Origin of the sequence: Polaribacter sp. SA4-10 (genome assembly GCF_002163835.1) — a bacterium.
In the GTDB taxonomy this organism is placed as follows: domain Bacteria; phylum Bacteroidota; class Bacteroidia; order Flavobacteriales; family Flavobacteriaceae; genus Polaribacter.
The window spans coordinates 3,386,944-3,435,762 of the sequence record NZ_CP019331.1 but is presented as its reverse complement, the minus strand read 5'-3'; the positions used below and the strand labels follow the sequence as shown (position 1 = coordinate 3,435,762).

At 31.1% G+C, this 48,819-nt stretch carries 46 protein-coding genes, 2 tRNA genes and 3 rRNA genes (1 of these 51 only partly in view); 20 read left to right on the top strand and 31 right to left on the bottom strand.

Annotated features, from left to right (window positions below):
• Positions 1-66 precede the first annotated feature (66 nt).
• The 8 genes from rrf to BTO04_RS15070 all read right to left on the bottom strand — a co-directional run bounded on the left by rrf (position 67) and on the right by BTO04_RS15070 (position 9,557).
• A 5S ribosomal RNA gene (rrf, locus tag BTO04_RS15105) occupies positions 67-176 on the bottom strand.
• Positions 177-287: 111 nt separating this feature from the next.
• Positions 288-3,174, bottom strand: a 23S ribosomal RNA gene (locus BTO04_RS15100).
• A 214-nt stretch (positions 3,175-3,388) separates the two neighbouring features.
• Positions 3,389-3,462 (bottom strand) — tRNA-Ala (locus BTO04_RS15095).
• Positions 3,463-3,587: 125 nt separating this feature from the next.
• A tRNA-Ile gene (locus tag BTO04_RS15090) sits at positions 3,588-3,661 on the bottom strand.
• A gap of 78 nt (positions 3,662-3,739) precedes the next feature.
• Positions 3,740-5,257 (bottom strand): 16S ribosomal RNA (locus BTO04_RS15085).
• Together the 16S, 23S and 5S rRNA genes with 2 tRNA genes alongside form the textbook arrangement of a ribosomal RNA operon.
• Before the next feature lie 901 nt (positions 5,258-6,158).
• Entirely contained in the window at positions 6,159-6,896 is a 738-nt protein-coding gene (locus BTO04_RS15080) for a DUF4294 domain-containing protein (protein ID WP_087565278.1), read from the bottom strand.
• Positions 6,897-6,972: 76 nt separating this feature from the next.
• Positions 6,973-8,973, bottom strand: a complete 2,001-nt coding sequence (ligA, locus tag BTO04_RS15075; protein ID WP_087565277.1) for an NAD-dependent DNA ligase LigA — start codon at positions 8,971-8,973, stop codon at positions 6,973-6,975.
• Between the two features lie 23 nt (positions 8,974-8,996).
• On the bottom strand, positions 8,997-9,557 hold the full coding sequence (locus BTO04_RS15070; RefSeq protein ID WP_087565447.1) for a hypothetical protein: 561 nt from the start codon (positions 9,555-9,557) through the stop codon (positions 8,997-8,999).
• A 179-nt stretch (positions 9,558-9,736) separates the two neighbouring features.
• Between BTO04_RS15070 and BTO04_RS15065 the strand changes: the two genes are divergently transcribed.
• The 4 genes from BTO04_RS15065 to BTO04_RS15050 all read left to right on the top strand — a co-directional run bounded on the left by BTO04_RS15065 (position 9,737) and on the right by BTO04_RS15050 (position 12,559).
• The gene (locus BTO04_RS15065) at positions 9,737-10,969 is read left to right on the top strand and encodes an NAD(P)/FAD-dependent oxidoreductase (RefSeq protein WP_087565276.1); all 1,233 of its coding nucleotides are present in this window, start codon (positions 9,737-9,739) and stop codon (positions 10,967-10,969) included.
• A gap of 22 nt (positions 10,970-10,991) precedes the next feature.
• Positions 10,992-11,300 (top strand): TusE/DsrC/DsvC family sulfur relay protein, encoded by a 309-nt coding sequence (locus BTO04_RS15060; RefSeq protein ID WP_087565275.1) that lies wholly within the window; start codon positions 10,992-10,994, stop codon positions 11,298-11,300.
• Between the two features lie 17 nt (positions 11,301-11,317).
• Positions 11,318-11,794, top strand: a complete 477-nt coding sequence (locus BTO04_RS15055) for a DsrE/DsrF/DrsH-like family protein (protein WP_087565274.1) — start codon at positions 11,318-11,320, stop codon at positions 11,792-11,794.
• A 102-nt stretch (positions 11,795-11,896) separates the two neighbouring features.
• Positions 11,897-12,559, top strand: coding sequence for a hypothetical protein (locus tag BTO04_RS15050; RefSeq protein WP_087565273.1), 663 nt, complete (start codon positions 11,897-11,899; stop codon positions 12,557-12,559).
• Positions 12,560-12,773: 214 nt separating this feature from the next.
• Here the strand turns inward: BTO04_RS15050 and BTO04_RS15045 are convergent, their stop codons facing one another.
• Both BTO04_RS15045 and BTO04_RS15040 read right to left on the bottom strand, forming a co-directional pair.
• Positions 12,774-14,216 carry a glyceraldehyde-3-phosphate dehydrogenase gene (locus tag BTO04_RS15045; RefSeq protein ID WP_087565272.1) on the bottom strand — a complete coding sequence of 481 codons (1,443 nt, stop codon included), beginning with the start codon at positions 14,214-14,216 and terminating at the stop codon, positions 12,774-12,776.
• Between the two features lie 140 nt (positions 14,217-14,356).
• Positions 14,357-15,745 carry a trypsin-like peptidase domain-containing protein gene (locus BTO04_RS15040; protein ID WP_087565271.1) on the bottom strand — a complete coding sequence of 463 codons (1,389 nt, stop codon included), beginning with the start codon at positions 15,743-15,745 and terminating at the stop codon, positions 14,357-14,359.
• 134 nt (positions 15,746-15,879) lie between these two features.
• On the opposite strand from BTO04_RS15040, the gene dapF reads away from it, so the two are divergent.
• The 6 genes from dapF to BTO04_RS15580 all read left to right on the top strand — a co-directional run bounded on the left by dapF (position 15,880) and on the right by BTO04_RS15580 (position 20,269).
• Positions 15,880-16,650, top strand: a complete 771-nt coding sequence (gene dapF, locus BTO04_RS15035; RefSeq protein ID WP_087565270.1) for a diaminopimelate epimerase — start codon at positions 15,880-15,882, stop codon at positions 16,648-16,650.
• A gap of 73 nt (positions 16,651-16,723) precedes the next feature.
• The gene (locus tag BTO04_RS15030) at positions 16,724-17,137 is read left to right on the top strand and encodes a GxxExxY protein (protein ID WP_087565269.1); all 414 of its coding nucleotides are present in this window, start codon (positions 16,724-16,726) and stop codon (positions 17,135-17,137) included.
• 12 nt (positions 17,138-17,149) lie between these two features.
• Positions 17,150-17,671: a GNAT family N-acetyltransferase gene (locus BTO04_RS15025; RefSeq protein WP_087565446.1), complete on the top strand. Its 522-nt coding sequence runs from the start codon at positions 17,150-17,152 to the stop codon at positions 17,669-17,671.
• A 31-nt stretch (positions 17,672-17,702) separates the two neighbouring features.
• Entirely contained in the window at positions 17,703-18,731 is a 1,029-nt protein-coding gene (gene mltG, locus BTO04_RS15020; RefSeq protein WP_087565268.1) for an endolytic transglycosylase MltG, read from the top strand.
• Complete coding sequence (locus BTO04_RS15015) at positions 18,731-19,627, top strand: DUF2279 domain-containing protein (protein ID WP_087565267.1); 897 nt, start codon at positions 18,731-18,733, stop codon at positions 19,625-19,627. The genes mltG and BTO04_RS15015 overlap by 1 nt, the downstream gene beginning before the upstream one ends.
• Positions 19,628-19,747: 120 nt before the next feature.
• Complete coding sequence (locus BTO04_RS15580) at positions 19,748-20,269, top strand: peptidoglycan-binding protein LysM (RefSeq protein ID WP_232455989.1); 522 nt, start codon at positions 19,748-19,750, stop codon at positions 20,267-20,269.
• On the opposite strand, the gene BTO04_RS15005 is transcribed toward BTO04_RS15580, so the two are convergent.
• The 3 genes from BTO04_RS15005 to dnaA are packed head-to-tail and all read right to left on the bottom strand — an operon-like array spanning position 20,270 to position 22,866.
• Entirely contained in the window at positions 20,270-20,974 is a 705-nt protein-coding gene (locus BTO04_RS15005) for an SAM-dependent methyltransferase (protein ID WP_087565266.1), read from the bottom strand.
• Between the two features lies 1 nt (position 20,975).
• Positions 20,976-21,425 (bottom strand): low molecular weight protein-tyrosine-phosphatase, encoded by a 450-nt coding sequence (locus BTO04_RS15000; protein ID WP_087565265.1) that lies wholly within the window; start codon positions 21,423-21,425, stop codon positions 20,976-20,978.
• Between the two features lie 13 nt (positions 21,426-21,438).
• Positions 21,439-22,866 (bottom strand): chromosomal replication initiator protein DnaA, encoded by a 1,428-nt coding sequence (dnaA, locus tag BTO04_RS14995; protein ID WP_087565264.1) that lies wholly within the window; start codon positions 22,864-22,866, stop codon positions 21,439-21,441.
• 171 nt (positions 22,867-23,037) lie between these two features.
• Between dnaA and BTO04_RS14990 the strand changes: the two genes are divergently transcribed.
• A complete protein-coding gene (locus BTO04_RS14990) occupies positions 23,038-23,436 on the top strand; it encodes a thioesterase family protein (protein ID WP_087565263.1) in 399 nt (132 codons plus the stop codon).
• Here BTO04_RS14990 and BTO04_RS14985 read toward each other — a convergent pair.
• The 5 genes from BTO04_RS14985 to BTO04_RS14965 all read right to left on the bottom strand — a co-directional run bounded on the left by BTO04_RS14985 (position 23,425) and on the right by BTO04_RS14965 (position 27,191).
• On the bottom strand, positions 23,425-24,033 hold the full coding sequence (locus BTO04_RS14985; protein ID WP_087565262.1) for a YigZ family protein: 609 nt from the start codon (positions 24,031-24,033) through the stop codon (positions 23,425-23,427). The two genes, BTO04_RS14990 and BTO04_RS14985, sit on opposite strands and share 12 nt — an antisense overlap.
• A 114-nt stretch (positions 24,034-24,147) precedes the next feature.
• The gene (locus BTO04_RS14980) at positions 24,148-25,008 is read right to left on the bottom strand and encodes an EamA family transporter (RefSeq protein WP_087565444.1); all 861 of its coding nucleotides are present in this window, start codon (positions 25,006-25,008) and stop codon (positions 24,148-24,150) included.
• A 1-nt stretch (position 25,009) separates the two neighbouring features.
• Positions 25,010-25,618: an HAD-IA family hydrolase gene (locus tag BTO04_RS14975; protein ID WP_087565261.1), complete on the bottom strand. Its 609-nt coding sequence runs from the start codon at positions 25,616-25,618 to the stop codon at positions 25,010-25,012.
• Positions 25,611-26,690 carry a bifunctional diaminohydroxyphosphoribosylaminopyrimidine deaminase/5-amino-6-(5-phosphoribosylamino)uracil reductase RibD gene (gene ribD, locus BTO04_RS14970; RefSeq protein WP_087565260.1) on the bottom strand — a complete coding sequence of 360 codons (1,080 nt, stop codon included), beginning with the start codon at positions 26,688-26,690 and terminating at the stop codon, positions 25,611-25,613. Before ribD ends, BTO04_RS14975 begins: the two co-directional genes overlap by 8 nt.
• 36 nt (positions 26,691-26,726) lie before the next feature.
• The gene (locus BTO04_RS14965) at positions 26,727-27,191 is read right to left on the bottom strand and encodes an LEA type 2 family protein (protein ID WP_087565259.1); all 465 of its coding nucleotides are present in this window, start codon (positions 27,189-27,191) and stop codon (positions 26,727-26,729) included.
• 52 nt (positions 27,192-27,243) lie between these two features.
• Between BTO04_RS14965 and BTO04_RS14960 the strand changes: the two genes are divergently transcribed.
• The 5 genes from BTO04_RS14960 (at position 27,244) to BTO04_RS14945 (ending at position 30,766) form a co-directional block, all read left to right on the top strand.
• Complete coding sequence (locus tag BTO04_RS14960) at positions 27,244-27,735, top strand: GNAT family N-acetyltransferase (protein WP_087565258.1); 492 nt, start codon at positions 27,244-27,246, stop codon at positions 27,733-27,735.
• Positions 27,732-28,613, top strand: a complete 882-nt coding sequence (gene prmC, locus BTO04_RS14955) for a peptide chain release factor N(5)-glutamine methyltransferase (protein WP_087565443.1) — start codon at positions 27,732-27,734, stop codon at positions 28,611-28,613. The genes BTO04_RS14960 and prmC overlap by 4 nt, the downstream gene beginning before the upstream one ends.
• Before the next feature lie 1,127 nt (positions 28,614-29,740).
• The gene (locus tag BTO04_RS15435) at positions 29,741-29,890 is read left to right on the top strand and encodes a hypothetical protein (RefSeq protein WP_198342084.1); all 150 of its coding nucleotides are present in this window, start codon (positions 29,741-29,743) and stop codon (positions 29,888-29,890) included.
• Positions 29,891-29,957: 67 nt separating this feature from the next.
• A complete protein-coding gene (locus BTO04_RS14950; protein WP_087565257.1) occupies positions 29,958-30,425 on the top strand; it encodes a DUF962 domain-containing protein in 468 nt (155 codons plus the stop codon).
• Between the two features lie 2 nt (positions 30,426-30,427).
• Positions 30,428-30,766: a tRNA-binding protein gene (locus BTO04_RS14945; RefSeq protein ID WP_087565256.1), complete on the top strand. Its 339-nt coding sequence runs from the start codon at positions 30,428-30,430 to the stop codon at positions 30,764-30,766.
• On the opposite strand, the gene BTO04_RS14940 is transcribed toward BTO04_RS14945, so the two are convergent.
• The 3 genes from BTO04_RS14940 to BTO04_RS14930 form a co-directional block, all read right to left on the bottom strand.
• Positions 30,763-30,921: a YqaE/Pmp3 family membrane protein gene (locus tag BTO04_RS14940; RefSeq protein ID WP_076686390.1), complete on the bottom strand. Its 159-nt coding sequence runs from the start codon at positions 30,919-30,921 to the stop codon at positions 30,763-30,765. The genes BTO04_RS14945 and BTO04_RS14940 overlap by 4 nt on opposite strands.
• Before the next feature lie 136 nt (positions 30,922-31,057).
• The gene (locus tag BTO04_RS14935; protein WP_198342083.1) at positions 31,058-33,550 is read right to left on the bottom strand and encodes a M14 family metallopeptidase; all 2,493 of its coding nucleotides are present in this window, start codon (positions 33,548-33,550) and stop codon (positions 31,058-31,060) included.
• Between the two features lie 574 nt (positions 33,551-34,124).
• Positions 34,125-34,931, bottom strand: coding sequence for a DUF1338 domain-containing protein (locus tag BTO04_RS14930; RefSeq protein WP_087565255.1), 807 nt, complete (start codon positions 34,929-34,931; stop codon positions 34,125-34,127).
• 153 nt (positions 34,932-35,084) lie between these two features.
• Here BTO04_RS14930 and BTO04_RS14925 point away from each other — a divergent pair, with 153 nt between their 5' ends.
• Positions 35,085-35,543 (top strand): Lrp/AsnC family transcriptional regulator, encoded by a 459-nt coding sequence (locus BTO04_RS14925; protein ID WP_087565254.1) that lies wholly within the window; start codon positions 35,085-35,087, stop codon positions 35,541-35,543.
• Between the two features lie 324 nt (positions 35,544-35,867).
• Positions 35,868-38,765: an FAD-binding and (Fe-S)-binding domain-containing protein gene (locus BTO04_RS14920; RefSeq protein ID WP_087565253.1), complete on the top strand. Its 2,898-nt coding sequence runs from the start codon at positions 35,868-35,870 to the stop codon at positions 38,763-38,765.
• An 89-nt stretch (positions 38,766-38,854) separates the two neighbouring features.
• Here BTO04_RS14920 and BTO04_RS14915 read toward each other — a convergent pair whose 3' ends face one another.
• Positions 38,855-39,727 carry an OmpA family protein gene (locus BTO04_RS14915; protein ID WP_087565441.1) on the bottom strand — a complete coding sequence of 291 codons (873 nt, stop codon included), beginning with the start codon at positions 39,725-39,727 and terminating at the stop codon, positions 38,855-38,857.
• A 452-nt stretch (positions 39,728-40,179) separates the two neighbouring features.
• Here BTO04_RS14915 and BTO04_RS15285 point away from each other — a divergent pair, with 452 nt between their 5' ends.
• Entirely contained in the window at positions 40,180-40,353 is a 174-nt protein-coding gene (locus BTO04_RS15285; protein ID WP_157662482.1) for a hypothetical protein, read from the top strand.
• Positions 40,354-40,441: 88 nt separating this feature from the next.
• Here the strand turns inward: BTO04_RS15285 and lpxD are convergent, their stop codons facing one another.
• From lpxD to BTO04_RS14865, 9 genes are all read right to left on the bottom strand, one after another.
• Positions 40,442-41,434 carry a UDP-3-O-(3-hydroxymyristoyl)glucosamine N-acyltransferase gene (gene lpxD, locus BTO04_RS14905; protein WP_087565251.1) on the bottom strand — a complete coding sequence of 331 codons (993 nt, stop codon included), beginning with the start codon at positions 41,432-41,434 and terminating at the stop codon, positions 40,442-40,444.
• Positions 41,435-41,635: 201 nt separating this feature from the next.
• Positions 41,636-43,660 (bottom strand): NADPH-dependent 2,4-dienoyl-CoA reductase, encoded by a 2,025-nt coding sequence (locus tag BTO04_RS14900; RefSeq protein WP_087565250.1) that lies wholly within the window; start codon positions 43,658-43,660, stop codon positions 41,636-41,638.
• Positions 43,661-43,777: 117 nt separating this feature from the next.
• Positions 43,778-44,494 (bottom strand): pirin family protein, encoded by a 717-nt coding sequence (locus BTO04_RS14895; RefSeq protein WP_087565249.1) that lies wholly within the window; start codon positions 44,492-44,494, stop codon positions 43,778-43,780.
• Positions 44,495-44,497: 3 nt separating this feature from the next.
• A complete protein-coding gene (locus BTO04_RS14890) occupies positions 44,498-44,935 on the bottom strand; it encodes a MarR family winged helix-turn-helix transcriptional regulator (protein WP_087565248.1) in 438 nt (145 codons plus the stop codon).
• Positions 44,936-44,987: 52 nt separating this feature from the next.
• Positions 44,988-45,236 (bottom strand): glutaredoxin, encoded by a 249-nt coding sequence (locus tag BTO04_RS14885; protein WP_087565247.1) that lies wholly within the window; start codon positions 45,234-45,236, stop codon positions 44,988-44,990.
• A gap of 5 nt (positions 45,237-45,241) precedes the next feature.
• On the bottom strand, positions 45,242-45,772 hold the full coding sequence (locus BTO04_RS14880; RefSeq protein ID WP_087565246.1) for an NADPH-dependent FMN reductase: 531 nt from the start codon (positions 45,770-45,772) through the stop codon (positions 45,242-45,244).
• A gap of 62 nt (positions 45,773-45,834) precedes the next feature.
• The gene (locus BTO04_RS14875; protein ID WP_087565245.1) at positions 45,835-46,242 is read right to left on the bottom strand and encodes an OsmC family protein; all 408 of its coding nucleotides are present in this window, start codon (positions 46,240-46,242) and stop codon (positions 45,835-45,837) included.
• The gene (locus BTO04_RS14870; protein ID WP_087565244.1) at positions 46,235-46,594 is read right to left on the bottom strand and encodes a DoxX family protein; all 360 of its coding nucleotides are present in this window, start codon (positions 46,592-46,594) and stop codon (positions 46,235-46,237) included. Before BTO04_RS14870 ends, BTO04_RS14875 begins: the two co-directional genes overlap by 8 nt.
• 418 nt (positions 46,595-47,012) lie before the next feature.
• Positions 47,013-47,597: an NUDIX domain-containing protein gene (locus BTO04_RS14865; RefSeq protein ID WP_087565243.1), complete on the bottom strand. Its 585-nt coding sequence runs from the start codon at positions 47,595-47,597 to the stop codon at positions 47,013-47,015.
• A gap of 303 nt (positions 47,598-47,900) precedes the next feature.
• On the opposite strand from BTO04_RS14865, the gene BTO04_RS14860 reads away from it, so the two are divergent.
• Positions 47,901-48,819: the beginning of a T9SS type B sorting domain-containing protein gene (locus BTO04_RS14860; protein WP_157662481.1), read on the top strand. It continues 4,514 nt past the right edge of the window; the window shows 919 of its 5,433 coding nt (coding positions 1-919); the start codon lies at positions 47,901-47,903; its stop codon lies off the right edge, out of view.

Below are 48,819 nucleotides of genomic sequence, written 5' to 3'. Positions count from 1 at the left end.
TTTGGGCATAAAAAAACCTCAATTCATAAGAATTGAGGTTTTAAAGATTCTTCGTTAGAAGAATAAGAAAGGCGGCGACCTACTCTCCCACATAAATGCAGTACCATCGGCGCTATTGGGCTTAACTTCTCTGTTCGAGATGGGAAGAGGTGAGCCCCAATGCTATAACCACCCTAAGATTATCAGTTAAATTACTTTAACTGTATAAGTTGACATATGGTAAAATAATATTGTAAGTTTCAAACAAAAAAAAGAGTGTCTCTCACCGCCTTTCGACGGTGAGAAGCGTACATAAGTCTATGGGTTATTAGTACTACTTGGCTATGACATTACTGCCTTTACACCTATAGCCTATCAACGTGGTAATCTCCCACGACCCTTTAAAGAAATCTCATCTTGTGGTGGGTTTCGCGCTTATATGCTTTCAGCGCTTATCCCTTCCCGACGTAGCTACTCTGCCATGCCACTGGCGTGACAACAGATACACTAGAGGTCAGTCCAACTCGGTCCTCTCGTACTAGAGTCAGATCCACTCAAATTTCTAACGCCCACAGCAGATAGAGACCGAACTGTCTCACGACGTTCTGAACCCAGCTCGCGTGCCACTTTAATGGGCGAACAGCCCAACCCTTGGGACCTTCTCCAGCCCCAGGATGTGACGAGCCGACATCGAGGTGCCAAACCCCCCCGTCGATATGAGCTCTTGGGGGAGATCAGCCTGTTATCCCCGGAGTACCTTTTATCCTTTGAGCGATGGCCCTTCCATGCGGAACCACCGGATCACTATGCTCTTGTTTCCAACCTGATCGACCTGTATGTCTCTCAGTCAAGCACCCTTATGCCATTGCACTCTACGCACGGTTACCAAGCGTGCTGAGGGTACCTTTAGAAGCCTCCGTTACTCTTTTGGAGGCGACCACCCCAGTCAAACTACCCACCAAGCACTGTCCTCATCTCTGAGTTAGACTCTAGATAAGCAAAGGGTGGTATTTCAAGGGTGACTCCACAACGCCTAGCGACGCTGCTTCGATGTCTCCCACCTATCCTACACATTACTTATCCAAAGCCAATACTAAGCTATAGTAAAGGTTCACGGGGTCTTTTCGTCCCGCTGCGGGTAATCGGCATCTTCACCGATACTACAATTTCACCGAGCTCATGGCTGAGACAGTGTCCAGATCGTTGCACCATTCGTGCAGGTCGGAACTTACCCGACAAGGAATTTCGCTACCTTAGGACCGTTATAGTTACGGCCGCCGTTTACTGGGGCTTCATTTCACTGCTTCGCCGAAGCTAACAACTCCACTTAACCTTCCAGCACCGGGCAGGTGTCAGGCCTTATACATCATCTTTCAATTTAGCAAAGCCCTGTGTTTTTGATAAACAGTCGCCTGGACCTTTTCACTGCGGCCCTGCTGTAAAGCAGGGCGACCCTTCTCCCGAAGTTACGGGTCTATTTTGCCTAGTTCCTTAGCCATGAATCTCTCGAGCACCTTAGAATTCTCATCCCAACTACCTGTGTCGGTTTACGGTACGGGTTCTTATAATCTGAAGCTTAGAGGTTTTTCTTGGAAGCCCTTAGGCACACTATCCAATTATCCGAAGACTCTTGGTACTATCACACTTCAGCTAGATCTGCGGATTTACCTACAGTTCCAATACCTACATGTTTCAACGAACTATTCCGTCAGTTCGCGGTGCTTTCATTACTCCGTCACCCCATCGCAATTATAAGAAGTACAGGAATATTAACCTGTTATCCATCGACTACTCCCTTCGGATTCGCCTTAGGACCCGACTAACCCTCAGCTGATTAGCATCGCTGAGGAAACCTTAGTCTTTCGGTGTGCGGGTTTCTCGCCCGCATTATCGTTACTTATGCCTACATTTTCTTTTGTAACCACTCCAGCATGCCTTACAGCACACCTTCTACGCAGGTTACAATGCTCCCCTACCACTTACGTGTCTTTCAACGTAAATCCATAGCTTCGGTAATATGTTTATGCCCGATTATTATCCATGCAAAATCGCTCGACTAGTGAGCTGTTACGCACTCTTTAAATGAATGGCTGCTTCCAAGCCAACATCCTAGCTGTCTAAGCAATTTCACTTCGTTAGTTCAACTTAACATATATTTGGGGACCTTAGCTGATGGTCTGGGTTCTTTCCCTCTCGGACATGGACCTTAGCACCCATGCCCTCACTGCTGAGTAACATTTTATAGCATTCGGAGTTTGTCAGGAATTGGTAGGCGGTGAAGCCCCCGCATCCAATCAGTAGCTCTACCTCTATAAAACTTTCGCTCAACGCTGCACCTAAATGCATTTCGGGGAGTACGAGCTATTTCCGAGTTTGATTGGCCTTTCACCCCTACCCACAGGTCATCCAAAGACTTTTCAACGTCAACTGGTTCGGTCCTCCACTGTATGTTACTACAGCTTCAACCTGCCCATGGGTAGATCACTCGGTTTCGCGTCTACTACTACTAACTAAAGCGCCCTATTCAGACTCGCTTTCGCTACGGCTCCTTGACTTAATCAATTAACCTTGCTAGAAACAGTAACTCGTAGGCTCATTATGCAAAAGGCACGCCGTCACAACACGTAGTTGCTCCGACCGCTTGTAGGCGTACGGTTTCAGGATCTCTTTCACTCCCTTACTTAGGGTTCTTTTCACCTTTCCCTCACGGTACTAGTTCACTATCGGTCTCTCAGGAGTATTTAGCCTTACCGGATGGTCCCGGTGGATTCATACAGGATTACTCGTGTCCCGCACTACTCAGGATACCACTATCAATAACTTTGCTTACTTTTACGGGACTATCACCCTCTTTGGTCTGTCTTTCCAAACAGTTCTAATTTACGCAGCATCGAATATCGTGGTCCTACAACCCCAATATTGCCGTAACAATATTGGTTTGGGCTAATCCGCGTTCGCTCGCCACTACTAACGGAATCACTATTGTTTTCTCTTCCTCCGGTTACTTAGATGTTTCAGTTCACCGGGTTTACCCCTATTGCTAGGTGACATGTCTTCAACATGCCGGGTTGCCCCATTCGGATATCTACGGGTCAAAAGGTATGTGCCCCTCACCGTAGCTTTTCGCAGCTTATCACGTCCTTCGTCGTCTCTGAGAGCCTAGGCATCCGCCATACGCCCTTACTTAACTTATTGTACTTTTTGCTGTAGTATTTCTACTACAACGAGCTCTTTATATTTTTATATAAATTTACCTAGAATATTGCTATTCTAAATGTTCTCTATCTATTTGATTCTTACGATATCATTTTACCAATATGTCAATGAACTTTATTAATTACGAATGACTAATTATTAATTATGAATTAAATAATTCATAATTTGTAATTCTCAATTCATAATTGAATTGTGGAGAATATCGGAGTCGAACCGATGACCTCTTGCGTGCAAGGCAAGCGCTCTAGCCAACTGAGCTAATCCCCCATTTTTAGTTATGAGTGATTAGTTGTTAGTTATTAGTGGGTGTATAATTTAATTCAAAATTAAACACTAAACACTTACAACTAAATTCCTCAACTTCTAGAATTTCCTTAATATTAAGTTATTTGTAGTCCCGGGCAGACTCGAACTGCCGACCTCTACATTATCAGTGTAGCGCTCTAACCAGCTGAGCTACGAGACTATAATAGCTTAATACTTGTTTTTTAAAATTAACAGCAAAGAGTAAAACTTCCTTTTGTAACTCACCATCTTTCTCTAGAAAGGAGGTGTTCCAGCCGCACCTTCCGGTACGGCTACCTTGTTACGACTTAGCCCTAGTTACCAGTTTTACCCTAGGCGGCTCCTTGCGGTGACCGACTTCAGGCACTCCCAGCTTCCATGGCTTGACGGGCGGTGTGTACAAGGCCCGGGAACGTATTCACCGGATCATGGCTGATATCCGATTACTAGCGATTCCAGCTTCACGGAGTCGAGTTGCAGACTCCGATCCGAACTGTGATATGGTTTATAGATTTGCTCTCTGTTGCCAGATGGCTGCTCATTGTCCATACCATTGTAGCACGTGTGTGGCCCAGGACGTAAGGGCCGTGATGATTTGACGTCATCCCCACCTTCCTCTCTACTTGCGTAGGCAGTCTCGTTAGAGTCCCCATCTTTACATGCTGGCAACTAACGACAGGGGTTGCGCTCGTTATAGGACTTAACCTGACACCTCACGGCACGAGCTGACGACAACCATGCAGCACCTTGTAATCTGTCCGAAGAAAACTCTATCTCTAAAGCTGTCAGACTACATTTAAGCCCTGGTAAGGTTCCTCGCGTATCATCGAATTAAACCACATGCTCCACCGCTTGTGCGGGCCCCCGTCAATTCCTTTGAGTTTCAGTCTTGCGACCGTACTCCCCAGGTGGGATACTTATCACTTTCGCTTAGTCACTGAGCTAATGCCCAACAACTAGTATCCATCGTTTACGGCGTGGACTACCAGGGTATCTAATCCTGTTCGCTCCCCACGCTTTCGTCCATGAGCGTCAGTACATACGTAGTAGACTGCCTTCGCAATCGGTATTCTGTGTAATATCTATGCATTTCACCGCTACACTACACATTCTATCTACTTCCATATGACTCAAGTCAACCAGTATCAAAGGCAGTTCCATAGTTGAGCTATGGGATTTCACCTCTGACTTAATTGACCGCCTGCGGACCCTTTAAACCCAATGATTCCGGATAACGCTCGGACCCTCCGTATTACCGCGGCTGCTGGCACGGAGTTAGCCGGTCCTTATTCTTACAGTACCGTCAAGCTGGTATACATACCAGTGTTTCTTCCTGTATAAAAGCAGTTTACAACCCATAGGGCCGTCTTCCTGCACGCGGCATGGCTGGGTCAGAGTTGCCTCCATTGCCCAATATTCCTCACTGCTGCCTCCCGTAGGAGTCTGGTCCGTGTCTCAGTACCAGTGTGGGGGATCTCCCTCTCAGGACCCCTACCTATCGTTGCCATGGTAAGCCGTTACCTTACCATCCAGCTAATAGGACGCATAGCCATCTTTTACCGATAAATCTTTAATTAAAACTTGATGCCAAGTCTCAATACTATAAGGTATTAATCTTCATTTCTAAAGGCTATCCCTCTGTAAAAGGTAGGTTCTATACGCGTTACGCACCCGTGCGCCGGTCGTCAGCGGAGCAAGCTCCCTGTTACCCCTCGACTTGCATGTGTTAAGCCTGCCGCTAGCGTTCATCCTGAGCCAGGATCAAACTCTTCATTGTATATTTTTATAATATGAATGAATAAGTTTCAAAAGAATTTAACTTAATTAAAAGTTATGGTTATTCTACTCTTTGTTTACGCTGTCAATTTCAATATTTTCAATGAACTTTTAAGATAATAAACTAATGCTTTTAAAACAATCGTTGTAAATCTTAACTTGTAGAAATGATAGAATTGAACTATCTGACTCCTTAAAATTAAATCGCTTTAATTTGTTATGAATCATTCCAAAATCTCTCTGAACTTTTTTGCTGTATTTCTTAGCGGCTGCAAATATATAAACTATTTCTAATCTCACAATAAAAAAAGAAATTATTTTTTTTATTTATTTTAAACCTACCAAACAATGAACTTTTCTTGCCGAATTTTCGGACTGCAAAGATACCACTTGTTTAATTCATCAACCTAATAAAAATGAAGTTATTTTTGAAGAAAAATTAAATAACTTTCTCTAAATAATAAGCCTCTCTTTACGAATTGATAACACTAAAAAAACCAACACCTCAATGAACTTTACTAACTACATATCCTGTTAGCGGGTGCAAATATACTCCACCTTTTTAATCCCACAACTCTTTTCTAAACTTATTTCTGAAATACTTTTAACACCTCTTTTAACACACTCTAAATACGTCCGTTATAACTATAAATAAAAATGCCGTTTTTGTTTATAGTTTGAACATAACCCAAATAAGAGACTAATGCTCTTTAAAAGCAGCTATAGAAAATGACAAAATAGTAACTCTTCTAATATTAAAATCCGTGTTAAGGAGTGAAATTGCTCGAATAAACATTCATATTCTTTACCGGTTAGATGAAATAAACCACAAAATCAATGAAAAAAGTTGCATTTTTTTCTATCCTTATATTTATTACCTGATCAAAAGAAAAAAAAGAATACTATTGTTTCTTCTTTTTACGGGATTGCTTCTTTTTAATCTTTGCGAACATCTTCTTATACTCTTCCACATCGATATAAACGCGCTGACCTGAAATGAGCTTCTTAAAGTCTTCAGGCAACTTGGATTTCTGAAAGACCAACTTATCTAACTGAAAAGCACGTTGCAAAACATCCTCAATTAAAAAATCTTCGTTATTTGAATCCGGATGATACTCCTCCTTTAATGAAAGTTTAAAAACATTCGCAGTCGTATTGTACCAAAACGCTTTCCAGCCACTTCGTAAGCCCCGTATATTATTAAAAGCCGTTTTGCCCGTTTGACGGTGAATTAACTTAATTAAAATTCTTCCTTCTGTGTTTGTCAGCTTTTTAATTTGACCTGTAAACTCTACTTCTATATACTTCTGAATTTGACGTGTATATTTTTTTCGTTTACGTTTAGACTTTATTCTATCTAGCCTAGCATTTAAAGAATCTAATCTTTGTGATGCTAATTTTGCAAATGGATAAACCTTATATACTTTTCTACGAAACCAATAATAATAACGAATGTCTATCTGAGATTTAAATTTATGTTTTGGTAAAATAGAAAACTCATTTAATTCTACTAGTAATGTATCTCCTGGTTTAACAAAAACGTATTCTTCTATAGATTTTGGCAAAGAATCTACTTCTCTTTTTTGCGAAAAAAGAGCAAAAGAGCTTACTATTATATATATGTAAAGTAATTTTTTCAAGTTATTTAATATTTTACCACATAGAAATACAGACTACATCATTTTTTTGAGCTGCAAAAAAGAGACCAAACTTTTATTAATTTGAAATCTTATCTATAAAATCTTGCTCAGAAATAATTGAAATCCCTAAATCTTCTGCTTTTGACAACTTACTTGGTCCCATATTATCTCCTGCAACAATAAAATTTGTCTTTTTAGAAATGGATGAACTTACTTTCCCCCCATTATCTTCTATTGCTTTTTTGAGTTCATTTCTACTCATTTGATGAAAAACACCTGAAACCACAAATATTTGTCCTTCTAATTTGTTCGTTTGATTTTCTAAACTTTCTGCAGAAACTTCTAATTGAACTCCGTAAGATTTTAATCGGGTTATTAACTGTATGTTTCCTAAGTTATGTGAGAAATCAATGATACTTTGTGCTATTCTTTCTCCAATTTCATCAACATTTATTAATTCATCAAAAGTTGCAGTCATTAAACTATCTATTGATTTAAAGTGTTTTGCTAATTTTTTAGCTACAGTTTCTCCAACAAAACGAATTCCTAATGCAAATAAGACTTTTTCAAACGGAATTTCTTTTGATTTTTCAATTCCAATAATCATATTTTCTGCTGATTTTTCAGCCATTCTTTCTAACGGAATTACTTGATCAACTTTTAAATCATATAAATCTGCATAATTTTCTATTAAACCTTCTTTACGAAGTAAATCTACAGTTTCACCACCCAAACCATCAATGTCCATTGCTTTTCTACTGATGAAATGTTGAATTCTACCTGTAATTTGTGGCGCGCATCCAAACTCATTTGGACAGTAATGTTTTGCATCTCCTTCTGTTCGTATCAGTTCTGAATTACATTCTGGGCAATGCGTTGCATATTTTGTTGGTTCTGAACCTACTGGACGTTTTGTAAAATCTACTGCAATAATTTTTGGAATAATCTCTCCTCCTTTTTCAACAAAAACGGTATCTCTTACTCTAATATCTAATTTTTCTATTTGATCTGCATTATGCAAAGAAGCTCGTTTTACAATAGTTCCTGCTAATTGAACGGGTTCTAGATTTGCAACTGGAGTAATTGCGCCAGTTCTACCAACTTGATATGTAATTTCATGTAAAATTGTTGAAACTTGCTCAGCTTTAAATTTATATGCAATTGCCCAACGAGGAGATTTAGCTGTATACCCCAGCTCTTCTTGTTGTTGCAAATTATTCACTTTTACTACAACACCATCTGTTTCATAAGGTAAATGATGACGTTTTTTATCCCAAGAAGTTATAAACTCAAAAACATCATCAATTGTTTTTGTAATTTGAAGCGTTTCTGGCACTTTAAATCCAACTTTTCTAGCATTTTCTAAACTCTCAAAATGTGTTTTATATTTTCTACTATCTGTAACCAAGTGATATAATAAACAATCTAAAGGACGTTTTGCAACTTCTGAACTGTCTTGTAACTTTAAACTTCCACTGGCTGTATTTCTTGGGTTTTTATAAGGTTCTTCACCAATATCAATACGTTCTTCGTTCATTTTATTAAACCCTTCTAGAGGCAAAATAATTTCTCCACGAATTTCAAAATCGGCAATGAATTCTCCACTAAGCGTTAAAGGTATTGAACGAATTGTTTTAATGTTTGCAGTTACATCATCGCCTTGAAAACCATCTCCTCTAGTTACTGCTTTTACAAATTGATTATTTTCATACGTAAGATTTATAGAAGCTCCATCAAATTTTAGTTCGCAAGTATATGCTACATCTTCTGTTCCTAACATTTTTTGAATACGTTTTTCCCAATCTAACAAATCTTCTTTAGAATATGAATTACTTAAAGAATACATTCTATTTTTATGAGTAACCGTTTTAAAATTCTTGGTAATTTCTCCTCCTACTCTTTGAGTTGGCGAATTTGAATCGAAAAATTCAGGATTTTCTTCCTCTAATTTTTCTAATTCTTTTAGTATTATATCAAAGTCAAAATCAGAAATTGTTGCATTATCTAACACATAGTAATTATGATTATGCTGACGCAATTCTTCTCGAAGCGCTTGTATTTTTTGATGGATTGTCATTAACTCTTAAAATATATGTTTACTTATTTAGTTTTTGTACCTTTTAATACACTTACTCCTTTTGGAAATGGATTTCCAGAAGAACGTCTAAAGGAAACTACTTGACCAACATGCCAAATTGCATCTGCAATAGGACCATTTATTACATTCCAAAAAGGAAGCTCAGTATCCCCAAAAACCATTTTATACTGAGAAATATCTTTACTTTCTTTTAAAATCTTACTTGCTTGTTGTAAATTCTCTAATGTTTTTTTTCTTTTTTCTGCAAAAGTCATTTTTGGCTGTTTATCACCATTTACTTTTTTTAATGTAGCATTTAAGATTACTTGTGATAAGCCTAAAATATGATCTATAGTTTCTTCTGTAGTTCTTGCTTCATCATTTGGCTTAAAAGACAAATCTTTTTCTGTTAAACCCTCTGTTGCCCAATAATATCTGAAACCTAAACCATCTATCATTCTACTTGCTGTTGTTCCTGGTGTAAACTCTTTTGGAACTTCGGAAATTTCATAATAGGGTAAGCTTTCTTGGGATGTCATTATAGATGTAAATAAAGTAAATATAAAAACTAAACTATTTTTCATTTTGATAAAATCTGAATAAGCCCAAAAATAAAACATTAAAAACAAATATCAATATAAAATGTAGTGTATAAGATAAGCAGAAGCCTTGTGTAACATAAGTTACATATATAATTTTCATGATATTTATCATAATTAAGAATTGTATTCTAGGCTAAATTTGCATCATAAATATTATAATTATGAAAAACTTAGTCATTTTAGGAGCTGGAACAGCTGGAACAATGATGGCAAATCATTTAGTATCTAAACTTAAAAAAGATACTTGGAAGATTACTATTATTGACCAATACAAAACACATTATTATCAACCAGGTTTTTTATTTCTACCATTTGATATTTATAATGAAGAGCAAGTAAAAAAGGTTGGTAAAAAATTCATTCCTAAAGGGGTACATTATATTCAGAAAAAAATTGAACAAATTTTTCCAAATGAAAACAAAGTAGAGCTAGAAGATGAAACCTTGCAATATGATATTTTAATTGTAGCTACAGGTTGTAAAATTGCTCCTCAGGAAACGGAAGGAATGAAAGGTAAAAATTGGCATAAAAATGTATTTGATTTTTACACATATAAAGGGGCTTTGGCTTTAAGAAATAAATTAAGAGATTGGAAAGGTGGTAAAATGATTGTGCATTTTACAGAAATGCCAATTAAATGTCCCGTAGCTCCCTTAGAGTTTGTTTTTTTAGCGGATTCTTATTTTACTAAAAAAGGAATGAGAGATAAAGTTGACTTAACCTATGTTACCCCACTTGGAGGAGCATTCACAAAACCAAAAGCTACCGCTGCACTAGGTCATTTAATGAAAGAAAAAAACATTAAAGTTATCACTGATTTTAATATTGAAAAAGTTGATAATGATAAAAACCAAATTATTGATTACGGAGACAAAGCTGTTGACTTTGATTTATTAGTTACTGTACCAACAAATATGGGAGATGAAGTAATTGAACGTTCTGGTATGGGAGACGATTTAAATTTTGTACCAACACACCATAATACGCTTCAATCTTTAGAACATGAAAATGTATTTGTAATTGGTGATGCCACTAACGTACCAGCATCTAAAGCAGGTTCTGTTGCTCATTTTGCATCAGAAACTTTAACAGACAACATTTTATTATATATAGATGGTAAACCTTTAAAAGAAGAATTTGATGGTCATGCCAACTGTTTTATAGAAACTGGGAATAACAAAGCGCTTTTAATTGATTTCAATTATGAGTTCGAACCTTTAGAAGGAACATTTCCTATTGCCGGTATTGGCCCTCTAAAACTTTTAAAAGAAAGTATACTTAATCATTGGGGGAAATTAGCTTTTAGGTGGATTTATTGGAATATGCTTTTAAAAGGAATTCCAATACCACTGGTAAGTAGAAATATGAGTACAAAAGGAAAAAAGATAAATTAAACACTACTAAATTAATAATATTATGGAACAAGTATTAGCAGGAATTAAGATCATTGTATCTGATGACGGATATTTAAGTGATTTTTCACAATGGAATAAAGGAATTGGGTCAGAATTAGCTAAAAAAGAAGGTATTGAAATGACAAGCCGTCATTGGGAAGTTATTAGTTGGATTCAAGAACAAGTAAAAGCAGGAAAAGCATTATCTGTTAGAGGAATTAAAAAAAGTGGCGTACTTGATATCAAAGAGTTTTATGCTCTTTTCCCTGGAGGACCTTTAAAATTATCAACAAAAATAGCTGGTGTACCAAAACCAAAAAGCTGTATTTAATCTAAAAAAATAGTATCATGGGAAAAACAAAAGTTAGAAAAATGCTTTTCATTTTATCTAAAGCAACGATAGAAAATGTGTATGCTGCTTTTATTATGGCAAATGGAGCAAGAATGGAAGGTATTGAGTCAGAAATATTTTTTACTTTCTTTGGATTAGAAGCAATTCAGAAGAAAAAATTAGAACATTTACATGTAGCAACTGTTGGTAACCCTGCAATGCACATACCAACAATGTTAGGAGGTTTACCAGGAATGGAAGCTTTTGCTACAAAAATGATGAAAAAAGAAATGGAGAAATTAGACATGCCTCCTATTGGTGAGTTCTTAGAAATTTTATCAGATTCTGGATGTAAACTTTGGGCTTGTAAATTAGCTGTTGAAATGTTTCATTTAGAAGAAAAAGACTTGATTGATGATTTAGATGGAATTTTAACAATTGGAGATTTTTACAATAGAGCAGATGAAGATAATACTCATTTACTTTTTATCTAAAATTTAAGACGAACATCAAAATAAATAGAAAAACCGTGTATTACTTGTATTAGTTATTGTGAAAACGTATATTAATATTTCACAAAAAATCATTTTTTAAAGATGAAATACGCAATAAAAATACATAAAATTTCTACAGTTGATGAACTTTCTGACGCCTGGAATATTGAAGATTATAAAGAACTTTTAAAAAGATTTTATTTCCCGAATGATGAAAGCACAGATGGTAATGAATTACGAGAATTGTTGTTCATGGCAATTGCAGATTTTGAAACGAATGAAGCTGCAAGTATCGTTTTAGATTATAAATTATCTGAGGACTTAAATGAAGGTCAGATTGATTCTCTTTCTTATGAAATGTTGGTGGATAAGATTTCTGAAGAATATCCGGAAATTCATTTGCACAAAACGCTTTTTAATGTAAATCAGTTATTATATAAGGCATATAATGGTAAATTTCCTAATACAAAAGCCACGGTGGTAGATTTTGAAATTACGGCTTTAGGAAATGCTGATAAAAAAATTACTAAAGAAATTGCATTAAAATGTTTAACAAAAAATTTAGACAGTCATAATATTGCTATTCGTTTGTTTGGAAATCAATTAAATGCAGAAGAAGAATTTAACGAAGCAAATGACATAATTTGGGATTTACAGCAAAAAGAGGCTAATTACAGCATGATAACTTCAGAATATTGGATGAGTAAAGATGAGTTTTTATCAGATGAATTTGAAGCAGAAATAGCATTTTTTGAAGAAGAATAAGATTAAAGCTTGATGTTCTCTATAAATTGGCAAACTAGCTTAGCCCTGATTGAAGCATTTGTTTGAGCTCTTTTTGAGATGCTGAACCAAATTCAGCAGAACAAAAAAGCGAGTGCGAAAAGCAGGAAATAGCTTCAAAAATAAAACCCGAAACAAATTTGTTTCGGGTTTCTACATTCAATTTTTATTGAATGAATTTGCACTGTGGGGGACTCTAATAATATGTAAATCTTCTAACTTTTGCTATGTGTTTTGCCAAACGCATTACTTGGTGCGAATAGCCGTATTCATTATCATACCAGATATAAATCACTACTGAATCTCCATCTGTAATTGTTGCTTTACTATCAAAAATTGAAGGCGCAGTTGAGCCAATAATATCTGAAGAAACCAACTCATTATCTAAAGAATATTTAATTTGCTCTACTAAATCTCCTTCTAACGCGTATTTTTTTATAATTGCATTTACAACATCTGTAGTTACGGGTCTTCTTAATTGTAAACTTAAAATTGCTAAAGAACCATTAGGAACAGGAACTCTAATTGCATTTGAAGTTAATTTACCTTCTAATGATGGCAATGCTTTTGCAACTGCCTTTCCTGCGCCAGTTTCTGTAATTACCATATTTAAAGCTGCAGCTCTTCCTCTTCTGTATTTACTGTGCATATTGTCTACCAAATTTTGGTCATTTGTATATGCATGAATCGTTTCTAAATGTCCTTTTTTAATTCCGAAATTATCTTCTAAAACTTTTAAAATAGGTGTAATTGCATTTGTTGTACAAGAAGCTGCTGAAAAAATATCTACTTTATCTGGACTGTGTTGTATATGATTTACGCCATGAACAATATTTGGAACTCCTTTTCCTGGTGCAGTTAATAAAACTTTACTTGCGCCTTTTGCAACTAAATGTCTTTTTAAAGCAACATCATCTCTAAAAGCGCCAGTATTATCTATAATTAAAGCGTTATTTATTCCGTATTTTGTATAATCTATATCTTCTGGTTGATTAGCAGAAATCATATAAACTGTTGTTCCGTTTATAATTAAGGCATCATTTTCTGCATCTACTTGAACAGTTCCTAGAAAATCTCCATGAACAGAATCGATACTTAATAAAGAAGCTCTTTTTTCTAAAACAGTTTCATTAATTTCTCCACGAGTTACAATTGCTCTTAATCGTAATTGAGAACCTTTACCCATTTTACACATTAATTCTCTTGCTAATAAACGCCCAATTCTCCCAAAACCATATAAAACAACATCTTTTGGTTCAATATTTATAGCTTTTGTAGCGCCTTTTAACTTGTCTTTTACAAATGCAACTTTATCAACGCATTTTTTAGGGTTTAAGTGACATTCATAAGCCAACTTACCTATATCTAATTTTGATGATGGTAATTCTAATTGCTGAATTGCTTTTGCAATAGCCAAAGCATCATGAATTGAGATTGGTTTACTCACAAATTCTCTAGCGTATTCTATTAAATTTAAAACCTCACTAGCTCTTTTATCTACTAATGGATTTCTAAACAAGACAAGTTCTATGGATTTATCATACCATAAATCGTTTACAATATTGATAAACTCTACAGTAGCCCTTCTTGTATCTGTTTGTAATAAAACTTCTTTGTTATAATTTACTAATGTCTTCATAGTTGTGTTGAACTAAAAATTAATTTCGCGCAAAAGTATTTCATTTTTTCTTAATACGAAATCGATTTCGTAAAGTTTTCGTAAATAAAAAAATCCTGACTTATAAATCAGGATTTTAAATTTAAAACGAATCTGTAATTTTATCTAAAAGCATAACGCTCTCTTTCTCCTTCTAAATTAATTACCTCAATATAAACAGGGGTTCCATTTGTATTAGAAGTATCCAAAATTTTTGCGGCTTCTGAGGCATTAGAAACTACTTTTTTATTGATTTCAATAATAATATAACCTTCTTTTACACCATAATAATCTAAGCTTTTATTGGCATTTCTTACAATTTTTGCTCCTCCTTTTAAATTATAAGTATTTCGCTCTTTTTTTGTAAGGTCTTTTAAAATAATATTAAAACTTCTTGAGACAAAAGTATCTTTTTTACTTAGTTCAACTTTTTTAGTCATAAATTCTCCATCTCTTATAACCGTAATATCTACAAATTCTCCTGGTCTTTTTGCTGTTAATTGGCCTCGAAGTTCAGAAAATTTAGAGATTTTTACGTTATTCACTTTCGTTATAATATCTCCAGATTTTAATCCAGATTTTTCTGCTCCACTTCCTTCAGATAAACCCCCAATTTTAACACCTTCTATATCTGCATCAGAAGAATCAATATTAATTCCTAAAACAGCTTCTTGTACAGCTCCAAACTCTAATAAATCATCAATAACTTTTTTAGCAATGTTAGACGGAACTGCAAAAGAATACCCAATAAAGGAACCTGTTTTAGACGTAATTGCAGTATTAATTCCAACCAATTCTCCTCTTGTATTTACTAAAGCTCCACCACTATTTCCAGGATTTACAGCTGCATCTGTCTGAATAAAAGAATCAATTGCAGAATTACCTTCTAAATCTCTTCCCTTTGCACTCACAATACCAGCTGTAACGGTAGATGTTAAATTATACGGATTACCAACTGCTAACACCCATTCTCCTACTTTAATATTGTCTGAGTTTGCAAAAGGAATATAAGGTAAATCCAACTCTGCATTAATTTTTAATAATGCAATGTCATTCTCTTTATCGGTACCAATTAATTCAGCCTTGTATTTTTTCTTATTATTTAAAGTAATTTCAATGTCACTTGCACTATCAATAACATGGTTATTTGTAACAATATATCCATCAGAAGAAATAATTACACCACTACCTGTGCCAATTTGCTTGTATTCTCTACCATTATTATTATTTCCAAAGAACAGATCTAACGGATTTACTTGTGTTTTAATTGCTGTATTTTTAACGTGAACAACAGCATGAACAGATTTTTCTGCAGCTACAGTAAAATCTGTAGAAATAGCATTTGTAACAGCTGTATTTAAAGTAGACTTATAATTTGCTTGAACAGTTTGCATCGGCTGCTCAATAGTTCTTTCTATAATTACTTGCTCATTAAATAACATTTTATAACCACCTAAAGTTAGTGCTCCTCCTAGAATTGCGATTCCCAAAAAACTAAAAAATTTCTTCATATTGTTATCTTTTTTTGTATTAATCAAATATACAATTTTAACAATTTCAAGAAATCTGTTTAACTTGTTTTTAACGCTTTTTAACCGTGTTTTAACATCCTATTTTTAGTGCCTAAATGATTATATTTGTGCCAATGAATATAGAATTTTACAAATATCAAGGAACAGGAAATGATTTTGTTATGATAGATAACAGAGCAAAAAAATTTCCAAAGGAGAACATTAATGTTATTTCACATGTATGTAACAGACATTTTGGAATTGGCGCAGATGGCATTATTTTAATTGAAAATGATGATAATTTCGATTTTAAAATGATTTACTTTAATGCTGATGGGACTCAGACTTTTTGTGGCAACGGAGGAAGATGTGCAGTGGCTTTTGCAAAACATTTAGAAATTATTAATTCTGAAACAAAGTTTATTGCTGTTGATGGAGCACATTTGGCTGAAATTGAAAATGGAATTGTTTCTTTAAAAATGATAGATGTTGATAAAGTAGAAGTTTATGAAAACCATGTTTTTGCATATACAGGAACACAACATCATGTTGAACTGGTTGCTAATTTAGATAATTTCCCTGTTTTTGAAAAAGGAAAGGAAATTAGATCTTCTTACAAAAACCCTGGCAGTAATGTAAATTTTGTTGAACAAAAAGATGCGACTACTTTTAGAGTTAGAACTTATGAAAAAGGTGTTGAAGATGAGACTTTAGCTTGTGGAACAGGAGCAACAGCAGTTGCCATTGCAATGCATAAAACAGGAAAAACAAAAAACAATATCATACAATTACCTGTTGAAGGTGGAAATTTAGAGGTTTCATTCACTGAAGAAAATGGAGTTTATACAAATGTATTTTTAAAAGGACCCGCAGCATTTGTTTTTAAAGGAAATATTACTGTGTAAATAGTATTGACCAAATAGAATCACCGTTTACCTAGAAAAAAATCTTTTTTTCATTATATTGGATGAAAAAAGTATGGCAATAACGAAACAATATTTAAATGAAATTACTTATTCTTTTTTAGGGTGCTGTATAAATGTTTATAAAGAATTGGGAACTAGTTTATTAGAAAATGTTTATCATCAATGTTTAATTGAAGAATTAAAATATGAAGGTATAACTTATTTATCAAAATTAGAGATTCCTAAAAAATATAGAGGAAAAGTAATAGAAGCAAAATTAAGAGCTGATTTACTAATTGAAGATTGTTTAGTTGTAGAATTAAAATCAGTAAGAGAAATTCAACCTATATTTGAGGCACAATTGATAACTTATATGCATTTATTGAAAGCACCAAAAGGAATTTTAGTAAACTTTAATTGCCTGAATATTTTTAAAGATGGACAGAAGACTTTTATAAATGATATTTTTAGAGAATTACCAAAATAAACTATGATTTCTATGAGCCTCTGTGGTGAAAAAATAAACTTACGCGCTTTAGAACCCGAAGATTTAGACTTTCTATATCAAATAGAAAACAATGAATCTTTTTGGGAAATAAGTCATACTAAAACTCCTTTTTCTAAATATATTTTGAAACAATATATAGAAAATGCACATTTAGATATTTTTGAAGCAAAGCAACTGCGCTTAATTATTGAAGTAAAATCAACAAAAAAACAAATAGGAATGATTGATTTGTTCGATTTTAATCCTATGCATAAAAGAGCAGGAATTGGCATTCTAATACATCCAGACTTTCAACAAAACGGTTTTGCTTCTGAATCATTATCACTTTTGATTAATTATTCGTTTTCTCATTTAAATTTGCATCAATTATTTGCAAATATTACTTTAGACAATATTAAAAGCGTGTCACTTTTCAACAAACACAACTTCAAAGAAGTAGGCATTAAAAAGGATTGGATTTTATCCGAAGGAAAATTTATTCATGAAGTTTTGTTTCAATTGATAAAAGACTAATTTTGCAATTCTTAAAAAAAATAAAAATACATTGAGTAAAAAATTTATATACACAGTTATCGCTACCATTGTTTTAATTGGTGGAATTATAACATACAACTACTATCAAAAAGTATTTGGTACAACAATTACAAAAGACGCGGTACTTTATGTAAAATCTACAGATAGTTTATTAGATATTAAAAATAATATTACAGATTACTCTAAACACCTTAATACTTTTCTTTTAGTTGCTGCCAAGAAAAATTTTTCGAACCCAAAAGCTGGTCGATACATCTTAAAAGAAGGAATGTCTAATAATGATCTTGTAAACCTTTTAAGAAGTGGTAATCAAACTCCTGTAAAATTATCTTTTAACAATCAAGATACTTTAGAAAAATTAGCGGGTAGAATTGCGGCACAATTAGAAACTGATTCTATTTCTCTTCTAAATACCTTTAAAGATAAAGCCTTTTTATCAAAAAATAACCTGACAGAAAAATCAGTATTACAAATCTTTATTCCTAATAGTTATGAGTTTTATTGGACTACTTCTCCAGAAAAATTTAGAAATAAAATTTTAAGAGAATACAATCGTTTTTGGAATGAAAGTAGATTACAGAAAGCAAAAGATTTAAACTTATCTAAAGATGAAGTAATTACGTTGGCTTCTATTGTTCAGAAAGAAACTGCACAAAAATCTGAAAGACCAATTGTTGCAGGTTTGTATTTAAATAGATTAAAAAATGGTTGGCCATTGCAAGCAGACCCAACAATTATATATTGTATTAAAGAAAAGAAAGGACAAGGTTACGCGGTAAAAAGAGTGTTAACTGCAGATTTAGAAATTAAATCGCCTTACAATACGTATAAAAATAAAGGCTTACCTCCTACTTTAATAGCAATGCCAGATATTTCTGCTATAGATGGTGTATTAAACGCACAGCAACATAACTATTATTATATGTGTGCAAATGTAGAAAAATTAGGCTATCACGCTTTTGCTAGTTCGCTTTCTCAGCACAATAGAAATGCAGCAAAATATCATAATTGGTTAAATAAACAAGGTGTAAATAGGTAATGAAAAAATTGTTTTTCTACTTCCTGTTCATCTTCTTTTCTTTATCAAACCTTGCGCAAACTTCAACATTTTATAAAAAATCTGATACTTTAAATGTTCATAGAAGAAATGCTATCATACTTTCTGAAAGTATTTTTGCTGTAGGAACAGTACTCGCAATAAATCAACTTTGGTATAAAAATTATCCTCGTTCTGGTTTTCATTTTACAAATGATAATAACCAATGGAAACAAATGGATAAAGTTGGTCATTTTATGACTTCTTACTATGTTGGTAAAGTAGGAATGGAATTGTTAAATTGGGCCGGAGTTTCTAAAAAGAACCAACTAATTTACGGGGCAACTTTTGGTTTTGCTGGTTTAACAATTATGGAAATTTTAGATGGTTTTTCTGAAGAATGGGGAGCTTCTTCTGGTGACATTTTAGCAAATGCTGCAGGAACAGGTTTACTAATTGGTCAAGAATTGCTTTGGGATGAACAAAGAATTGCTGTAAAATACTCTTTTCATCAAACTGGTTTTGCAAAACAAAGACCTACTACTTTTGGAGAAAACTTTTTACAACAAGCTATAAAAGATTATAATGGACAAACTTATTGGCTTTCTGCTAATATTTGGTCTTTTAACAAGGAAAGTACCTTTCCAAAATGGCTGAATTTAGCAATTGGTTATGGAGCAGAAGGAATGTTATATGGAGAAAACTCACCATCAAACCTAGCACCACAAGCTCCTTACAGACAATTTTATTTGAGTTTAGATCTAGATTTGACAAAAGTAAAGACAAATTCGGAATTCTTAAAATATATCTTTTCTGCTGTTAATTTCATAAAAATACCAGCTCCAACATTTGAGATTAACACAAAAGGACGAATTAAATTCCATTATTTATATTTTTAGAAAACTTTAACATATTGAAAATAGGTATATTTAAAACAAGTAGTAAATTTGCACCGCAAAACATAAATATTATATCTTATCAAAAAGTTTTTATTTTTATTTGGCTCCTTTTTACTTTTTATCAACGCAACTTCTGTTGATGTAAAAACCGTTTCATTTCCAAAATACATTAATTATAACATTCCTTATTTACAAAAAAACTTTGTAGGTTTTAAAGAAGCTGTTGCTTTTAAAGAATCTCAAGGAAAGTATACTGTTGTAAATACTTTAGGATATTTAGGTAAATATCAATTTGGAAGAACAACCTTAGAGAGGTTTAAAATTTACAATACACAAGAATTTTTAAGAAATCCAGAATTACAAGAAAAAGCATTTGCTGCTTATTGTTCTGTTAATAAATGGATTTTAAGAAAAGACATTAAACGTTCAGTTGGTAAAACCATCAACGGAATTAAAATTACCGAGTCTGGTATTTTAGCTGCTGCTCATTTAAGTGGAGCTGGAAATGTAAAAAAATTCTTACGAAGTAATGGAAATAAGCGTTTTTCAGATGCTTATGGTTCTAGTATTCAATCTTACTTAAAAAAGTTTGCGGGTTATAATGTATCAAATGTTATAGCAGATAGATTAGCGACTATTTAATTACTTCTGAATAATAAAAATAGCAGGCTTTTTATGTAAATCTGGTTGTTGATGTTTCCATTCACTAACTAACATTGTTTTAATGTATTCTGTTGATAAAGTAATATCAGAAGCAATACATAAACTAGTAGTTGGCGTTAAAGCTGCTTTTAAATCTGCAAACATCTTTTCATTTCTATAAGGCGTTTCTATAAAAATCTGAGATTGACCTTTGTCTTTAGACAATTTCTCTAAATCTTTAATCGCTTTCTTTCTTTCGGCCTTGTCTATTGGTAAATAGCCATTAAAAGCAAAGTTTTGCCCATTCATTCCAGAACTCATCATCGCCATTAAAATAGAACTTGGCCCAACTAACGGAACAACTTGTATATTATTTTGATGTGCCATTTTTACAATACTTGCTCCAGGATCTGCAATTGCAGGTACACCAGCTTCAGAAAGTAAACCAACATTTATTCCTTGCTTACAAACATCTAAATATGTTCTAGTTTCTAACTCTTCTGCATATTTATCTAACAACATTATTTGCAATGAAGGTTGCGATTTTTTAGGTGAGATTTTTTTGATAAACCTTCTTGCTGATTTTTCATTCTCAACAATATAATAATCAATTTGCTCAACCACTTTTTTAACTGATAAAGGCATTACTTCTAAAGGTTCTGTATCTCCTAAAGTTGTAGGAATTAAATAAAGTTTACCAAGCATTTTATAGTTTTTTTGATATTATAGTACAAGCTTCATCTAGCATTTTATAAACATTTTCAAATCCACCTTTTCCTCCATAATAAGGATCTGGAACATTCAATTTTTCAGTAGAATTTGATACCTTCAAAATTAATTGAACCTTCTCCTCATCTCTACTATTTCTTGCTAAACTTAAAATATTTTGATAATTACTATCATCCATCGCATAAATAAAGTCAAAGGTATCAAAATCAATTACAGTAAACTTTCTAGCGCTTTGACCTGTAATATTGATGCCGTAATTTCTAGCAACTTCTATAGCGCGTTCATCTGGTAAATTACCAACATGATAAGCTGCTGTTCCTGCAGAATCTACAACTATTTTAGTTGAATCTACTTTAGATTGTAAAATACCTTCTGCCAATGGAGAGCGACAAATATTCCCCAAACAAACCATTAGTACTTTTATCATGTAAAGGAAGCTTTTAGAACGTTAACTTCTTTGTAAGATCGTCTACGTATTTTCTAAATTGTTTATCAGTTTCAGTCAAATTATCTACTGTTTTACACGCATGTAATACAGTTGCATGATCTCTTTGACCTATTTGATTTCCAATACTAGCTAAAGACGTCTTCGTTAATCTTTTAGCAAAAAACATAGCTAATTGACGCGCTTGAACAATGTGACGTTTACGTGTTTTAGATTGTAAAGTAGCAACATCCATATCAAAATACTTAGATACTTCTTTCTGAATATAATCTATAGAAACTTCTTTCTTTGTATTCTTTACAAACTTGTCTACAATCTGTTTTGCTAATTCTATAGAAAATTCTCTTCTATTAAAAGAAGCCTGAGCAATCATAGAAATAATAACTCCTTCTAATTCTCTAACGTTAGATTTTATATTTTTTGCAATATATTCTACAATTTCTTCTGGCATTTCTACACCATCTCTATACAATTTATTTTGTAAGATAGAGATTCTAGTTTCATAATCTGGTGCTTGTAATTCTGCAGATAATCCCCATTTAAAACGAGATAATAAGCGTTGCTCAATATCTTGCATATCTACAGGTGCTTTATCTGAAGTTAAAATTACCTGCTTTCCATTTTGATGTAAATGATTAAATATATGGAAGAAAACATCTTGCGTTCCTGCTTTTCCTGATAAGAATTGAACATCATCAATAATTAATACATCTATCATTTGATAGAAATGAATAAAATCATTTCTTGTATTCGATTTTACAGAATCTATAAATTGTTGTGTAAATTTTTCTGATGAAATATACAAAACTGTTTTGTCTGGATATTTATCTTTAATATTAACACCAATTGCATGCGATAAATGCGTTTTCCCTAAACCAACTCCACCGTAAATTAATAATGGATTAAAAGAGGTCCCTCCTGGCTTATTGGCAACTGCCATACCTGCAGAACGGGCTAATCTATTAGAATCTCCTTCAATAAAATTATCGAAATTATAATTAGGATTTAATTGTGATTCTATTTTTACTTTTTGCAACCCTGGAATTACAAAAGGATTTCTCAATTCTCTTTTATTAGATTCTAAAGGAATTGTAACTTTTTGTGGTTTTAATGGATCTCTATTAGAACTAGGAATTTTTACAATTTGTGGTCTATTACTACTGTAATTATTTTCCATTTTAACATCGTAAATCAATTTGGCATCATTTCCTAATTGTCTTACTAATGCAACTCTTAATAATTTAATATAATGTTCTTCTAACCATTCGTAAAAAAATTTACTAGGTACTTGTATTGTCAACGCTTCTCCTGAAAGTTTTACTGGCTTTATTGGTTCAAACCAGGTTTTGTATGCTTGTGGCTTTATGTTATCTTTTATAAAAGATAAACATTCAATCCACACTGAATCAGCAGTTATAGTCATTCTAAATTATAGGAATTACTTAGTTAATATTTATTTTAAAAAGGTGCTTCTCAACCTTTCTGTGGGGGAATACAAAAGTGTGAATAAAATTCAGTATAAAAAAATCAATTTGCTATTGATTATTAACTTTTTTTTACGTAAAATGCTAAAAAACAAAATAGTTTAGAAGTATTGAAAAAATCATCAACAAAAACCAGAATTAGATATTCTGAGACCGACCAAATGGGCGTAGTTTATCACGGAAATTACGCTCAATTTTTTGAATTAGGGCGAACAGAATGGCTTCGTTCTTTAGGAGTCACCTACAAAGATATGGAAATCAGCGGAATAATGCTTCCTGTTATTTCTATAAATTTTAAATTCATTAAATCTGCATTGTATGATGATGTTTTAACCATACATACTTTTTTAAAGAAAAAGCCATTAGTTAAAATTGAATTTGATTATGAAATAATAAATCAGAATAATGAATTAATTTGTAAAGGAAGTAGTGTTTTAGCTTTTATGAATTCGAAAACAATGAAACCAACAAAATGCCCAGATTATTTATTAGAAAGTTTAGGTTTCTAATTCTTTAATATCAACTTTATATAGGTTCTCAAAAATTTCAAAAATTGATGCAGCATCTTTTTTTCTTACTGAAATAATATACTGGCAATTTTCTTCTAATTTTTGATTTATAATATCTAACTTTTTCTCTTTTACGATTCTCATGACAGCATTCATCAAATCATAATTAAAAGTTAGTTTGTACTCAATGTTAATTGTTTTCTCTAAAATTTCTGACGCCTCTAAAGCTATTTGTGCAGAAGTTTTATATGCAGAGATCAAACCGCCAACACCTAATTTTGTACCTCCAAAATAACGTACAGAAACTATTAAAATGTTCGTTACTTCAAAAGACTGTATTTGTCCGTAAATTGGTAAACCTGCAGAATTATTAGGCTCACCATCATCATTTGCTCTAAATTTAATTTTCTCAATTCCAAATTGATATGCATAACAAAAATGACGCGCAGAATGATGTTTTTTCTTTAGTTCTTCTAAACACTCTTTTACTTCACCTTCCGTTAAAACAGGAAAAGTATAACCAAAAAACTTACTTCCTTTTTCTTTAAAAAGTGTTTCTTCTGATGGTTTTTCTATCGTTTTATATACGTCGTTCATACTTTTTTGAAGGATTAAAAAATTAAACGCAAAGTCGCAATGATTTTCGCAAAAGTCGCAAAGAAAACAAAAAGCTTCTTTAAAACACTAAAAAATAGCTCTAAATCAAAAATTTTATGCAACAGTAACCAATACAATTCCTAAAATTGCCAAAGCAACTCCTATTTTATTTTTAAGACTGAATTTTTCTTTAAACAATAACAAGCCAACCAACGTTGACACAATTACTATTGCCACATTATTTATGGTAAATAATGTTGAGCTCTCGAAATTTTTATTCTGTAAAGCTTTAATTATAAAGAAAATTGAGAAGTAATTAGGTACTCCTAAAATAATTCCTGCAAGAATATTTTTAAGCCCAAAAGCTTCTCTTTTTTTGATTGTTTTAATTGCTAAAATTGTAAATCCAAAAATAGCTGCTATACCAAACAAACCTGCAGAAAAAACAGGAACATCTTCATCTGCAACATAATTTACTTGAATATATTTTAAAAGCGTATCTATTGTTCCGGAACCTAAAAACAGTAAAATCGGGAATAATAGAGTTCCTTTTTTCCCTGACTTCTCCTCTTTAACAGAAGATAAATACACAGCGATTAAAGCAATCATAATTCCTAAAACCTTTAAGAAAGTTACTGATTCGTTATATAAAATTATTCCGAATAAAATAGGAACAACAACAGACATTTTACCAGCAATTGAAGTAACTGAAACACCATTATTTTGAGCTGTCATTGCCATCACAAAAAAGATAGAAACAAATAATGCTCCTAAAATTAATGCACCCCCAAACCAAGGTTCTAAATAAATTTCTGTGATTGGTATTTTTCTTTCTGCAAACAAAAGCCCCATAGAGCAGGCTACAATGTAATTTACACAAATAGCTTTTAATACATCAATTTTAAAAATACCGAAATATTTAAAAATGACAATTAAACCTGTAGAAAAAAGGATACTTAATAGTAGATAAATCAAATTATAGGTGGTTTTTAGTAAATAATTCCAAGACATCTTCTTCACCAGGAATTAAATTCCAAACATGAATGCCCAATTTATTTGCAGCAGTTGTATTTTCTTTTAAGTCATCTACAAAAAGAGTTTCATTTGCTACTAAATTATTTTGATTTAATACAAATTCATAAATTTCTGAATCTGGTTTTCTAAAATTAATTTCATGCGATAAATAAAACTGTTCAAAGCAATTTTTAAATTCATTGTAAAACAAATCACCTAAAGAATTCTGAACCCAAGAAATATGTAAATCGTTCGTATTGCTCAACAAAAACAATCTATAATCATTATTTTTAGACAATTCTTTTAAAAATTCTAATCTCTTTTTAGGAAAATCTAACAACACAGCATTCCAAGCATCAACGAGTTGGTTTTCTTTAATTTGAGGAAATTTTTTCTGATAAAAATAAATAAAGGTTGAAGTAGAAATTAATCCTTTTTCATATTGATGATATACAGAAATCATGTCTTCAGAAATTTCTGTAACGCCTAATTGAGCCATCGCTTTATAGGTTCCCATTTTATCTAAATTGATAAAAATATCGCCAAAATCGAAAATAATGTTTTTAATCATTTTTATATATTTTTAAAACATCGTTTTTGATGTTTATTTCGTGTGAAGATTGTCTCTTAAAGCTAGGAGACTTCACTCCTTTTCCAAACGCAACATCACCTGTAAAAACTCTTGCTTCATCCCACAGGTTTTCATCAATAAAAGTTTGTAAGGTTTGTGTTCCTCCTTCAATTATTACAGATTGAATATTCTGATTTTGCATAACTTGACAAACTTGAGAACCTATCTTTTTTGAAAAATCTATTTGCTTAAAAAGCAAGTTTTCACTTCCTCTTTTTTCAACTTCAGTAATTACAATTGTCTTTACACTTTTATCAAAAACACTTGCATTTTCAGAAATTCGTAGTCTTTTATCTAATACAATTCTAATAGGATTATTTCCAGACCAAGTTCTAACATTCAATTTAGGATTATCCACAATAGCAGTATTTGTTCCCACTAAAATTGCATGTTCTTCACTTCGCCATTTATGAACTAATTGCTGCGAATATGTATTGGTAATCCAAATTGGCTTGCCTTGAACTGGTTTCAAAGTCTCATTATTTTTTGTTTCTGAAACAAGTTCAGGATAAACTGGAGCTATAAATCCATCTTTAGTTTCTGCCCATTTTAGAATAATAAATGGTCTTTTTTTATCTTGAACACAGAAAAAACGCTTGTGATGAGCTCTACATTCAGCTTCTAAAACACCCACAATTACATTACAACCTGCATTAATTAATCGTTCAACTCCTTTACCAGCAACTAAACTATTAGAATCTACACAACCAATTACCACCTTTTTAAGTTGATGTTTTACAATTAAATCTGCACAAGGTGGCGTTTTGCCAAAATGCGAACAAGGTTCTAAGGTTACATAAATTGTAGCTTCTTTTAAAAGTGCTTTATTATTTACTGAATTTATTGCATTTACTTCTGCATGATTTCCTCCGTAAGGAGATGTAAAACCTTCGCCAATAATTTTATTCTCATAAACAATCACTGCACCCACGGAAGGATTTGGACGCGAAGTTCCAATTCCGTTTTTAGCAATTTGCAAACAACGTTTTATGTATAATTGATGGTTAATAATGTTCTAATTTTTAATGATAGGATGAGGTAAATCTATTTAAAATTTAATCTTAATTTCTTCAGTTGTATCAATAATATAATCTTTTGTAAAGCCAAACACAGTATATTTTAAATTTCCTTTAAATTGTACTTTAACAGATTTATTTAATATTGAATTTAACAATCCTCCTAAAATTCCATTTTTATTATTTTCAAAAATCTTTCTCGTAGGAATATAAGCAGTTAAAGGAATTATGAACTCTTTTTTAGCTGGTACTTTAAATTCGTCAGAAAAAACATGTGCAACCTCTTCCCCATTTACAATTACTTTAATTTTATCAGTAGAAAACGTACCAGAAACATTGTTTGGATTTTCAAAAAAAGCTGCTGCTTTTAATTTAATTGTATCCGATTTAAAACTTAAAACCTTAATATTATCAACCTTTATAAAAACAGGCTTCTTTTTGACTGAACAACCACTTATCAATAAAAATAAAACAGAAAAATATAGTAACTTTTTCATTAAAAAAATTTAAAATTTTAGGTAACTTGCTCGTGCAAAAATACAGTAATAAATGACAACTCAAGATTTTATCATTAGAGAAATCCTACCAAAAGACAATCCTGAAATTGCTAAAGTAATTAGAAATGTTTTAGTAGAATTAAATGTACCAAAAGTTGGAACAGCCTATGAAGATAGGGCTACAGACGAAATGTTTGAAAATTATCAAAAAGAAAAATCTATTTACTTTGTTGTAGAACATAATAATAAAGTTATTGGTGGAGCAGGAATTGCACAATTAGATAATTTTAAAGGCAATACTTGTGAGTTGCAAAAAATGTACTTCTTGCCTTTAGTTCGTGGAAAAGGAATTGGCACAAAATTGATATCTACTTGTTTAGAAAAAGCAAAAGAATTTGGGTTTGAAAACTGCTATTTAGAAACCATGCCTTATATGCACTCTGCTCAGAAATTGTACAAAAAATATGGCTTTACTTCTTTAGAAAAACCAGTTGGAAATACCGGACATTATTCTTGTAACGTTTGGATGATAAAAAAAATATGATTTTAAAAGAATTTAGAGCTTTTTGTACTGAAGCACTGTCAGGAATTTATCCACAGACAGAAATAGATACTTTTTTCTTTTTGTTGATAGAAGAAAAACTTGAGCTACAAAGAATTGATACTGTTTTAAAACCTGAATTTGAACTTTCTGATGATATCTTACAAGAATTAAAAGCGATAATAGAACGATTAATAAAAGAAGAACCAATACAATATATTCTAGGAAAAACTGAATTTTATGGATTCCCTTTTTTAGTTGATAAAAATACGCTTATTCCAAGACCAGAAACAGAAGAATTGGTTGAATGGGTTTTAGATGAAGTTGCAAAAATAGCAGATTCAAATGTTTCAGAATTATCAATTCTTGATATTGGAACAGGAACTGGTTGTATTCCTATTTCTTTAGCTAAGAATTTACCTAATGCAAAAATTACTACAATAGACATTTCTTCTAAAGCCTTAAAAATTGCAAAACAAAACGCAAAATTGAATACTGTAGTTATTGATTTTTTAGAAACTGATATTTTACAAACAGAAAAATTGCAGCAACAATTTGACATTATTATTTCTAATCCACCCTATGTTCGTGAACTTGAAAAACAGGAAATTAAAAATAATGTTTTAGAAAACGAACCCCATCTAGCATTATTTGTAGATGATAATAATCCTTTAGTTTTTTATACTAAAATTGCTGATTTAGCTAAAAATCATCTTACTAAAAATGGGTTGTTATTTTTTGAAATCAATCAATATTTAGGAAAAGAAACAGTGAAAATGTTAGAAGAAAAAGGATTCAAAAACATTGAATTAAGAAAAGATTTATTTGGAAATGATAGAATGATCAAAACGAGTATTAACACCCGTTTTTGTTTAGATTAGCAAAAAACTATTCTAATCTAAGTACTTTTACTGAAGCCATATTTCGCTTAACTAATCAAAATAATGTCAACTAGTACTCATTTTAATAAAATTAGTAAACTTTTTAAAGTCAACCTAACTTTTAATAGCACAAATTAAGAATGTCAATATTCTTCAAAAATACTTTCTAATTTTCGTTTGTTCTTTCTAAGTAGTTTACAGGCAGAAGAAATTAAGTTAAATAAAAAAAGCAAAGGAATCTTAGCCATATAGAAATGTTTTAAACGCAGGTTTTAAAAAAACATCTCCTAATTTTTTAGCTCTAACTATTTAAATGCAAATATTGATTTCAATTAACAGTAATTATTACCTTTTAGAATTCTTTATTACATCTTTAAAGAAATTTTGTTCCTACTATTTTCCATTAAGTCTTTAAATCTGAACGTAGAGCATTCAATATTTACAAAACTATTTTTCATTTTCCTTCAACGTATTAATACTATATACTTGTTATTCTGTCACAGTAAAATTCATACTTATTACTATAGGAAATGCAATTTGTATCTCGATTTCCCAATATTATGGTTTTTTAGTATTTTATATATAAAAAAATACCACCTACAAGGTTTTATGTTTTAGAATATTTATTGATTGTTTCTTTTGTTCTTTTTTATCATTAGGTACCCTTTTGTGTATTACGAAGTAATTAAAACAAGAATATTGTGAGAATTATTTATATTAAAAAATACGATAAAAGATCATATTTATAAAAACCATTAAATAAAAACAAAATTAAACTAAAAATTAAATACCTGATTTACAGTTAATTAATACAAATGGGTGGGAAAAACTACCCTAGTATTTTTAGGTAACTCTAGATTATTAAGTGATATTTACATCAGTATAAAAAAATATATAGTTTATTCAAAAACTATACTCTTTTAAGCTTTGATATTCTGTGGGGGTTTATCAAAGTCAAAAACAGGCTAAGAGCTTTCTTAGCCTGTTTTGTTTTTTAATAAATATTGCCTTTAAATTTATTATAATGAATAGTTTAAATTAACAATATAAATTACAGAAAATTATTATTCTTAGATTTCGATAATGGAAATGCTGATACAATATTACGAGAAATTAAAAAAGAGTAAATGACTTTAGAGCAACAAAAACATACAATAAGATCTCCTAATATTCCTGATAATAGTAACAAAAAAGAAAATGTAGAAATTTATGCTTGGCACTGCAATCATCATTTTGCACATATAGCGCAATTAATGATTCGTAAAAACTGGAAATAAGTTCTAAAATTCATTTTGGAGTTTTTTAATTTAAAAGACCTATTTTTAAACTCTAATTTTATTAAAGATGAAAACTGCACAACAATGGTTTGATGAGTATGCTGTAAGTCATAAAAACGAAACCAATATATTAATTCATTTTATCTGCGTTCCTGCTATATTTTTTAGTGTAATTGGCTTGCTTATGAGCATTCCTACTGAGTTTTTAGAAAACTTTTTTGGTATTTACAATCCGTTTTTAGAAAATTGGGCAACCGTTGTTGCTGTAATCATGCTAATCTTTTATTTACGTTTAGGTTTTTGGCATTTTATAGAAATGTTTCTTTTTACAGCAGTGTCTATTATTGGAAATTATTGGATTAGTAAAAATGGAAACTTAGCCATTATTTCTATTTTAATTTTTGTATTTGCTTGGATTGGTCAGTTTTACGGACATAAAGTAGAAGGTAAAAAACCTTCTTTTATTAAAGATTTACAATTTTTATTGATTGGCCCTCTTTGGGTGATTAAAAAATTAGGGACTAAGAAGACATAATTATGACAGAAGAAATTACTTTCGAAGACTTTTTAAAGGTTGATATTAGAGTTGGAACCATTATAGAAGTAAATGATTTTCCAAAAGCAAGAAAACCAGCATATCAATTAATTATTGATTTTGGAGATTTAGGGACAAAAAAATCGAGCGCACAAATTACCGACTTATACTCAAAGGAGGAATTGTTAAACAGACAAGTAACTGCAATTGTAAACTTTAAATCGAGACAAATTGCGAATTTTATGAGTCAGTGTTTAATTTTAGGTGTATACAATACTGATGGAAACGTAGTTTTATTACAAGCTTCTAAGCCTACTAAAAATGGTGAGCAGGTTTCTTAATTCTTAGGATTATTTAAAATTACTAACGCTCCTATTACTCCAGGAATCCATCCACAAAGTGTAAGTAAGAAAATAATAAAAAAAGAACCACAACCTTTATCTATAACAGAAAGTGGTGGAAAAATGATAGCAAATAAAACTCTAAAAAAACTCATTTAAATAATTAATTGGTTATACAAATAAGACGTTTAACTATTAAATTTGTTACAACTCTTAAAAAAAGATACAAAGGTTCAAAACGATAAACATTAATTCTTCACCTTTGAACCTTTGAAAATTTAAAACTAAACCCTACATTTTATCCCCAAAGAAGATAGCGTTCATCATTAACTTATTGGTTCCGTACCAAAAAGCCCTGAAGTTTGTATTATCAGTAAAAACAATTACTTTTCCTTTTCCTAAACGTTGCACTTTAAACGGAACTGTATTTTTTAGTTCCTTCATGTTTTCCTTAGAAATATACCCACTCAATAATGGATTACTTGTATATTGTATAGGGTTGTTAAAACTCTTTTTATCTGCTTTTATAAAAACTGTTGTATTTCTAAATAATGCCAACTTATCATTTTTGTACCCAAAATTAATTGGATGAGAACGATCTATTTTCGCTTCAAAAATTGCTCCTCCAATAACTTGTGCTCCAGATTTTAAGGATTTATTTTCAAAAGATACACTCTCTATTGTATCTATTTTAGTTTTATTAAATTCTAAGTCGATAAATTTTTTGCTAGACAGCCATTTTACTGTATTTCTATACCCAATTAAAGTTCCACCATTTTTAACCCAAGTTTTTAATTTCTCTTCAATAGCTTTATCAAAAAAAGAGTAACTGTTAGGAACAATAATAGTTGTGTACTTACTCAAATTAACTCTTGAAACATAAGACATGTCTAATTTTGTTAATTTCATATCAAAGCGCTGATCTAACAAATGCCAAACTTCACCAGCATCACTACTAGCCATATTTCCACCAACCAAAATAGCAACTTTCTGTGGTTTAATATTACTAAAATTGTTAGAACCTAAATCTATTCCGTCATTTAATCCTGTAGAAACTCCGTTAATATTTAAATGATTTTCTTTCGCAACTTTACTTAAAAACTGGTACAATTCTAATTGATCTAATTTCTGATTTTGAACCGGAATAAAAATAGTTCCGTAATCATAACTATTTCCTCCATTTTTAAAGTTTTTCATTGAAACTTTAGCCCTAATCCCTTTATTTAAAATCTTATTTAAAGCCTTTGGTGTGTAATATTCATTCCAAGACATTAAATAACCATTGCTACTATTAAATGAAACATTTCCCTGTTTCATTTGTAAATCTACAATCTCTTTTCCTGCTTTATTTAATGATATATTTTCAGCTAAATCTACTCCAAAAGAATAATTAAAAGTCCAAGCAGAAACATCATAAAACAAACTATCTTGAAATTTTGTTCTTACATCAAACATCGCTTTTACCAATCGTTGATTTTTCTGATCCATTGGCACTACATAACTATATCCTTTTTTAAAGTTTTTTCCGTTTGAAGAAAAATTAGCTTTTAATTCGTGTATTTTAATTTGATGACGTTTTAAAACTTCAGCCAAATGATAACTTTTTGCGGCATCTTTTTCGTCACCAAAAACAATTGCTTTTTTAGTTTCTGCGTCTCTAGAATTTTTATAAAAATCTTGTTGATATTTTAAGATTTTAGTTCGCATTTTATTAGCTGCTTCTATCGTTGATAATGCAGCTGTAAACTGATTTCTTATTGTAAATGGAAACGTTAAAACTCCATTTACAGTTTCTTGTGCATGACCTCTAGAACTTCCTTGTTCAAACAAAATACCAATACTTCCATTAATATCTGGAAATGTAGAACCTTTACCATAGTAAAAATCATCAAAACTCTCTTCAGAGTAGTATAAAGAGCCTATTTTATCTAATGCTTTTGCATGATATGTTCCTATTTCTCTTGTTAACTCCTGATTCATTTTTGGAGTTAAAGGATGTGTTCTACTTGGAATTCCTGGCTGAAAAAAGAAAGAAGAATTACTTCCCATTTCATGATGATCTGTTAAAATATTTGGCAACCATTTATGAAAAGTAGCAATTCTCACCTTACTTTCTGGTAACTGAACTGGCAACCAATCTCTATTCATATCAAACCAATAATGATTTGTTCTTCCTCTTGGCCAAACCTCTCTGTATTCTCTATCGTTAGGATCTGGATTAATATTTTTACTCCTATTTGTATTTGCCCAATATGCAAAACGTTGCAACCCATCTGGATTAAAAGAAGGATCAAATAAAACAACGGTGTTCTTTAAAACGTCATCAATTCTATTAGAAGCAGCTAAATAATACGCCACCGCTAAAGCCGCATTAGAACCACTTGGTTCATTTCCATGAATTGAAAATCCTTGATACACAACAATTGGATCATTTGAAATATCAACAGATGAATTATCTGTAGCTTCTATATGTTTATTTCTAATGTTTTCTAAATTCTGATGATTTTCTGGCGATGTAATTGTTAACAATAACAATGGTCTTCCTTCAAAAGTAGTTCCTCTATTCTCTATAGAAATTCTATCAGAAGCTTTTGCTAAAGCTTTCATATATTCTACCAACTTGTCATGTGTTATGTGCCACTCACCCACTTCATGACCAATTACACTTTCTGGTGTTGGAATACTTGAATTGTAAACTTCACTTGGTAGGTAATAAGATAGATCAACTTTCTGAGCTGATATAGAAATAGAGAGTAATAAAAAAAGTACAATTAGTTTTTTCATAGGAAGTAATAGTTTGATTATCTAACAAATATAGGAATTCAAAAAGGTTATCCTTGGTTCTTTAACATTGATTTAAAAGTTTATGTAAAACAAAAAATATCCCTATAAAAAAAATGCTAAAACGGTCCAAAAGAGAAGTATTATTATTCCTATTAATGGGCACAATTCCTATTACTTTATTAGATATTACTGGCTTAAAACAGCTATAAAACCATGAATTTTCAAAACAATTTAAAGCTTTTTTTTGCAAAAGGCAACAAACCATCCCAACTTGTAGGAATACAATCTAAACATCTAAAAGAGTTGATGAATAAAGGTTATTCATACCATAGAAAAAATTGAATAAAACACCAAAACCCCTTTAAAAGTGGTACGAACGCTTTGCCAATAAACGATCTAAGTAGAGGGATTGAAATAGATATACGTCAGTTAATTGATGACAAAGATATTTCTAAACCGTACATTTTCAAAAATGATATTGTAATGTGATTTTATTTTTGTAGAAAAAAACTAGATCAACTATCCCCGATAAAGTAACACGAGGATGTTGATTTTAATATATAAAGACTTCTTTTTATGATAATATCATATCAGTACTTTCAAAAATTTTATCAGCAGACCCTGCAATAAAACCAGAATATAAGTCTCCATTATTCATTGGATGACGGAATGCAAATTCATAATAACAAGAAGTAATTTCTTTTGTTACTTCTAAAAATTCAACCGAAATTTTATCTGCTAAAATACTAGACTGCTCTAACATTTCTATAGGAGTTCCTTTAATTTCTCCACCAGATGTATTCATCATAAACCCGTTTTCTTTTAAGAATTCGTTTACTTGTTGCAGAGAGTCAAAGTTATCTAACTTATTAACATCTACAGTAAAATGATTTGCACAGAATCCATTTACATACATCCAAGCTGCATACTCAGTTTCTGCCTGTAATTTTTCATACAACTCAAAAGAAGGTTGTTCCCACAAACGTCCTTTAAAAATCAATTCAGAAGAATTTAAATCTTCAAGTGAAATGGCATCAATCATGTTTTTTACAATTGCTTGCAGCTCCTCAGAAAACTCTTTGATTAATAACTGACTTATAAAAACTCTTGGTGCATTTTTATCAGTTGAATGCTCATAATGTTTGGCATATAATTTCTTTTTTTCAAAATGATAATCACCACATTCTACATAACCAGCTTCTAAAAACGGAGTTGCTAAAACTTCAATATTTATGCGTTTATCATCAAAAGTTCTAATAGCTACATGATCATTAAAAACCTCATTTCCTTCGTTTATAAATAAGTCCTTAATCTTAAGTGCAGAAGGAGTTCTTTCTGCGTATTCCTTCCAAAGTTTTTCGAATATTTGTACTAATGACATTTATACTTTTTTTTTTGCAAAAATAAACCAATTTAGTTTATTTAGAAGCACATAATAATTGAATTTATTATAAAATAATTCATTTTTAATTAATTAAATCATTATAAACGCTATTAATGTCAATTTGATATTATTTAACACTACACTTGTAGGATGGAAGGTCAAATTGATTATATAGATAAACAGATTTTATTAAAATTACAGTCAGATGCAAGAAAAGCATACTCACAAATCGCCGAAGAATTAAAAATTTCTAATTCCCTAGTACATCAGCGTATTAAAAAATTACATGAAGCAGGTATTATCATGGATGCCAAATTTATTTTTGATGAAAAAAAGCTCGGTTACAAAACTAAATCTTACTCAGGAATTAGACTTCGTGAAGCTCGTTTTGCGAAATCTGTTATGGAAGAGCTTACAAAAATAGAAGAAATTGTTGAGTGTAATTATGTTTCTGGTAATTATGCCATCTTTATATTAATCTTCGCAAAAGACAATGAACATCTTCGTGAAGTTTTATACGAGCAAGTCCACTTAATAAATGGAGTTGCCGGCACAGACAGTTTTCTTTGTTTTGATAGTGGCTTTAAAAGAAATATTCCGTTTAAATAACTAATAACGATAAAAATTAGATTGCAAAATACGCCAGTAGACAAAGCTTTAGAAAAATTTACTTGATCAAGTAAAAAAATGCTCAAAAATTATAAATACAAACTTTTTAAGTTTGAACTTATAATTTTAAATAGAGGAAAACTAAAACTGAGAAAAAGGAACTGTTTTTATAAAAAAAATACATAAAAATTAAAAAAAGCACCATTCTAAACGGATAAACAACAGAACTCATAAAACTTAAGATTACAGTCTTGATTAGCTAGTTTTCAAAATAATTATTAAGATATTTGTAGTTAGAAAGACGTCCATATTCAATTGTAAATAATGATCGATAATGCTACTTTAAAAATCTTAAACGATTCACTTTCTGGTGATGTCCTTTTTGATAATTTACACAAAACAATTTATGCAACAGATGCTTCTGTTTACAGAAAAACACCTTTGGCTGTTGCGTATCCAAAAGACGTAAAAGATATACAAGCATTAATTGCTTTTGCAAACAAGAATAGTACAACATTAATACCTAGAACTGCAGGAACTTCTTTGGCAGGACAATGTGTTGGAGATGGCATTGTAGTTGATGTTTCTAAACATTTTACAAATATTGTTTCTTTTGATGAGCAAGAAAAAATAATTACATTAGAAGCTGGAATTATTAGAGACGAATTAAATTTATTCCTAAAACCTTTTGGATTATTTTTTGGTCCAAACACCTCAACTTCTAATCGATGTATGATTGGAGGAATGGTTGGTAATAATTCTTCAGGAAGTACATCAATCAGGTATGGAGTTACCAGAGATAAAGTGTTAAGTATAGATACTATTTTAAGTGATGGAACACTGGCTACGTTTAAAGAAATTTCATCAGAAGAATTCAAACAAAAAGCAAGAGAAAACACTTTAGAAGGAAAAATTTATAAAACTATTTTTGATGAACTTTCTTCAGAAGCTGCACAAAAAGAGATTATAGATCAATTTCCAAAAGCAACAATTCATAGAAGAAATACAGGCTATGCTGTAGATGAATTTTTGACTTCAGATTTGTTTGGCGGAACAGCACCAACAATTAATGTTGCAAAATTTCTTTCTGGAAGTGAGGGAACATTAGCTTTTTCTACAAATATCACCCTACAATTAGATCCTTTACCTCCACAGAAAAGTATTATGGTTTGTTCTCATTTTACAAGTATAAATGAGAGTTTAAAAGCTACTGTTACAACAATGAATCACAATTTATATAATTGTGAATTGATGGATAAAACCATTTTAGATTGTACAAAAAATAACAGAGAAATTGCTAAAAACAGGTTCTTCTTAAAAGGAGATCCTGAAGCTGTGTTAATGTTAGAAGTTTCTGCAAATACTATTGAAGAAGCAGAAGTTTTGGCAGATAATTTAATTGCAGATTTAGAAAAAAATAATTTCGGGTATCATCACCCTAAAGTTTATGGAGATGACATTCCAAAAGTGCATTATTTAAGAAAAGCAGGTTTAGGTTTGTTAGGAAATATGATTGGTGATAAAAAAGCTGTTGCTTGTATAGAAGATACTGCAGTTGCTCTAGAAGATCTACCTAGTTATATTGAAGAGTTTACCAAAATAATGGATAAACATCAGCAAAGCGCTGTGTATTATGCACATGCTGGAGCTGGAGAATTACATTTACGTCCTATTTTAAATTTAAAGAAAAAGGAAGACGTAGTTTTATTTAGAAAAATTACCACAGAAACTGCAGAACTGGTTAAAAAGTACAAAGGTTCTTTTAGTGGAGAACATGGAGATGGAATTGTACGTGCAGAATTTATTCCTTTAATGATTGGTGAACAAAACTATCAACTATTAAGAAGAATTAAAAAAGCTTTTGATCCAAATAACGTTTTTAACAAAGGAAAAATTACGGATGCTTTTCCTATGGATAAAAGTCTTCGATATGAGGTTGACAGAAAAGAACCAATAATTAAAACAATTCAAGATTTTTCTGATAGTGAAGGTATTTTAAAATTGGCTGAAAAATGCAACGGTTCTGGAGATTGTAGAAAACCGGCTTCTGCTGGCGGAACCATGTGCCCAAGTTATAGAGCTACAAAAAACGAAAAAGATACTACACGAGCAAGAGCCAATATGTTGCGTGATGTTTTAACAAATAATGAAGCTAAAAATAAGTTTGATTCTAAAGAATTAAAAGAAGTTTTAGATTTATGTTTAAGTTGTAAAGCGTGTGCTTCAGAATGTCCCAGTAATGTAGATGTTGCTGCTTTAAAAGCAGAATTTTTATATCAATATCAAGAAACAAATGGGTATTCTTTTAGAAGTACATTATTTGCTAATAACGCTAAATACAATAAATTAGGAAGTATATTTCCATCAATAACAAACTTCTTTACAAATACCACATTAGCAAAAAAAGTAATGGGAGTTGCAGTTGAGAGAAAAGTACCTAAATTAGCAAAACAAACTTTAGATAGTTGGCTTAAAAAGCATCAACCAAAATCTTCTAAAAAAGCTATTTACTTGTTTAATGATGAATTTACGAATTTTTACGACACAGAAATTGGAAAAGATGCAGTAGTTTTATTAGAAAAACTAGGTTATGAAGTAAAAAATATTGCGCATGATGAAAGCGGAAGAAGCCATATTTCTAAAGGGTTTTTAAAAGAAGCGAAAGCAATTTGTAATAATAATATTACTATTTTTAAAGATATTATTACTGATAAAACTCCGTTAGTAGGAATTGAACCATCAGCTATTTTAACTTTTAGAGATGAATATTTAAGACTTGCTGATGATAAATTATCTGCAGAAAAAATTGCAAAAAATGCTTTTACTTTTGAAGAGTTTCTGGCAAAAGAATTAGAAAATGAAAAAATTGATACAACCCTTTTTACAACAAAATCTAAAACTTTAAAAATTCATGGGCATTGCCATCAAAAAGCATTGTCTGGTACTTATTCAAGTTTTCAAATGTTAAACATTCCTAAGAACTATAATGTCTCAATTATGAATACTGGTTGTTGTGGAATGGCTGGTTCTTTTGGTTATGAAAAAGAACATTATGAAGTTAGTATGCAGGTTGGTGAAGATACTTTATTTCCTAAAGTTAGAAATTGTAGTGAAGACACAGAAATTGCTGCGGCAGGAACAAGTTGTAGGCATCAAATTTTTGACGGGACAAAACGAATTGCAAAGCACCCTATTACTATTTTAAAAGAAGCATTAATTTAATGCATCTCTGTAAATATATTTTATAAAAAAAAAGTATCGCTTTTTAAAAAGCGATACTTTAATATCTTATTAAATAAAATATATTTTTTTTATTTCTCTATTACTCCTTCTTCCGTTAACAACGCAAAAAACTTATTTAAATTCGGTAATAAAATAATTTTAGTTCTTCTATTTTTTGCTCTATTTTCATTACTTGTGTTTGGTAATAAAGGCATCGTATCTCCCCTACCTGAAGCAATTAATCTACTTCCTTCAATATCAAATTTATTTTGAAGTAGTCTAACGATAGAAGTCGATCTTTTTACACTTAAATCCCAATTATCATTTACACTTTCGTTTTTGATAGTCTTAGAATCTGCATGACCTTCAATCATAACATCTATGCTAGGTTCAGATTGTATGATAACTGCCAATTTAGCAAGCAACTTTAAAGCACTCTTTTTAACTTGATAACTACCTGAATTAAATAGTAATTTATCTGAAATAGAAATCATAACTACAGTTTCTTCGATATTAATATCTATATCTTCAGAGTTATTAAACTCAGATTTATCCAACGTTTTTGTTACTAAAGAGTAAGAAACTGCTAAATCTAAAGAATCTTTTAATGTCTTTGCAGTAGCAAGTTTTTTAGGATCAATTTTTGACAATATTTTATTCATTAAGCTTCTTGTTTCTTTAGAAACTACAGCCTTACCTTCTACCATGTCTAACTTTAAAGCATTTTCTCTTTTTAAAGTAACATTATCACTTTCTAAAGTAACATTATCTCCTTTTAAAGAATTTATCTTTTTATTATAAATTTCAACTCTTTTCTCAATTTTATCAAACTTTAATTCCAATTTCTGAAAATTCCCTGTAACATCTGTATGCCTTGTTTCTAGCTCTACATACTTTTTTTTAGACACACAAGATGATGTCATCAAGATAATAATTGATAATGGTAATAGTAAATTCTTCATTTCTTTGTTTTTATTGGCCTCAATATTACGCATTTAATATATTTAATCCAGTAAAATAAATAAGAAAAAATTATACTTACTTAAATTTAAATTTATTCCATCAAAAATAATTTTACTAAATTTTTCTATATAGGTCTTAGCATCAGTAATATTAGGATTCGGAGTTTTTAACAAACAATCAATCTTTTTATCATTTACAAGTTTTACCTTTATGACGTTGAGACTGTATTGTTTAAAAGACTTGTATTGAAGAGACAAAAACTCCTTTACAAATGACAGGAACTTTAGTCCGTATTACTTTTGTAGTAGGTTTTACATCAGACATTTTATATAATTATTTATCGGTTATATGTTAGGCAAAAACCCTACAATTATAGAATATCAACATTTACAATCATTCCTATTGTTAGTTTATTAGCTACTTTAGGGTTTAGAAAAAGTATATCAAAATTATGAGTAAAAAGGCAAAAGACATAGCAGATGAAAATCGCTATAAAAAGATAAATTACAAAAGAAAAGGTAATAGTGGGTTACTATTACCTGAAATTTTAGATAGTATGAAAGCAACTGAAAACAAGGATTTTTCTACTGAACAACTAGAAAGTATACATACTATTTTAAAGTAAGAACAGTAAAAATCTGAAGTAAATTAAGAACTATGTGACGTCCTAATATTGTATTAAGTGTAGTAATATATTAGGGCGTCACATGATTCTAACTTCTTCCTAATTTACGTAAAGCTACCCATTGTTTCATTTTTTCTCTTGAATCACAAGCTGGATAACCAACTACAGTTTGTCCTGCTGCAACATCACTAATAACACCAGATCCTGCACCAACTATTGCGCCAGAATGAATTGTTGTATGGTCTTTTATTGAAGCACTTCCTCCAATAATAACTCCATCTCCTAAGGTAACTGAACCCGCCAACCCACTATTTCCTGCCATAATACAACATTTACCTAAAACAGAATTATGACCTATTTGAACTAAATTATCTATTTTACAACCATCACCTAAAATGGTAGAACTGAATTTACCTCTATCTATACAGGAATTTGCACCAACTTCTACTCCGTTGCCAATTACAACATTGCCAATATGTTTTATTTTAACTAACCCTCTTCCATCATCACTTGGTCTATAACCAAAACCATCTGCACCAATACTAACATTCGTATGAAAAATGCAATAGCTTCCTATTTCAGTACGCTCTCTAATTACAGTTCCAGACCAAACTGTTGTATTATTTCCAATAGATGTTTCATCAAAAACAGTAACATTTGGGTATAATATTACATTATCTCCTAAAACAACATCTTTTCCTACAAAGCAATTAGCACCAACCTTACAATTACGTCCTAATTTTACGGTCTTATCAATTACAGCTGTTGGATGAATATCAACTTCAAAATGAGGAGGATCTGGTTCAAAAGCTTCTAATAAACTTGCCATTGCTAAATCAGGATTTTTTACTTTTATAAATGCTTTTCCATCTCCTGGTGCTATTTTTATGCTGTCATAAACTACTGCAATACTAGCATTTGACTTTTCCCACAACTTTACATATTTAGCACCTCCAATAAAAGTAACATTCCCTTCTTTCGCTTTTTCAATTTGTTCTGGCGCATGTATTTTCTGTTTACAATTCCCTACTAATTCTCCTTTAACAAGTGAGGCAATTTCTTCAACAGTGAATAGTTTCATAGATAATTTTTTATATTTTGTTAAAAATAGTGTTTTTATTTAATCTAAAAAAAACCCACAAAAGTAGGTTTTTAAAATTATTATTATTTCTTACTGTCCTCTCATTCCACCAGGACTTTGTCTAGAACCTTGTTTCTGATTATTTAGATGCAACTATTCTAAAAAACTCATCCTATTTTGTGGGTTTTTTATACCTATTGACTACAATTTTGCAGCCAACCTTGCTCCTTGATTAATCGCTCTTTTTGCATCTAATTCTGATGCAAAATCTGCACCACCAATTACATGTACGTTTTTACCCGCATCTAATAATGGTTGATATAATTCTTTAAAAGGAGTTTGACCAGCACAAATAACGATCGTATCAACTTCTAATAATCTAGACTCTCCATTTTGTGTATAATGCAACCCTTTATCATCAATTTTTGTATATTGAACTTCATTGATAAACTGAACATTTTTCTTCTTTAAAGAAGAACGATGAATCCAACCTGTAGTTTTCCCTAAGTTACTTCCAAATTTCCCTTTACTTCTTTTAAACATAAACACTTGTCTTGGAGATGGATGAACTTCTGCTTTTACACCCTCTGTTCCACTTCTAGCTTCCAAAGACTTATCAATTCCCCACTCTTTTAACCAAGCATCAATATTTAGGGAGGTAGATTCTCCTTCATGAACTAAATATTCTGAAACATCAAAACCAATTCCTCCAGCTCCAATTACTGCAACTCTTTTACCTACTGGTTTTTTAAATTTTAAAACATCAATATAACTCAACACTTTATCATTTTCAATTCCTTCTATTTTTAATTCTCTAGGTTTTATACCTGTTGCTATAACAATTTCATCAAAATCTGATTTTAACAAATCTTCTGTAGAAACTCTAGTATTTAATTTTACAGTTACATGGTGCAATACTATTTGCTTATTAAAATATCTAATTGTTTCATAAAATTCTTCTTTACCGGGTATTTGCTTCGCGATATTAAACTGCCCTCCAACTTCTTTATCCGCATCAAACAAAGTAACTTCATGACCTCTTTGTGCTGCAATAGTTGAAGCTGCTAAACCTGCAGGACCCGACCCAATAACCGCAATTTTCTTCTTATTTGATGTTGGTAAATAATTTAATTCTGTTTCATGACAAGCTCTTGGGTTTACCAAACAGCTTGCTACTTTTTGTTCAAAAACATGATCTAAACACGCTTGATTACAACCAATACATGTATTTATTTCATCAGATTTATTTTGTGCTGCTTTGTTTACCCATTCTGAATCTGCTAAAAAAGGACGTGCCATAGAAATAATATCTGCATCGCCATCTGCCAAAACTTTTTCTGCAGTTTCTGGCATATTTATTCTATTAGAAGTAATTAAAGGAATCTTAATTTCTTCTTTCATCTTCTTTGTGACCCAAGTAAATGCAGCTCTAGGAACTGAAGTTGAAATTGTTGGTATTCTTGCTTCATGCCAACCAATACCAGTATTAATAATTGTTGCACCCGCTTTTTCTATTTCTTTTGCTAGCTGAACAACTTCTTGCCAAGTACTTCCATTTTCTACTAAATCTAACATTGATAAACGGTAGATAATAATAAATTCCTTTCCAACAACTTCTCTCGTTTGTTTTACCAATTCTATTGGCAAACGCATTCTGTTTTCATAATCTCCTCCCCAAGAATCTGTTCTTTTATTGGTTCTCTTTGCTATAAATTGATTAATTAAGTAGCCTTCTGACCCCATAATTTCGACACCATCATAACCTGCAACTTTAGATAATTTTGCACAGTTTACAAAATCTTTAATTGTACGTTTAATACCAGATTCTTTTAATTTAAATGGTTTAAATGGTGTTATTGGAGATTTTATTGCTGAAGGTGCAACATTAAAAGGATGATACCCATACCGACCAGCATGTAAAATTTGCATACAAATTTTACCTCCTTCTTTATGTACAGCTTCTGTTATTTTTTTATGGTGTTTTGCGTGCTTATTTGTAGACATTCTTGCAGAAAAAGGCGCTGTCCAACCTTGAACATTTGGTGAAATTCCTCCGGTAACAATTAAACCTACTCCTCCTCTTGCTCTTTCTGCATAATAAGTTGCTATTCTATCTATTCCATCTTTTTCTTCTTCTAAACCCGTATGCATAGAACCCATTAAAATTCTATTTTTTAAGGTTGTAAAACCTAAATCTAATGGCTCAAAAATATGTTTGTATTTCATAGTGTATCCAGTTATTTGCTATGCACGCATAACATAATGCAAGATATGGATTTATTGAATAGAAAAAGCCTCAAAAAAATGATTTTTTTGAGGCTTTAACATACTTTTTATAAAAATTTACATAGGAACTTCTATTAATAAAAGTTGTGACTCTGATGTTGTTTTTATTTCAAAACGATCAGTATCATAAATACCCACAGCATCTCTAGGTAGTAATTTTGTTGTATCTATTTCAAAATCGCCAAAAATATTCAGTACATAAACTCCATGATTTTTAGATTTTAATTGATAATTAAATGTTTCATTTTCATCTAAATCAATTCTAGAAATCTGCGCATCTTGATGAATTTTCAAACTATTCTCATCATCAGAATTAAAAGAACTTACCAATACTTGTAATTTATTTTTTCTTTCATTTTGATTAAATTCTTTTTGATCATATCTTGGTGCTAATCCATTTTTTTCTGGGATGATCCAGATTTGAAATAAACTCAAATGTTCTTTTGCAGAACCATTGATTTCTGAATGTTGAACTCCAGTTCCTGCAGACATTACTTGAACTTCTCCTGGTAAAACAGGGATCCAATCATTTGCCATATTATCTTTATGTTTTAAAACACCAGATAATGGAATTGTTATAATTTCCATATCATTGTGTGGATGCTTTCCAAACCCCATACTTGGCGCAATTAAATCATCATTTAAAACTCTTAACGCTCCAAACTGTGTTCTATTTGGATCATAAAAATTAGCAAAACTAAATGAATGATTTGCTTGTAACCAACCATGATTTGCATTTCCTCTTGTTACTGCTGTATGAATTATTTTTTTCATTTTCTATCTAATTTTATCTAATAAATCGCTTAAAATAATTGCCTCTTCATCTGTTAAATTATCTAAAAAAGGCAAATTCCTATTATCATCAATAGTTGTTAATAATTCTAATCCAGATTTAGTAATTTTCACATATACTACTCTTCTATCATGTTCACAACGTTCTCTTTCAATAAAACGTTTATCACATAATTTATCCATTAAACGTGTAGCATTAGGAGCACGTTCAATCATTCTATCTTTTACAATCTGAACTTTAATTTTATCTTTTGCACCTCGTAAAATCCTTAAAATATTATATTGCTGTGGAGAAATACCATACGGTTTAAAAAAGTCGTTTTCTTTACTGCTTAACCAATTAGAGGTATATTTTATATTGATTAACGCTTTTACTTTATTACTTACAAACTTAGAGTTGATGTCTTTAGAAATATCTCCCATTTATTTAGTATTTATTACAATTACTTCTCTACTACGCTAGAAGATGCCGCACTTATGCTCTTAATTTTAAATCTTGCATTATTTTATTAAACTCTTCTGTTGTTGGTGTTAAATACACCTCATCATTTACAAATAACGTAGGAAACTTTACAACACCATTGTATAATTCTTTGCTATGTTCTCTAGCTGCAACATCTTTAGAAACGTCTTTATAAACATAAGGAACATCTGTTGAATTTAAAAAATTTTTAAAAGCAACGGTATATGCATGTCCTTGTTTTCCGTATAAAGTTATTTTCATTTTTATTATTTTATAAATTGTTCAAACTTTTTAACTTCTTTTTTTAACAAAATTGATAGCTCTTCATTTACAATTTTACCTTCTTTAAAATTATCGTAAAAACTAGGAAAAGAAAAACGAACCAATTCTTTTGCGCCCATTCTTGAAAACTTCTCAACTCCGGCATCTAAAACAGATTTACCACCTCTTCCTCCTGGAGAAGTTGCCATTAACAACAATGGTTTGTTTCTAAAAACATTCGCTTCAATTCTTGAACTCCAATCAAAAATATTTTTAAAAGCTGCTGCATAAGAACCATTGTGTTCTGCTAAAGAAAGTATAAAACCATCATAGTTATCTAATAAAGATGTAAACTTTTTTGCGTCTTCTGAAAAACCTACTTTTTCTTCATCTTCACTATAAATAGGCATTTTAAAGTCTCTTAAATCAATTACATCAAAAGAAGTATGCTCTAAATTTTCTGCAGCAAAAGTTGCTAATTTTTTATTGATTGATGTTGAGCTTGTGCTTCCTGCAAATGCTAATATTTTTTTCATATTTATCTATTTTTTAATTTTAAAAGTTAACAACAAGATTCCAACTGAAAACTGCAAACTTTTTACTGAATACTGCTAACTATAGTTGTTTCTCCTTTTACCATTTTGGCTACAGGACATTTTCCTGCTATTACCAACAATCTTTTTCTTTGATCTTCTGTAATTTCATTTTCAAAAGAAATATCTTCTTCCAACCATTTTTTTATTCCATCAGAAGTTACTTCTTCTTTTTGAGAAACATTTACCGTTATTTTACCAACATCCCAACCTTTTCTTTCTGCATACATTCTTAATGTAATTGAAACACAACCTCCTACTGCTGTTAATAAATACTCAACTGGAGTTGGACCGTTGTCACCTCCTCCTGAAGCAACGGGTTCATCAATAGTTAAAAAATGATTTCTTGTTTTTGCTTCTGCTAAATAGTTTTTATTTGTTAAAACTACTTGTGATTGTTTCGTTTTAGACATTTGTAATTTTTTTGCTAGTAAAATATGAAGTAATTAGAAAAATCATTGCTAATATTGCTCCCATTTGTTCTCCATCTCCAATCATTACATGAGCAAAAAAGGCAAAGGTAAATGCAAAGAAAAAACCTGCATATGCCCATTCTTTAAGAATTTTATTACCAATAAACCAAATTGCAACTACTCCTAATAATTTTGCGATTGCATAAGGATAAATAATATATGTTGGATACCCAAAATTGTTAAACATACTTGCTACTTCTTCATGATTAAAGAAATACATCCCTGCAGAAAAAAGCATTAATAAAGTTAATAACCCTGTAGATGCGTAGTATAAAGTTTTAGTTTTTTTCATGTTGAATAAATTTTAAATTCATGACAAAGTTATGAAATTAAAAACTATTTACCAAGGAAAATAAATCCAAGGAAGTATTTTGATTTGTTTTTAAAAACAACACTTAATAGAAACATAAAAAAATAGCTTTTGTGTTCTCTAAAAAGTTAGCAAACAGGTTTAGCCACGATTGAAATGACATCCTTTTTTTTATTGAACTTATTATAGTGTCTTTTGCTAATATGCTATTCGTTTTAATAGAAGAGATGCTGAACTAAATGCAGCATAAAAAAGATATAGTGGAAAGCGTGAAATAGCGTCTAAAATGATTTGACTGTTCTCTACAATAGGAAGTTCTTTTTCGAAATAAACATTAGCGAATTCACTAATTCTCTATGCTTCATTTGTCATTACTCCGAAAACAGGAATGACCGTGATTTTATTCTACTAACTTATGTATTTGAGCATATTGCAACAAAACAATGGTTCTTGTATCTATAATTTCTCCGTTTTCTAACATTCTAATTGCTTCTGTAAACGGAATTTCTAATACTTCTATATCTTCAGTTTCACTTGCTAAACCTCCACCTTCAGAAACTTTCATATCATCTGTATATTCACCAACAAAAAAGTGCATTTTCTCAGTTAAAACACCTGGAGATGAATATCCTTCATAGACTTTTTTTACCGTTTTAAGTTGAATACCTGTTTCTTCTAAAGTTTCTCTTATAATACATTGCTCAGGATTATCTGTATCTAATAAACCCGCTGCAATTTCAATTAAAAATCCATCTTTATTATCGTGTAAATACGTTGGCATTCTAAATTGTTTAATTAGAATAACTGTCTTTTTAGTGCTATTATATAACAAAATTCCAGCTCCATGACCACGTTCATAAACTTCTCTCATTTGATTTACCCAACTTCCATCTGGCATTTGATAATCAAAATTCAACTTATTAAGGGTATAATAATTATTAGACAGTAACGTCTTTTTAATATTCTTTATTCTATTATTGCTCATTATCAAATGTATTTTTTGCTTCTGAATCTATATTTAATTGATTTACTCTTACAGCTACTTTTTTAGTGTTTTCATCAGCATTTAGTTTCGAGTAAATTAAAATCATCAGACATCATTTTTTTGTATTTTTTTTTTAAAAAGTTGACCAATTTTTGAGACAAGCAATTTCGTTAAAAATCTTGAAATAAAACAACATTAACTTTAAATATATGTAGCTATTAAACCTTATTTGTTAAAAGAAGTCTACTGTTTTTTTATATTTTTCATGAATTTCTTACTATTTTTAACAAAATAATTCTGTTTTTGAAATACGCCATGTTAAAATCTAAATTATCAGTCTTACTTATTACTATAAGTAGTTTAATATGTGTTAACAATGTTCAAGCTCAATTAAGTAAAAAGCATTTTATACCACCTTTAACATATGCAGAAAATGGTAACGCGAATCCTGAAAATCAATATTTTTATATTTCTACACCAAGTAACAAAAGTGTTAGCTATACAATTAAACAAATAGGTTTAACTGGTGGCGATATTACAGGCTTTGTTTCTAGTACTTCACCTGAAGAAATTTTTATTGGAAATGGTGATAGTCAGCTTTTTGTAGATTCTAGACAAACAAGTGTTGTTCATACTAATAAAGGGTATATTATTGAAGCTGATGATGCTATTTATGTTTCTATACGTGTTTTAGCTGGCGGTGGAGCGCAAGCTGGAGCTTTAGTAAGTAAAGGGGCATCTGCTTTAGGCACAACATTTAGAGCAGGAATGTTTACAAATGAAAACCCGCAAGACAATTACCTGAACTTTATATCTGTAATGGCTACAGAAAATAATACCCTCGTAAATTTTGAAGATTTACCTACAGGAATTTTAATAAAGAATTATTCTGGAACTTTACCAATTTCAAATATCCTTCTAAATGAAGGTGAAAGTTATGTTGTTGCTACAAATGCAGCTGAGAATATAGTAAATAGAGACGGATTAATTGGTACTTTAATCACTTCAAATAAAGATATTGTTACAAATGTAGGTTCTGCTAATGGAAGTTTTCATAGTGGTGGAGGAAGAGATTATGGAATCGATCAAATTGTAGGTATTGATAAAGTAACTGTAATAAACAAGGCTGGGGCTGAATATATTTTTGTAAAAGGTGATGGTTCTAATGGTTGGGAAAACGTTTTAATTGTTGCACATAAAAACAATACCACAATAAATATTA

What these genes read in the sequence shown, in the direction of transcription:
- ligA (WP_087565277.1), bottom strand. Translation starts at nt 8,973, where the DNA reads ATGACAATCCATCAAAAAATACAAGCGCTTCGAGAAGAATTGCGTCAG.
- BTO04_RS15070 (WP_087565447.1), bottom strand. Translation starts at nt 9,557, where the DNA reads ATGAAAAATAGTTTAGTTTTTATATTTACTTTATTTACATCTATAATG.
- BTO04_RS15065 (WP_087565276.1), top strand. Translation starts at nt 9,737, where the DNA reads ATGAAAAACTTAGTCATTTTAGGAGCTGGAACAGCTGGAACAATGATG.
- BTO04_RS15060 (WP_087565275.1), top strand. Translation starts at nt 10,992, where the DNA reads ATGGAACAAGTATTAGCAGGAATTAAGATCATTGTATCTGATGACGGA.
- BTO04_RS15055 (WP_087565274.1), top strand. Translation starts at nt 11,318, where the DNA reads ATGGGAAAAACAAAAGTTAGAAAAATGCTTTTCATTTTATCTAAAGCA.
- BTO04_RS15050 (WP_087565273.1), top strand. Translation starts at nt 11,897, where the DNA reads ATGAAATACGCAATAAAAATACATAAAATTTCTACAGTTGATGAACTT.
- BTO04_RS15045 (WP_087565272.1), bottom strand. Translation starts at nt 14,216, where the DNA reads ATGAAGACATTAGTAAATTATAACAAAGAAGTTTTATTACAAACAGAT.
- BTO04_RS15040 (WP_087565271.1), bottom strand. Translation starts at nt 15,745, where the DNA reads ATGAAGAAATTTTTTAGTTTTTTGGGAATCGCAATTCTAGGAGGAGCA.
- dapF (WP_087565270.1), top strand. Translation starts at nt 15,880, where the DNA reads ATGAATATAGAATTTTACAAATATCAAGGAACAGGAAATGATTTTGTT.
- BTO04_RS15030 (WP_087565269.1), top strand. Translation starts at nt 16,724, where the DNA reads ATGGCAATAACGAAACAATATTTAAATGAAATTACTTATTCTTTTTTA.
- BTO04_RS15025 (WP_087565446.1), top strand. Translation starts at nt 17,150, where the DNA reads ATGAGCCTCTGTGGTGAAAAAATAAACTTACGCGCTTTAGAACCCGAA.
- BTO04_RS15015 (WP_087565267.1), top strand. Translation starts at nt 18,731, where the DNA reads ATGAAAAAATTGTTTTTCTACTTCCTGTTCATCTTCTTTTCTTTATCA.
- BTO04_RS15005 (WP_087565266.1), bottom strand. Translation starts at nt 20,974, where the DNA reads ATGCTTGGTAAACTTTATTTAATTCCTACAACTTTAGGAGATACAGAA.
- BTO04_RS15000 (WP_087565265.1), bottom strand. Translation starts at nt 21,425, where the DNA reads ATGATAAAAGTACTAATGGTTTGTTTGGGGAATATTTGTCGCTCTCCA.
- dnaA (WP_087565264.1), bottom strand. Translation starts at nt 22,866, where the DNA reads ATGACTATAACTGCTGATTCAGTGTGGATTGAATGTTTATCTTTTATA.
- BTO04_RS14985 (WP_087565262.1), bottom strand. Translation starts at nt 24,033, where the DNA reads ATGAACGACGTATATAAAACGATAGAAAAACCATCAGAAGAAACACTT.
- BTO04_RS14975 (WP_087565261.1), bottom strand. Translation starts at nt 25,618, where the DNA reads ATGATTAAAAACATTATTTTCGATTTTGGCGATATTTTTATCAATTTA.
- BTO04_RS14965 (WP_087565259.1), bottom strand. Translation starts at nt 27,191, where the DNA reads ATGAAAAAGTTACTATATTTTTCTGTTTTATTTTTATTGATAAGTGGT.
- BTO04_RS14960 (WP_087565258.1), top strand. Translation starts at nt 27,244, where the DNA reads ATGACAACTCAAGATTTTATCATTAGAGAAATCCTACCAAAAGACAAT.
- prmC (WP_087565443.1), top strand. Translation starts at nt 27,732, where the DNA reads ATGATTTTAAAAGAATTTAGAGCTTTTTGTACTGAAGCACTGTCAGGA.
- BTO04_RS15435 (WP_198342084.1), top strand. Translation starts at nt 29,741, where the DNA reads ATGACTTTAGAGCAACAAAAACATACAATAAGATCTCCTAATATTCCT.
- BTO04_RS14950 (WP_087565257.1), top strand. Translation starts at nt 29,958, where the DNA reads ATGAAAACTGCACAACAATGGTTTGATGAGTATGCTGTAAGTCATAAA.
- BTO04_RS14945 (WP_087565256.1), top strand. Translation starts at nt 30,428, where the DNA reads ATGACAGAAGAAATTACTTTCGAAGACTTTTTAAAGGTTGATATTAGA.
- BTO04_RS14940 (WP_076686390.1), bottom strand. Translation starts at nt 30,921, where the DNA reads ATGAGTTTTTTTAGAGTTTTATTTGCTATCATTTTTCCACCACTTTCT.
- BTO04_RS14935 (WP_198342083.1), bottom strand. Translation starts at nt 33,550, where the DNA reads ATGAAAAAACTAATTGTACTTTTTTTATTACTCTCTATTTCTATATCA.
- BTO04_RS14930 (WP_087565255.1), bottom strand. Translation starts at nt 34,931, where the DNA reads ATGTCATTAGTACAAATATTCGAAAAACTTTGGAAGGAATACGCAGAA.
- BTO04_RS14925 (WP_087565254.1), top strand. Translation starts at nt 35,085, where the DNA reads ATGGAAGGTCAAATTGATTATATAGATAAACAGATTTTATTAAAATTA.
- BTO04_RS14920 (WP_087565253.1), top strand. Translation starts at nt 35,868, where the DNA reads ATGATCGATAATGCTACTTTAAAAATCTTAAACGATTCACTTTCTGGT.
- BTO04_RS14915 (WP_087565441.1), bottom strand. Translation starts at nt 39,727, where the DNA reads ATGAAGAATTTACTATTACCATTATCAATTATTATCTTGATGACATCA.
- BTO04_RS15285 (WP_157662482.1), top strand. Translation starts at nt 40,180, where the DNA reads ATGAGTAAAAAGGCAAAAGACATAGCAGATGAAAATCGCTATAAAAAG.
- lpxD (WP_087565251.1), bottom strand. Translation starts at nt 41,434, where the DNA reads ATGAAACTATTCACTGTTGAAGAAATTGCCTCACTTGTTAAAGGAGAA.
- BTO04_RS14900 (WP_087565250.1), bottom strand. Translation starts at nt 43,660, where the DNA reads ATGAAATACAAACATATTTTTGAGCCATTAGATTTAGGTTTTACAACC.
- BTO04_RS14895 (WP_087565249.1), bottom strand. Translation starts at nt 44,494, where the DNA reads ATGAAAAAAATAATTCATACAGCAGTAACAAGAGGAAATGCAAATCAT.
- BTO04_RS14890 (WP_087565248.1), bottom strand. Translation starts at nt 44,935, where the DNA reads ATGGGAGATATTTCTAAAGACATCAACTCTAAGTTTGTAAGTAATAAA.
- BTO04_RS14885 (WP_087565247.1), bottom strand. Translation starts at nt 45,236, where the DNA reads ATGAAAATAACTTTATACGGAAAACAAGGACATGCATATACCGTTGCT.
- BTO04_RS14880 (WP_087565246.1), bottom strand. Translation starts at nt 45,772, where the DNA reads ATGAAAAAAATATTAGCATTTGCAGGAAGCACAAGCTCAACATCAATC.
- BTO04_RS14875 (WP_087565245.1), bottom strand. Translation starts at nt 46,242, where the DNA reads ATGTCTAAAACGAAACAATCACAAGTAGTTTTAACAAATAAAAACTAT.
- BTO04_RS14870 (WP_087565244.1), bottom strand. Translation starts at nt 46,594, where the DNA reads ATGAAAAAAACTAAAACTTTATACTACGCATCTACAGGGTTATTAACT.
- BTO04_RS14865 (WP_087565243.1), bottom strand. Translation starts at nt 47,597, where the DNA reads ATGAGCAATAATAGAATAAAGAATATTAAAAAGACGTTACTGTCTAAT.